Source organism: Brevundimonas sp. (assembly GCF_041648615.1).
Classification (GTDB): domain Bacteria; phylum Pseudomonadota; class Alphaproteobacteria; order Caulobacterales; family Caulobacteraceae; genus Brevundimonas.
The window spans coordinates 167,550-222,013 of sequence record NZ_JBAZOS010000001.1 but is presented as its reverse complement, the minus strand read 5'-3'; the positions used below and the strand labels follow the sequence as shown (position 1 = coordinate 222,013).

At 68.5% G+C, this 54,464-nt stretch carries 57 protein-coding genes and 1 riboswitch (2 of these 58 cut by a window edge); of the genes, 30 read left to right on the top strand and 27 right to left on the bottom strand.

Annotated elements, in window-relative coordinates:
- Positions 1-286, bottom strand: the 5' end (the start) of a protein-coding gene (locus WC555_RS01095; RefSeq protein WP_373250382.1) for a TetR/AcrR family transcriptional regulator. It extends 356 nt beyond the left edge of the window; 286 of the gene's 642 nt are visible here — the first part of the coding sequence; its start codon is at positions 284-286; its stop codon lies off the left edge, out of view.
- A complete protein-coding gene (locus WC555_RS01090; protein WP_373250380.1) occupies positions 283-1,035 on the bottom strand; it encodes a CPBP family intramembrane glutamic endopeptidase in 753 nt (250 codons plus the stop codon). Before WC555_RS01090 ends, WC555_RS01095 begins: the two co-directional genes overlap by 4 nt.
- Positions 1,036-1,275: 240 nt before the next feature.
- On the opposite strand from WC555_RS01090, the gene WC555_RS01085 reads away from it, so the two are divergent.
- Positions 1,276-1,950, top strand: coding sequence for a bifunctional 4-hydroxy-2-oxoglutarate aldolase/2-dehydro-3-deoxy-phosphogluconate aldolase (locus WC555_RS01085; protein ID WP_373250379.1), 675 nt, complete (start codon positions 1,276-1,278; stop codon positions 1,948-1,950).
- Here WC555_RS01085 and WC555_RS01080 read toward each other — a convergent pair.
- The 5 genes from WC555_RS01080 to WC555_RS01060 all read right to left on the bottom strand — a co-directional run bounded on the left by WC555_RS01080 (position 1,947) and on the right by WC555_RS01060 (position 6,341).
- Positions 1,947-2,804 (bottom strand): ribokinase, encoded by an 858-nt coding sequence (locus WC555_RS01080; protein ID WP_373250378.1) that lies wholly within the window; start codon positions 2,802-2,804, stop codon positions 1,947-1,949. The two genes, WC555_RS01085 and WC555_RS01080, sit on opposite strands and share 4 nt — an antisense overlap.
- Entirely contained in the window at positions 2,801-3,730 is a 930-nt protein-coding gene (locus WC555_RS01075) for a nucleoside hydrolase (protein ID WP_373250377.1), read from the bottom strand. Before WC555_RS01075 ends, WC555_RS01080 begins: the two co-directional genes overlap by 4 nt.
- Before the next feature lie 46 nt (positions 3,731-3,776).
- On the bottom strand, positions 3,777-4,439 hold the full coding sequence (locus WC555_RS01070) for an aspartate/glutamate racemase family protein (RefSeq protein ID WP_373250376.1): 663 nt from the start codon (positions 4,437-4,439) through the stop codon (positions 3,777-3,779).
- A gap of 422 nt (positions 4,440-4,861) precedes the next feature.
- Positions 4,862-5,860 (bottom strand): D-cysteine desulfhydrase, encoded by a 999-nt coding sequence (locus WC555_RS01065; RefSeq protein ID WP_373250375.1) that lies wholly within the window; start codon positions 5,858-5,860, stop codon positions 4,862-4,864.
- A 67-nt stretch (positions 5,861-5,927) separates the two neighbouring features.
- On the bottom strand, positions 5,928-6,341 hold the full coding sequence (locus WC555_RS01060; protein WP_373250373.1) for a BLUF domain-containing protein: 414 nt from the start codon (positions 6,339-6,341) through the stop codon (positions 5,928-5,930).
- Positions 6,342-6,671: 330 nt separating this feature from the next.
- Between WC555_RS01060 and WC555_RS01055 the strand changes: the two genes are divergently transcribed.
- From WC555_RS01055 to thiC, 4 genes are all read left to right on the top strand, one after another.
- Positions 6,672-7,283 carry a TetR/AcrR family transcriptional regulator gene (locus tag WC555_RS01055; RefSeq protein WP_373250371.1) on the top strand — a complete coding sequence of 204 codons (612 nt, stop codon included), beginning with the start codon at positions 6,672-6,674 and terminating at the stop codon, positions 7,281-7,283.
- Between the two features lie 37 nt (positions 7,284-7,320).
- Positions 7,321-8,139 (top strand): TIGR02587 family membrane protein, encoded by an 819-nt coding sequence (locus WC555_RS01050; protein WP_373250370.1) that lies wholly within the window; start codon positions 7,321-7,323, stop codon positions 8,137-8,139.
- A 4-nt stretch (positions 8,140-8,143) separates the two neighbouring features.
- Entirely contained in the window at positions 8,144-8,551 is a 408-nt protein-coding gene (locus WC555_RS01045; protein ID WP_373250369.1) for a hypothetical protein, read from the top strand.
- A gap of 41 nt (positions 8,552-8,592) precedes the next feature.
- A riboswitch (TPP riboswitch) is annotated at positions 8,593-8,701 on the top strand.
- A 133-nt stretch (positions 8,702-8,834) separates the two neighbouring features.
- Positions 8,835-10,664: a phosphomethylpyrimidine synthase ThiC gene (gene thiC, locus WC555_RS01040; RefSeq protein WP_373250468.1), complete on the top strand. Its 1,830-nt coding sequence runs from the start codon at positions 8,835-8,837 to the stop codon at positions 10,662-10,664.
- Positions 10,665-10,668: 4 nt separating this feature from the next.
- On the opposite strand, the gene WC555_RS01035 is transcribed toward thiC, so the two are convergent.
- Positions 10,669-11,331, bottom strand: a complete 663-nt coding sequence (locus tag WC555_RS01035) for a DUF6610 family protein (RefSeq protein ID WP_373250368.1) — start codon at positions 11,329-11,331, stop codon at positions 10,669-10,671.
- Positions 11,321-11,932 (bottom strand): hypothetical protein, encoded by a 612-nt coding sequence (locus WC555_RS01030; RefSeq protein ID WP_373250367.1) that lies wholly within the window; start codon positions 11,930-11,932, stop codon positions 11,321-11,323. The genes WC555_RS01035 and WC555_RS01030 overlap by 11 nt, the downstream gene beginning before the upstream one ends.
- A 998-nt stretch (positions 11,933-12,930) precedes the next feature.
- Here WC555_RS01030 and WC555_RS01025 point away from each other — a divergent pair.
- Entirely contained in the window at positions 12,931-13,443 is a 513-nt protein-coding gene (locus tag WC555_RS01025) for a hypothetical protein (RefSeq protein ID WP_373250366.1), read from the top strand.
- An 8-nt stretch (positions 13,444-13,451) separates the two neighbouring features.
- On the opposite strand, the gene WC555_RS01020 is transcribed toward WC555_RS01025, so the two are convergent.
- A complete protein-coding gene (locus WC555_RS01020; RefSeq protein ID WP_373250365.1) occupies positions 13,452-14,114 on the bottom strand; it encodes a DsbA family oxidoreductase in 663 nt (220 codons plus the stop codon).
- Between the two features lie 186 nt (positions 14,115-14,300).
- On the opposite strand from WC555_RS01020, the gene WC555_RS01015 reads away from it, so the two are divergent.
- From WC555_RS01015 to WC555_RS01005, 3 genes are all read left to right on the top strand, one after another.
- Positions 14,301-14,642: a hypothetical protein gene (locus tag WC555_RS01015; RefSeq protein WP_373250364.1), complete on the top strand. Its 342-nt coding sequence runs from the start codon at positions 14,301-14,303 to the stop codon at positions 14,640-14,642.
- 221 nt (positions 14,643-14,863) lie between these two features.
- A complete protein-coding gene (locus WC555_RS01010; RefSeq protein WP_373250363.1) occupies positions 14,864-15,265 on the top strand; it encodes a DUF2141 domain-containing protein in 402 nt (133 codons plus the stop codon).
- A gap of 14 nt (positions 15,266-15,279) precedes the next feature.
- Positions 15,280-16,740: a carotenoid oxygenase family protein gene (locus tag WC555_RS01005; protein ID WP_373250362.1), complete on the top strand. Its 1,461-nt coding sequence runs from the start codon at positions 15,280-15,282 to the stop codon at positions 16,738-16,740.
- 17 nt (positions 16,741-16,757) lie between these two features.
- On the opposite strand, the gene WC555_RS01000 is transcribed toward WC555_RS01005, so the two are convergent.
- Positions 16,758-17,537: a LytTR family DNA-binding domain-containing protein gene (locus WC555_RS01000; RefSeq protein ID WP_373250361.1), complete on the bottom strand. Its 780-nt coding sequence runs from the start codon at positions 17,535-17,537 to the stop codon at positions 16,758-16,760.
- Between the two features lie 64 nt (positions 17,538-17,601).
- Here WC555_RS01000 and WC555_RS00995 point away from each other — a divergent pair, with 64 nt between their 5' ends.
- The gene (locus WC555_RS00995) at positions 17,602-18,018 is read left to right on the top strand and encodes a DUF2141 domain-containing protein (RefSeq protein WP_373250360.1); all 417 of its coding nucleotides are present in this window, start codon (positions 17,602-17,604) and stop codon (positions 18,016-18,018) included.
- On the opposite strand, the gene WC555_RS00990 is transcribed toward WC555_RS00995, so the two are convergent.
- Entirely contained in the window at positions 18,005-18,706 is a 702-nt protein-coding gene (locus WC555_RS00990; protein ID WP_373250359.1) for a TetR/AcrR family transcriptional regulator, read from the bottom strand. The genes WC555_RS00995 and WC555_RS00990 overlap by 14 nt on opposite strands.
- Before the next feature lie 177 nt (positions 18,707-18,883).
- Here WC555_RS00990 and WC555_RS00985 point away from each other — a divergent pair, with 177 nt between their 5' ends.
- The 11 genes from WC555_RS00985 to WC555_RS00935 all read left to right on the top strand — a co-directional run bounded on the left by WC555_RS00985 (position 18,884) and on the right by WC555_RS00935 (position 32,092).
- Positions 18,884-21,100, top strand: coding sequence for a TonB-dependent receptor (locus WC555_RS00985; protein WP_373250358.1), 2,217 nt, complete (start codon positions 18,884-18,886; stop codon positions 21,098-21,100).
- A 138-nt stretch (positions 21,101-21,238) separates the two neighbouring features.
- Positions 21,239-22,750, top strand: coding sequence for a spinster family MFS transporter (locus tag WC555_RS00980; RefSeq protein ID WP_373250357.1), 1,512 nt, complete (start codon positions 21,239-21,241; stop codon positions 22,748-22,750).
- A gap of 478 nt (positions 22,751-23,228) precedes the next feature.
- Complete coding sequence (locus WC555_RS00975; protein WP_373250356.1) at positions 23,229-23,669, top strand: hypothetical protein; 441 nt, start codon at positions 23,229-23,231, stop codon at positions 23,667-23,669.
- 86 nt (positions 23,670-23,755) lie between these two features.
- Entirely contained in the window at positions 23,756-24,946 is a 1,191-nt protein-coding gene (gene sucC / locus WC555_RS00970) for an ADP-forming succinate--CoA ligase subunit beta (protein ID WP_373250355.1), read from the top strand.
- Positions 24,946-25,275 (top strand): hypothetical protein, encoded by a 330-nt coding sequence (locus tag WC555_RS00965; RefSeq protein WP_373250354.1) that lies wholly within the window; start codon positions 24,946-24,948, stop codon positions 25,273-25,275. Before sucC ends, WC555_RS00965 begins: the two co-directional genes overlap by 1 nt.
- An 8-nt stretch (positions 25,276-25,283) precedes the next feature.
- Positions 25,284-26,186, top strand: a complete 903-nt coding sequence (gene sucD, locus WC555_RS00960) for a succinate--CoA ligase subunit alpha (RefSeq protein ID WP_373250353.1) — start codon at positions 25,284-25,286, stop codon at positions 26,184-26,186.
- A gap of 168 nt (positions 26,187-26,354) precedes the next feature.
- On the top strand, positions 26,355-29,366 hold the full coding sequence (locus WC555_RS00955) for a 2-oxoglutarate dehydrogenase E1 component (protein WP_373250352.1): 3,012 nt from the start codon (positions 26,355-26,357) through the stop codon (positions 29,364-29,366).
- Between the two features lie 32 nt (positions 29,367-29,398).
- The gene (odhB, locus tag WC555_RS00950) at positions 29,399-30,970 is read left to right on the top strand and encodes a 2-oxoglutarate dehydrogenase complex dihydrolipoyllysine-residue succinyltransferase (RefSeq protein WP_373250351.1); all 1,572 of its coding nucleotides are present in this window, start codon (positions 29,399-29,401) and stop codon (positions 30,968-30,970) included.
- Between the two features lie 57 nt (positions 30,971-31,027).
- The gene (locus tag WC555_RS00945) at positions 31,028-31,312 is read left to right on the top strand and encodes an antitoxin (protein ID WP_373250350.1); all 285 of its coding nucleotides are present in this window, start codon (positions 31,028-31,030) and stop codon (positions 31,310-31,312) included.
- Positions 31,312-31,767: a PIN domain-containing protein gene (locus WC555_RS00940; protein ID WP_373250349.1), complete on the top strand. Its 456-nt coding sequence runs from the start codon at positions 31,312-31,314 to the stop codon at positions 31,765-31,767. Before WC555_RS00945 ends, WC555_RS00940 begins: the two co-directional genes overlap by 1 nt.
- A gap of 7 nt (positions 31,768-31,774) precedes the next feature.
- On the top strand, positions 31,775-32,092 hold the full coding sequence (locus tag WC555_RS00935) for a hypothetical protein (protein WP_373250348.1): 318 nt from the start codon (positions 31,775-31,777) through the stop codon (positions 32,090-32,092).
- Positions 32,093-32,269: 177 nt separating this feature from the next.
- Here the strand turns inward: WC555_RS00935 and WC555_RS00930 are convergent, their stop codons facing one another.
- Entirely contained in the window at positions 32,270-33,466 is a 1,197-nt protein-coding gene (locus tag WC555_RS00930) for a CaiB/BaiF CoA transferase family protein (protein WP_373250347.1), read from the bottom strand.
- A gap of 133 nt (positions 33,467-33,599) precedes the next feature.
- The gene (locus WC555_RS00925) at positions 33,600-33,866 is read right to left on the bottom strand and encodes a DUF6356 family protein (RefSeq protein WP_373250346.1); all 267 of its coding nucleotides are present in this window, start codon (positions 33,864-33,866) and stop codon (positions 33,600-33,602) included.
- 95 nt (positions 33,867-33,961) lie between these two features.
- Here WC555_RS00925 and WC555_RS00920 point away from each other — a divergent pair, with 95 nt between their 5' ends.
- The 3 genes from WC555_RS00920 to WC555_RS00910 all read left to right on the top strand — a co-directional run bounded on the left by WC555_RS00920 (position 33,962) and on the right by WC555_RS00910 (position 37,206).
- On the top strand, positions 33,962-35,152 hold the full coding sequence (locus tag WC555_RS00920; RefSeq protein WP_373250345.1) for an acyl-CoA dehydrogenase: 1,191 nt from the start codon (positions 33,962-33,964) through the stop codon (positions 35,150-35,152).
- A 62-nt stretch (positions 35,153-35,214) separates the two neighbouring features.
- A complete protein-coding gene (locus tag WC555_RS00915) occupies positions 35,215-36,531 on the top strand; it encodes a trypsin-like peptidase domain-containing protein (RefSeq protein ID WP_373250344.1) in 1,317 nt (438 codons plus the stop codon).
- Positions 36,532-36,867: 336 nt separating this feature from the next.
- Positions 36,868-37,206: a DUF2794 domain-containing protein gene (locus WC555_RS00910; RefSeq protein WP_373250343.1), complete on the top strand. Its 339-nt coding sequence runs from the start codon at positions 36,868-36,870 to the stop codon at positions 37,204-37,206.
- A 111-nt stretch (positions 37,207-37,317) separates the two neighbouring features.
- Here WC555_RS00910 and WC555_RS00905 read toward each other — a convergent pair whose 3' ends face one another.
- The gene (locus tag WC555_RS00905) at positions 37,318-38,076 is read right to left on the bottom strand and encodes a Bax inhibitor-1/YccA family protein (protein WP_373250342.1); all 759 of its coding nucleotides are present in this window, start codon (positions 38,074-38,076) and stop codon (positions 37,318-37,320) included.
- 123 nt (positions 38,077-38,199) lie between these two features.
- On the opposite strand from WC555_RS00905, the gene thpR reads away from it, so the two are divergent.
- From thpR to WC555_RS00885, 4 genes are all read left to right on the top strand, one after another.
- Positions 38,200-38,739: an RNA 2',3'-cyclic phosphodiesterase gene (gene thpR, locus WC555_RS00900; RefSeq protein ID WP_373250341.1), complete on the top strand. Its 540-nt coding sequence runs from the start codon at positions 38,200-38,202 to the stop codon at positions 38,737-38,739.
- Between the two features lie 8 nt (positions 38,740-38,747).
- Positions 38,748-39,275, top strand: a complete 528-nt coding sequence (locus WC555_RS00895; RefSeq protein WP_373250340.1) for a GNAT family N-acetyltransferase — start codon at positions 38,748-38,750, stop codon at positions 39,273-39,275.
- 95 nt (positions 39,276-39,370) lie between these two features.
- Positions 39,371-40,606, top strand: a complete 1,236-nt coding sequence (locus WC555_RS00890) for an NAD-dependent epimerase/dehydratase family protein (RefSeq protein ID WP_373250339.1) — start codon at positions 39,371-39,373, stop codon at positions 40,604-40,606.
- 7 nt (positions 40,607-40,613) lie between these two features.
- Positions 40,614-41,483, top strand: coding sequence for an SDR family NAD(P)-dependent oxidoreductase (locus tag WC555_RS00885; protein WP_373250338.1), 870 nt, complete (start codon positions 40,614-40,616; stop codon positions 41,481-41,483).
- A gap of 19 nt (positions 41,484-41,502) precedes the next feature.
- Here WC555_RS00885 and WC555_RS00880 read toward each other — a convergent pair whose 3' ends face one another.
- Positions 41,503-42,117: a DUF1134 domain-containing protein gene (locus WC555_RS00880; protein ID WP_373250337.1), complete on the bottom strand. Its 615-nt coding sequence runs from the start codon at positions 42,115-42,117 to the stop codon at positions 41,503-41,505.
- 345 nt (positions 42,118-42,462) lie between these two features.
- Here WC555_RS00880 and WC555_RS00875 point away from each other — a divergent pair, with 345 nt between their 5' ends.
- Positions 42,463-43,305 carry a PP2C family serine/threonine-protein phosphatase gene (locus WC555_RS00875; protein WP_373250336.1) on the top strand — a complete coding sequence of 281 codons (843 nt, stop codon included), beginning with the start codon at positions 42,463-42,465 and terminating at the stop codon, positions 43,303-43,305.
- A 130-nt stretch (positions 43,306-43,435) separates the two neighbouring features.
- Here the strand turns inward: WC555_RS00875 and pheT are convergent, their stop codons facing one another.
- From pheT to WC555_RS00820, 11 genes are all read right to left on the bottom strand, one after another.
- Positions 43,436-45,859: a phenylalanine--tRNA ligase subunit beta gene (gene pheT / locus WC555_RS00870; protein ID WP_373250335.1), complete on the bottom strand. Its 2,424-nt coding sequence runs from the start codon at positions 45,857-45,859 to the stop codon at positions 43,436-43,438.
- Positions 45,856-46,287 carry a hypothetical protein gene (locus tag WC555_RS00865; protein WP_373250334.1) on the bottom strand — a complete coding sequence of 144 codons (432 nt, stop codon included), beginning with the start codon at positions 46,285-46,287 and terminating at the stop codon, positions 45,856-45,858. The genes pheT and WC555_RS00865 overlap by 4 nt, the downstream gene beginning before the upstream one ends.
- Before the next feature lie 31 nt (positions 46,288-46,318).
- Positions 46,319-46,714 (bottom strand): hypothetical protein, encoded by a 396-nt coding sequence (locus WC555_RS00860; protein WP_373250333.1) that lies wholly within the window; start codon positions 46,712-46,714, stop codon positions 46,319-46,321.
- Positions 46,714-47,790 (bottom strand): phenylalanine--tRNA ligase subunit alpha, encoded by a 1,077-nt coding sequence (gene pheS, locus WC555_RS00855; RefSeq protein ID WP_373250332.1) that lies wholly within the window; start codon positions 47,788-47,790, stop codon positions 46,714-46,716. The genes WC555_RS00860 and pheS overlap by 1 nt, the downstream gene beginning before the upstream one ends.
- 57 nt (positions 47,791-47,847) lie before the next feature.
- Positions 47,848-48,792, bottom strand: a complete 945-nt coding sequence (locus WC555_RS00850) for a polysaccharide deacetylase family protein (RefSeq protein ID WP_373250331.1) — start codon at positions 48,790-48,792, stop codon at positions 47,848-47,850.
- Positions 48,793-48,855: 63 nt separating this feature from the next.
- The gene (locus WC555_RS00845) at positions 48,856-49,059 is read right to left on the bottom strand and encodes a dodecin family protein (RefSeq protein WP_373250330.1); all 204 of its coding nucleotides are present in this window, start codon (positions 49,057-49,059) and stop codon (positions 48,856-48,858) included.
- 142 nt (positions 49,060-49,201) lie between these two features.
- A complete protein-coding gene (rplT, locus tag WC555_RS00840) occupies positions 49,202-49,561 on the bottom strand; it encodes a 50S ribosomal protein L20 (protein WP_373250329.1) in 360 nt (119 codons plus the stop codon).
- A 54-nt stretch (positions 49,562-49,615) separates the two neighbouring features.
- Positions 49,616-49,813, bottom strand: a complete 198-nt coding sequence (gene rpmI, locus WC555_RS00835; protein WP_003166435.1) for a 50S ribosomal protein L35 — start codon at positions 49,811-49,813, stop codon at positions 49,616-49,618.
- Positions 49,814-49,974: 161 nt separating this feature from the next.
- Positions 49,975-51,864, bottom strand: coding sequence for an alpha/beta hydrolase family protein (locus WC555_RS00830; protein WP_373250328.1), 1,890 nt, complete (start codon positions 51,862-51,864; stop codon positions 49,975-49,977).
- A gap of 190 nt (positions 51,865-52,054) precedes the next feature.
- Complete coding sequence (gene infC / locus WC555_RS00825) at positions 52,055-52,576, bottom strand: translation initiation factor IF-3 (RefSeq protein WP_055827440.1); 522 nt, start codon at positions 52,574-52,576, stop codon at positions 52,055-52,057.
- 123 nt (positions 52,577-52,699) lie between these two features.
- Positions 52,700-53,671 (bottom strand): glycosyltransferase family 9 protein, encoded by a 972-nt coding sequence (locus tag WC555_RS00820; protein WP_373250327.1) that lies wholly within the window; start codon positions 53,669-53,671, stop codon positions 52,700-52,702.
- A 70-nt stretch (positions 53,672-53,741) separates the two neighbouring features.
- On the opposite strand from WC555_RS00820, the gene WC555_RS00815 reads away from it, so the two are divergent.
- On the top strand, positions 53,742-54,464 hold the 5' portion of the coding sequence (locus WC555_RS00815; protein WP_373250326.1) for an alpha/beta fold hydrolase. The gene runs 21 nt beyond the window's last position; 723 of the gene's 744 nt are visible here — the first part of the coding sequence; it begins with the start codon at positions 53,742-53,744; its stop codon lies beyond the right edge, outside the window.

The window sequence follows — 54,464 nt, the reverse complement described above, 5'->3', positions numbered from 1 at the left end:
CCAGGTCGACCCCCGTCCAGCGCTCCGCCGCCAGCACTTCGGCCAGCTGTTGCACCTGCCCTCTCTGGGTCGCATCCAGCAGATGGGTCAGCAACTCGTCCTTGCTCTTGAACCGCGTGTAGAGCGTTCCGACCGAGACTCCGGCTTCTCGCGCGATATCCTCGACTGTGATGTCGTCCAGGTCCCGCGTCGCGAGCAGAGCCCTGGCGGCATCGAGGATGCGCGCCAGCGTGGCCTCGCTTCGCTTCTGGCGCGGGGGCCGCGGTCCTTCCGGCTCGATGGTCAAGAGGCCCCTCCGACAACTCCGGAATAGAAGGCGGTCATACCGACGAAGTCCACCAGTCCGTGCAGAAGGATCGCGGACCAGAGGTTCCGACCGCTCCACAGCCATACCAAGCCTATGACGATTCCCGCCGACCCGGTCAGCAACGCTCCTCCCAGCCCTTGGTAGGCATGACAGGCGCCGAACAGGGCGCCTTGCAGGATCACGGCTGCGAAGACGACCAAACCGTTCGGCGCGGCTCCGCCCAGCAAGGTCGCGATGCGGTCGTTCAGGAAGCCCCGCGCCACCAGTTCCTCGCCGATGGCGGCTGAACCGAGGGCGACCGGCACGGCCCAGAACAAATACTCGGACAAGTCGCCCCTCAGGGCGGCGAAGGCGGACAGGTCGGGCGCGGCCAACCCCAGGGTCGGCAGGATCACCGTCTGCATCGCACCCGCCAGGGCGCCGAGCGCCAGGTAGCCGGCGACCACCGCCAGCGGAATGACCCACCAGCGCCGCGTCGCGCGCAGGCCGACATCCGACCATCGACGGCCGGCGGCGCGCATCATCCAGGCGGCCGCCGCGACCAGCAGCAACATCCGGCCCAGCAGGGCCAGTTTGGGTCCGTATCCCGCCCCGACCACGTCGCTTGGTGAGAAGGGGACGGATACGGCGAAAACAAGAACGGCCATCGCCACGACCTGGAGGGCGGCCAGCCGGCGCCCTCCCGCTTTCGGGGCCGACGCGGCGGATGAGATGGAAACGGGGCTCATGGCGGGCCTCCATAGTTGAATATGAATTCATATTCATATCAGAACCGGCGTTTGTCAACCCGGGTCCGCGCGTTGGGGGAGAGACGCCGCTCCCGGGCTGCCCGAAGGGCGACGACAAAGACTGAAAACCGCGCCGGTTCTCTTGCATCGAAGCCTTGGTGGGATATGCAGGTCGGATCACCGGGCTCGACGGTCACCCCGGCGTCGGCCCGGCGCTCGTCCGGATGAGCGGAGACTGAAATGCGCCACGACCGTCTCGCCGTCCTGACCGCTCTTGAGTCCCAGGGCGTGGCCCCGGTCTTCTATCATCCCGATCCACAGGTCAGCCTGAACGTGATCCGCGCCTGCGCCCGCGGCGGCGCGCCCGTGATCGAGTTCACCAACCGCGGCGACTTCGCCTGCGACCTGTTCGGCGACATCGCCCGCGAACTGCAGCGGACCGATCCGGACATCATCCTCGGCATCGGTTCTGTCGTCGATGCGGGCACGGCCAGCCTCTATCTGAACCGTGGCGCGCGCTTCGTCGTCAGCCCCTGCCTCGTCCCCGAGGTCGCCCGCGTCTGCAACCGGCGCATGACGGCGTATTTCCCGGGCTGCGGCTCGGTCACCGAGATCGGCCAGGCGCACGAACTGGGCTGCGACATCGTCAAACTGTTCCCCGGCGCCAGCGTCGGCGGCCCGGACTTCGTCAAGGCGGTGCTGGGTCCCATGCCCTGGACGAAGATCATGCCGACGGGCGGCGTCGATCCCGACGCGGCCAGCATCGCGAAGTGGTTCGGCGCCGGCATCGTCGCCGCCGGCATGGGCTCCAGACTGGTCACCGACGCGGCGGTCAAGGCCGGCGACTGGGCCGGCATCGAGGCCAATGTCCGCAAGACGGTCGACGCGATCGCCGCCTTCCGCGCCTCGCGCTAGAGGTCGCGCGCCGGACCCAGGATCGCCTCGACCTCGGCCCGCGTCGGCAGCGACGGCTGGGCCCCGGGCCGGGTCGCCGCGATCGCGCCCGCGGCGCAGGCGAAGCGCAGCGCCTCTTCCGCCGGCATGCCTTCCAGCAGGGCCACGCAGATGGCGCCGACGAAGGCGTCGCCCGCCCCCGTCGCGTCCACGGCCGTGACCTTCGGCGGCGTCGCCCGCGCCAGCTCCTGACCGCGCTGGAACATGACCGCGCCCTTCGCCCCCTCGGTCACCACCACCCGCCCGCCGCCGTTGTGCAGCAGGTCGCCGTAGAAGGCGGCCTCCGTTTCATTGACCACCAGCAGGTCGGCGCGCCGCAACAGCTGGTCCGACACCGGCGCGGCCGGAGCCAGGTTGACGCAGACGAACTCGGTCGCCCGCCCCACCGCCGCCTCGACGGTGGCGATCGGCAACTCCAGCTGCACGATCAGCGGACAGTCGATCCGCGCCGGCAGCTGTTCGGGCGTGACCCGATGATTGGCCCCGGCGCAGACCACGATCTGGTTCTCGCCCGTATCGTCGACGGCGATCAGGGCCACGCCGGTCGGCTCGGCGAGGTCGCTCTCGACCTCTGACAGATCGACGCCGTGGGCCATCAGCAGGGCCAGGGCCGCGCCTGACATCTCGTCGTCGCCGACGCGGCCGGTCAGGCCGACATCCGCCCCCAGCCGTCGCGCCGCCAGCGCCTGGTTGGCGCCCTTGCCGCCCGGATGCCGCGCCAGGGTCGCACCCGTCACCGTCTCGCCGGGACGCGGCAGCGACGGGGCGCTGGCCACGAAATCCAGATTGATCGAGCCGACGACGGCGATCCTCACCGCAGCGCCTCCGCGACCAGGGCGAACACCCCGTCGGCGTCGGCGGATACGGCCCAGCGGTGCGGCGCCGTGTCCGGATCGACGCGGAACTCGACCGCCGTATGCCCGCGCGTCAGCTCGCTCTGGGTCTCGACGGCGATCCGGCACGGCCTGAGACCGAACAGATCCGGCCGCGCCAGCCAGGCCACAGGGCACACGTCATGCACCGGCGGCGCGTCGCCGCCGACGATCTCGCGCTCGACCGTCTGCGAGAACCGCATCATCGCCGCGGCCGTTTCGGCCGACGCCGTGCCGAGGGCCGCGATCGTCGCGATCCGGTCTTCGGTCGCCCGCACCTGATGCGTCGCGTCGAGGCCGAACAGCGTCACCGGCAGGCCGCTGCGCAGCACCTCATCGGCCGCTTCCGGATCGGCCCAGACGTTGAACTCGGCCGACGGCGTGATGTTGCCGCCCTCGCCGCGCGCCCCGCCCATGATCGCCACCGGCCCCAGCCGCCGCGCCAGCATCGGCTCCCGGCGCAGCGCCAGGGCCAGATTGGTCATCGGCCCCAGCACCGCCAGCGCCACCGTCCCCGGCTCGCGCGCATTCACCGCATTGAGGATGGCGTCCACGCCATGCCCGTCCGCCACCGTCTTCGCCGGCTCGAACGGCGTCAGGGAGCCCAGCCCCTCGTCGCCATGAAACGCGCCCGCGCCGGCGGGCTTGCGCCGCAACGGCCGCTCGGCGCCGGCGTGCACGGGCACGTCCTCACGCCCGGCGATCTGGCGCAGCATCCGCGCATTGCGCGTCGTCTTGGCCAGCGGCGCATTCCCGCCCACCGTGGTCACGGCCAGCAGATCCAGTTCGCTCGACCCGAAGGCGAGCATCAGCGCCACGGCGTCGTCCACGCCGGGATCGCAATCGATGATGAGGGCTTGCTTGTTCACCGGGAGGCTTTGAAGCGGGTCGCGGGCTTAGGCAACTCCCGGACGGTTATTTGCAGCGCTCGACGCAGACCTGGGCCAGCACCTCGGCGGAATCCACCAGCGGCACGGACACGTCCCCGGCCCCCAGCAGCAGAGGCACCTCGGTGCATCCCGCGATCACCGCCTCGGCCCCGGCCGCGACCAGGGTCGCCGCCAGTCGCCGCATCTCGGCGCGCGGGGCCTCGCCCAGATCGCCGCGTTTCACCGCGTGGACGCAGGACATGAAGGCCTCGCGCGCCGGTCCGGCCAGCCGCACGATCTTGACGCCCTTGCCCTGCAGCGCGCGGGCGTACAGCGCCTCGCCGCCCGGCGTGGCCAGGACGCCGATCTTCTTCGCCCCGCCGGCCGCGGCGACCTCGGTGGTCTCGGCGATCATGTCGATGAAGGGCGGCCCGACCTTGCGGATGCCCGCCGCCTGGGCGTGGGCGGTGTTGCAGGGCATGCACAGAACCTGGGCCCCCGCGTCGCGCAGCCGCATCGCCATCTGCCCCAGCATCGCCTCGGCGGCGTCGGGCTGGCGGTTGCGGTCCGGCACCTGCGGATTGATGTCGGCGATGATGCGGATGTGATCCTGATCGCCCTGCGCCGGCGTCAGCGCCTGCACGCGCGCCAGAAAGGCCACCGTCGCCGCCGGCCCCATGCCGCCCAGAACGCCCAATACCTTGCCCATCGTATCCTTGAACTCCTCGCCGCCGCGCCCGGCGGACGGTCAAACGTCCTTATGCGCGGAAACCGTCATAAAAGGCCATGCCGGGCGGACCGCGGCCGGCCCGGCGACGAGAGAGTCTCCCGGATCAGGTCACGGGCCACGACGGCCCTCGCATGGGACGGCGGAGGCAAGGTCCAAGGCCCGCCAGATTTGGATCGCTCGCTTGTCATCCCGGCCGAAGCGAAGCGGAGAGCCGGGACGAAGCGCTCTGCGGGGTCAGCACTCCCGGAAATCGCAACGTGATGGTCCGGAAGAAAGGTGGCCGCTGCGCCGTGTCCTGGATTGTCTCCCGGATAGCCGCTGACGCAGCTTCCGGGAGGGCGACATTCGCGCCCTCAACCGTCCCGGATCGCCGCTTCGCGGCGTCCGGGACGACAAGCCCCCTACAGCGCCCCCTCGATCTCCCCCTGATAGCCGAACAGCCCCTGCGCCCCGCCGGTGTGCAGGAACACCACCGTCTCGTTCTCGAACCGGCCCGCCTTGGCCAGGGCGATCAGCCCCTTCATCGCCTTGCCCGTATAGACCGGGTCCAGCACGATGGCGTCCGTCCGCGCCGCCAGCTTCAACGCCTCGATCACCGCCGCGTCGACCAGGCCGTAGCCCGCGCCCACATAGTCGCAGTCGGCCACCACCATCGCCGCCGTCACCGCCTCGGGCCGCCCCAGCAGGGCCGCCGTCTCGCGCGCCAGTTTGAGCACATTCTCTTCCTGCTTCGCCTTCGGCGCCCGCACGCCGATGCCCAGCACCGGGATGTCCGCCCCCATCACCGCCAGCCCGGCCACCAAGCCGGCATGGGTTCCGGCGCTGCCCGTGGCGGTGATGATCCGGTCGACCTGCATGTCCAGCTCATCGGCCTGGACCACGATCTCGCGGGCGCAGTCGACATAGCCCAGGGCGCCCACCGGGTTCGAGCCGCCGCCGGGGATGATATAGGGTTTGCCGCCCCGCGCCCGGACCTCGGCCGCCGTCTTTTCCAGCTCGGCCGGCATGTCGCTTCCGCCCGCCACGGTGCGGATGCCCGCGCCGAACAGCCGGTCCATCAGGACGTTGCCGTTGTGCGTATAGTCGATGGCCTTCGAGCCGGTCCGCTCTTCCAGAATGACCTCGCAGGCGAAGCCGTGCGCGGCGGCGGCCGCCGCCGTCTGGCGCACATGGTTGGACTGCACCGCGCCCTGGGTCACCAGGGTGTCGGCCCCCTGCTCCATCGCGTCGCCCAGCAGGAATTCCAGCTTGCGGGTCTTGTTGCCGCCGCCGGCCAGACCCGTGCAGTCGTCGCGCTTGATCCAGATCTCGACCCCCAGCGCCTCGCTCAGCCGCGGCAGGGGCTCGAGCGGCGTGGGCAGATGGGCCAGGCGGACGCGGGGAAAGCGGGCGAGATGCATGGGGCGGCTCCGGTGTGCGGCCCTCTTCTAGACGCCCGCGCCCGGTTTGCCGACCGCCTCGCTGCGCTCAGTTGACGCGAACGACGTCCAGGGCGTCCAGCAGGATGCGGATCACCCGGGCGGGGGTCAGGTCGTCGTGGTCGATCAGGCTGTCCAGGGCGGCCCCGTGCGCCGGCGTGATCCGCGCGCTGGCCATGGTCCAGCGCCCGAACAGGCGCGCGGTGATCGGCTCGCGGCCCATCAGGACGATGTCGCGATGGCGGGGATCGTTTTCCAGCCGGCGCAGCAGGGCGTCGAGGGTCTGGGCCGGGCCCTCGATGACCTGGATATAGCGGTCCCTATGCGCCGCCAGCGCCCCGGTCAGACCATCGCGATCGTTGTTGCGCTGGGACTCGGCCAGGATGACGGCGAGGTTGCCGATCGAAGTGGTCGTACCCGTGGCGGTGCTTTCATACACCAGCCGTTCCAGACGCAAACTCATGGGTTCCTCAACGGTCGTAAACGGTCGCCGACGATTAATGTCGAACCCGCCTTGCGGTTGCGCAATCCCCAAAGATTTGTCTTCAAACGGAAACGTCCGTTTCCCGAGGCCCGCCCCCGAAACGTCGCCCGGAATTTTTCGGAACGCGAGGAACGGTTTTCGCAAACCGCGGTTTATCGATCGGACCTTGCGGCGATGCGCGCTCGACAGAGTCCTCAGCGGCCCGGTCTCCGCCACGCCCCCCGACGCGGACCGGGCCGCTTTCTTCTTCTCCACAGCCTGGGCCGGCGCCGCTTGCCGACTCACGTCGCGCGGCCCGATGCTGCGCGGATGGCCGAATCGCCGATCAGATTGCGCGACCGCAGCGCCACCGAGGCCGCCATCGTGGCGGCGGGCGAGCGCCTCCTGCTGCGCCACGGCTTTCCCGGCCTGAACGTCCAGACCCTGGCCGCCGAGGCCGGCTGCGACCGCAAGCTGGTCTATCGCTATTTCGACGGCGCCGACGGGGTGGTCGACCGCATCGCCGGGCGCGCCCACGCCGCCCTGACCGCCAGCCTCGCCTCCATCCCCCAGGTCGAGACCGCCTCCCTGCGCACCTTCGCCCGCATCAGCCTGCTGACCTGGCTGGCCGCCCTGCGCGCCAGCCCGCTGAGCCTGCGTCTGATGGCCTGGGCCCTGGTCGAGGACTCCGACCTGCTGCGCCGCATCGAGGCCGAGCGCGCCGCCGTGCTGCAGACCTGGATGCGCGAGCGCCGGCCCCGCCTGCGCGTCCCGCCCGAGGGCGACCCGACCGCCCTCAACGCCGTCCTGCTGGCCGCCGTCCAGCAGCTGGCCCTGTCGGCCGAGCGCCGCGGCGCCGTCGCCGGCCTGACCCTCGACGCCGAGGGCTGGCCCCGCGCCGAGGCCGCCCTCGACCGCCTGCTGCTGGCCTTCCCCGACTGACGCGGGAGCCGCCGTCGTCCCGGCGCGTTGGGCGACCATGACCGCGCTTCTCAACCTCGACCCAGCCGCCGAACGCGCCTGGGCCGCCGGCCTCGGCCGGGCCTTCGGCGGGGCGCTGATCTTCACCTTCCCCCTGTTGATGACGATGGAGATGTGGGCGTTCGGCGTCTCCATCCCGCCGGCGCGGCTGATCGCCTTCGTCCTGCTGACCCTGCCGCTGCTCTACGGCCTGTCCGACTACGCCGGCTTCGACGCCCGGCGCGGCTGGCGCAACGACGTGTTCAACACCCTGTCGGCCCTCGCCGTCGGCTTCGTCACCGCCACCGCCTTCCTCGCCCTGTTCGGCCTGCTGGGCCCCGAGGTCAGCGCCGGCGAGGCCCTGGGGCGGATCACCCTGCAGGCCATGCCCGCCGCCTTCGGGGCCACCCTCGCCCGCCGCCAGCTCGGCGCCGGCAAGGGCGCCGAGGACACGGCCCCCTATCACGGCGAGCTGTTCCTGATGGCCGCCGGCGCCCTGGTCCTGGCCTTCAACGTCGCCCCGACGGAGGAGGTCATCCTGATCGGCTACCAGATGGCCGGCTGGCAGATCCTGCTGCTGGCCCTCGTCTCGATCGGCCTGCTGCACCTGCTGGTGTTCACCGTGGGCTTCGCGGGCCAGGAGTCGGCCGGCGACCCCGGCGCGGCCCTGGTCCGCTTCACCCTCGTCGGCTACGCCATCGCCATAGGGGTCAGCCTGCTGGTGCTGTGGGTGTTCGGCCGGCTGGACGGCCAGGCGCCGTCGATGATCGTCTCCACCACCGCGGTGCTCGCCTTCCCCGCCGCTCTCGGGGCCGCCGTCGCGCGGCTGCTGGTCTAGTCCCATGGCCCGAAAACCCGCCCCCGCCCCGAAGTCGCCCGCGTCCAGACCCTGGCTTGAGTGGGTCGTCGCCGGCCTGGGCCTGGCCGTGACCGTCGGGGTCCTGATCGTGCTGGCCGTCTCCGCCCTGACCCCCGCCTCGCCGCCTGTCCTGACGGCCCGCGCCGTGTCGGTGACCCCGGTCGGCGCCGGCTTCCGGGTCGAGGTCGAGGTCCGCAACAGCGGCCGCCAGACCGCCGCCGCCGTCGAGGTCGAGGGCGTCCTGACCCCGCCGGCCGGCGCGCCCGAGACCGCGACCGCGACCCTCGACTACGCCCCCGGCGGCGGCGTCGAGACGCTGAACCTGCTGTTCCGCGAGGACCCGCACCAGGGCCGGCTCGACCTGACCGTGCGCGGCTGGTCCGAGCCCTGAGCCATGGCCGTTGAAGCCCGCGCCGGTCGGGCGTAGGGTCGCCCCGTTCTCCGGGGGGTCGCATCCAAGCGGCTGAGATTGGCGTATTCGCCTGACCCGTCGAACCTGATCCGGGTCATGCCGGCGAAGGGATGGGAAACGCTTCGGTCCACGCTACAGGACCCCCCTGCCGACGCCGGCGGACCTCCAAAGAGAGGCCGCCATGAACATCGCCGTCACCCCGCCCGAACTGCCGCACGAGCCCAACGTCGATCTGTCGCTGAAAGACGCGCGCGAGGAAGTGATGCGCGAGACCGGGACCATCCCGACCGGCGAACGCGCCGGATCGCGCAAGGTCTATGTCGCCGGCCAGCTGTATCCCGACATCCGCGTCCCCTTCCGCGAGGTCGCCGTCCACCCCTCGGCCAATGAGCCGCCGGTGACCATCTACGATTCCTCGGGCCCCTACACCGACCCGACGGTCACCATCGACATCCAGCGCGGCCTGCCGCTGGTGAAGTCCAGCTGGCAGCTCGACCGCGGCGACATCGCCCCCGTCCTCAACCCGCGCGAGGTCAAGCCCGAGGACAACGGCCACGCCAGCGGCAAGACCCTCGCCCCCCGTTTCGACACCTCGCACCACAAGGTCTTCAAGGGCGTCGAGGGCCGCCCGGTCACCCAGTACGAATACGCGAAAGCCGGCATCATCACCCCCGAGATGGAATACGTCGCCATCCGCGAGAACCTGCGCCGCGAACAGTCCGCCCCCTGCATCCGCGACGGCGAGGATTTCGGCGCCAGCATCCCCGACTTCGTCACCCCCGAGTTCGTGCGTCAGGAAATCGCCCGCGGCCGCGCCATCATCCCGCACAACATCAACCACCCGGAAGTGGAGCCGATGATCATCGGCCGGAACTTCCTCGTCAAAATCAATGCGAACATCGGCAACAGCGCGGTGTTGTCCTCCGTCGACGACGAGGTCGACAAGCTGGTCTGGGCCACCCGCTGGGGCGCCGACAACGTCATGGACCTGTCGACCGGCCGCAACATCCACAACATCCGCGACTGGATCATCCGCAACTCCAGCGTCCCCATCGGCACCGTGCCGATCTACCAGGCGCTGGAGAAGGTCAACGGCGTCGCCGAGGACCTGACCTGGGAGGTCTATCGCGACACCCTGATCGAACAGGCCGAACAGGGCGTCGACTATTTCACCATCCACGCCGGCGTCCGCCTGCCCTTCGTGCCGATGACCGCCAGACGCGTCACCGGCATCGTCTCACGCGGCGGCTCCATCATGGCCAAATGGTGCCTGTCGCATCACCGCGAGTCCTTCCTCTACGAGCATTTCGAGGACATCTGCGACATCATGCGGGCCTACGATGTCAGCTTCTCCCTGGGCGACGGCCTGCGCCCCGGCTCCATCGCCGACGCCAATGACGAGGCCCAGTTCGCCGAGCTGCGCACCCTCGGCGAGCTGACCAAAATCGCCTGGGCCAAGGGCTGCCAGGTCATGATCGAGGGCCCCGGCCATGTGCCGATGCACAAGATCAAGGCCAACATGGATGAGCAGCTGAAACACTGCCACGAGGCGCCCTTCTATACGCTCGGGCCCCTGACCACCGACATCGCCCCCGGCTACGACCACATCACCAGCGCCATCGGCGCGGCCATGATCGGCTGGTTCGGCACGGCCATGCTCTGCTACGTCACGCCCAAGGAGCACCTCGGCCTGCCCGACCGTCAGGACGTCAAGGACGGCGTCATCACCTACAAGATCGCCGCCCACGCCGCCGACCTGGCCAAGGGCCACCCGGCCGCCCGCCTGCACGACGACGCCCTCAGCCGCGCCCGGTTCGAGTTCCGCTGGGAAGACCAGTTCAACCTCGGCCTCGACCCCGAAACGGCGCGGAAATACCACGACGCCACCCTGCCGAAAGAGGCCCACAAGACGGCGCACTTCTGCAGCATGTGCGGCCCGAAATTCTGCTCGATGAAGATCAGCCAGGACATCCGCAGGGACGCGGCGGCGCAGAACGACGCGGGCGGTTCGCTGGCGGAAGCGGAGGCCGGGATGGCGGAGATGAGCGCGAAGTTCAGGGCCGGGGGCGGGGTGGTGGAGGTGAAGGTGTGAGGAATTAGGCGGCAGCCTTACGCTCTGCCGCCGCTACCCACGCATCGTTGATCGCAACAACCGATTGCCGAAGGCATTCCCTATAGCCGAGATGGCGAGCAGTAATGAACCGGGTCCCGTCGAATCTATCACCGAACTTCGCGTCGATCGTGAATCGATTGCAGTCGAGCGAATAGACTTGGAGCTTGTCCGCCAAATCCAACTGCCGTGCGGGAGAACCTCCGAGAAGGTGCGTATCGCGGTCGAAAAGCTCTGGCGGGACCTTGGTGCCGCCATATCGGCTAGGCACGCTGTAAGCGAGCATGAACCTAGGCGGAATCAGGTCCGCAAGCCGATGACCATTGAATCGTTCGTCCTTGGGAACGATGGCCACTCTCTCAGAGAACGCAAGAAGAGCATCGGCCTCGTCAAGAATTTCTGACAGGGATTCGAGATTTTCTACATCTCGCGCAATCGTAATGTGGGGGCGCGTTTTCTCAGCCGCGCGAATATGAGATTCAAGATCGTAATTTTTCCACTCGATATCTAGAAATCCGAGCTTTGGGTACGACCTAACGTCCCTCAGATTTGTATATCGTGCGGCAGGAAGCCAGCCATGGGCGGTAGTGATATCCTGGACGAGTTTGCTATGTGCCGCGAACTTCAGCGGAATGGGCTTAGTGTCCATGCCCCACGCCGTAACTCACTCCGGTGGTGTCCACGTTGACGCCGGGCGAGTTGGTGACAAATTCTTCGTAGGCCTTGTCTCGTTTTTCTTGACGAGCCCGCAGGTACATCACGCAGACAAGCGCCACGATATAAGGAAGAATCCGTATCGGATCAAAAACGCTTGCTGGCGAAACAGCGCCCGGCAAGACTTGAACAAAGAGATGGTAGCCAATTATCAATATCCCAAGCCCGTAAGCAAGAAAATCTTGATTCCTAAGGTGTGAGATGGTTTTGTTATCAGGACGATGGCTTCCAAAATAATATTGGATATCCTTCAGGTCCGACACCAAGAGAAATTGCTTCTCAATATTGGCGATTATACATAAATTTCTATTATACCAATACGCACATTCAATGACGTTAAGTCTAAACCACGCAAGCACTAACAGAACCACCGAAACGGCGATATCAATAGGGAGAACGCCCTTCTCTGCCAGAGCAATAGCAGCAAACGACGCAAATACCGTCGCTGCGGACTGCCACACCACCGTATACGCTTGGGCTATGTCCTTGAACATCTGCTCATACATGCGGAGCAGGAAATCCGATCTATCAGCCATGTTCTCAATCCTCGTTGAGCTCGGGTGAAGCGCTCCCCTTCCCGTAGTCTGCCTCAGCCATACGCCAAATTCGGACGTACGCGAGATCAGTCCGAGGAAAAAATGCCTCAAGCGCTTCACGAACACCCGGTCCTCAGCCCCCTCAAGATTGCCCTGGGACAGGCCGCAATTGCCACGCCCAACGGACGGTCTCGGTGACCAGCACAGATGGATGCGGCATAGGTTTAACGCTTCCGGCGATATCTGCCACTGCCTCCATAACCCTGCTCACCGGCAACGAGTTTGAGAGAACATACTCGCCGTCAGGCAGATCGTAGAGCCTCCCATTTAAACCACGAACGGTCCGTTGGGCGCCAGCTTTGCCCATCAACTCATGCAGTTGTTGGTAATCACTGGCGGTGGCCCCGTGCAGGACGATGCGAACTGTGTAGTCGGGCAATGTCTGCCCCCTTCTGCGAAAAAACCGGCGAATCGGACCGGTTGTTCACAGTACGTTCTCCCAACCCGCATTCAACGGACAGCGTTCGACCATCCACAACCTGCGGCGCTCCATCCACCACCAACGGCCGAACTTCATCCAATACCCTGTGACGAGATCCTCGCCCCTTCGATCAGTGAGGACGTAGACGATATTGTTGGGAATCCATCGAGACCAGTCCCACCTCGCGTAGCGATTCGGATTTCCATTCCACGGATAATGGCACCGCTCAGTTGTAGCTAAAACTTCGCGTGGTCTCACACCTAAGCACGGCACGCGCGAGGAACAGTCCGGCCGCTTCCTCCCGCCCCCCGGCTGGAAGGGCCACGTGGTCACCGCCACGGACGACGGCTTGTCGACGCCGAAGCAGGGCGAGGCGGCCTGATCCGTCCCTTCTCCCCTTGCGGGAGAAGGATCAGAGTTCGCTGGCCATCCTCGTCCAGGAAGCAGGGCCGCCCCCCACGTCCAAATCTGACGTACCGCCGTTCTATCCTCCCCCGCGATCACAAGGGAGGACCCCATGCCCGACCGCGCCCACGCCATCCCCGCCCTGACGCCCGCCAACGGCCAGCGCAGCGCGCCCGACGAGGTCTGGGCGCAGGTGCGCGAGGACTATCTGGCCGGGATCTCCGCCCCCGAATGCTGCCGGCGTCACGGGGTCGGGCTGACCGCGCTGCGCAAGCGGGCGGCGAGCGAGGGCTGGCGGCGCGCCGACCAGCCGTGGGCGCCCCCGGTCCGGCTGGACCCGTGGGACGAGGGCGCGCTGCTGGAGGACCGGGTCGCCGGCGACCTCGACAAGGTCGAGCTGCGCCAGCTCGAATTCGTCGCCGACCGGCGGATGATGCGGGCGGTGTTGCGCGGCGACGCCGCCGAGGCCCTGCGCTGGCGCCGGGTGCGCGCCGTCCTCGAGGCCGACGCCCGGGAGATCGACCGGCTGATCGCCGAGGACGAGGCCCTGCAATGGGCCCACGGAGAGGCGCACGATGCGCACGATGTGAACGGTGTGAACGGTGTTTCCGGGACCGGCGCGTGAGGGCCGCCTCAGCCCTCGGCGGCCATCTTCCTGAGGGCCTCCTCGAACACCGCCGCCGGCTGCCCGCCCGAGATCAGCCACTTGCCCTCCACCACCACGGCGGGCACGGCGTTGATCCCGCGCGAGCGCCACAGGTCCTCCGCCGCCCGCACCTCGGCGGCGTAAAGGTCGTCGGCCAGCACCTCGACCGCCTTCGCCCGGTCCAGCCCCGCCGCCGCCGCCGCGTCGGCCAGCACCCCGGCGTCCGTCATCGTCCGGCCCTCGGTGAAATGGGCCGTGAACAGCGCCGCCTTCAGCGCCGCCTGTTCCGCCTCGCCGACCGTCCCCGCCCAGTGGAGCAGCCGGTGGGCGTCGAAGGTGTTCCAGATGCGGCTGTCCGGCCCCATCCGCATGTCGAAGCCCGGCCAGGCTTCGGCGGCCCGCTCGGTGATCATGGCCCGGTTGGCCGCCGACTGTTCGGGGGTCGAGCCGTATTTGCGGCCGATGTGGTCGACGATGGTCTCGCCCTCGGGCGCCATCTGCGGATTCAGCTCGAACGGCTGGAAGCGGATCTCAGCCTCGATCCCCTCGGCCTTCAGCGCCGCCAGCGCCGTCCGCAGCCCGCCCAGGCCGACGACGCACCAGGGGCAGACGATGTCGGAGACGAAGTCGATGGACAGGGTCTTGGGCATGGGGGGGTCTCAGGGGCGAGGGATGAGGGATGAGGGATGAGGGAGTACGAACCCGTGGACTATGGGATGCGAAGGTGGACGCCGTCACCTCCCGTCCTTGCTCCTCATCCCTCATCCCTCATCCCCACGCCTTGCCCGGATACCGGCGATCGCCTAACCATGGAGGACCGTCCCGGGGAGGATCCGATGTTCAAACGCGTTCTGGCTGTCGCAACCCTCGCCCTGGCGCTCGCGGCCTGCGTGCCGTCGGGCGGCCTTCCCGGCGCCGGCTTCCTCGGCAGCTTCGGCCAGCCGACGGGCGAGCACGCCACCCAGGTCGGCGCCGTCATCACCCGGGTCGAGGCCGGCCCCGGCGCGGCCCAGGCGGGCGGCTGCAGCGCCGCTCCGACCGGCGTCTGCGGCGGCTGCACCGCCGTATGCCCCGTCGGACAACCGGCGCGGTGCGCCTCCGGCGTCAATCGCTACGCCGCGCCCGGGTCCGGCGGCGCCTCGACCTGCATCCGCGAGGCCGTCTGCGCCTGCGGCTAGGCCGCCTCGCCCCCGGGACCGCGCGGGTGACTTCAGCCCGCGTGGTGGAGGGGCGGCGCCGGACCCGCCCGTCCGTTCGCGCTTCGTGAACGCACGCCCGCCGCCGTTCGCGAACGCAGGCCGGCGGACCCCGCAATCCCGGTCGCGGCGCCGCCCCGGCCGCCGCAGGGTCGGTCCATCGCAACGGCCCGGTCGTCGGGCCCTGTTGAAGGACCCGCGCCATGATCGCCCTCGCCGCCGCCCTGCTGCTGCTGACCGCCCCCGGCCCCGACGACGCCAGCGTCGTCCTGACCTTCGAGACCGGGGCCCGCACCGGCTCGGTCATGGTCGCCCTGTATGACTCCGAGGCCGACTATGAAGGCGGCGCCGCCGTCGCCCAGGCGATGGTCCCCGCTTCCGGGCCCGTGGTCGCACGGTTCGAGAACCTGCCCGCCGGCGACTATGCGGTGAAGGCCTTCCACGACGTCGACGGCGACGGCCAGATGGACACCAACCCCTTCGGCCTGCCCACCGAGCCCTACGCCTTCTCCAACAACGCCGTCGGCAACATGGGCCCCGCCCGCTGGGACCGCGCCCGCTTCCCCGTCTCGGGCGAGACCGCCCAGACCATCGTCATCCGCTGAGGGGAGAGGGTCCGATGCAAGCCTCCCGCCGCTCCTTCCTCATGGGCGCCGCCGCCCTGTCCGCCGCCGTGGCTGCGCCCGAGACGGTCCGCGCCATGGCCGCGATGCAGGCCTCGGCCGACTGGGCCCTGGCTACCGCCGACCTCGAGGCCGACGTCGCCCCCCGGGCCATGCGCCTCGTCCACGGCCGCGCCCCGGCGGGCCTGACCGGGACCCTGTTCCGCAACGGCCCGGGCAAGTTCCGCCGTCCCGGCGGCAGCGCCACCCACTGGTTCGACGGCGACGGCCTGATGCGGGCCTTCCGGGTCAACGGCGGCCAGGTGACGCTCGACGCCCGCTTCGCCGACACGCCCAAACGCCGCTTCGAGAGCGAGATCGGCGCCGTGGTCACCCCCGGCTTCGGCACCCCCGGCGACGCCCGCGCCCGCATCGGCTCCAACGACGACGCCAGCGCCGCCAACACCGCCGTCATGCTGGCCGGCGACGAGGTCTGGGCCCTGTGGGAGGGCGGCTCGCCCCTGGCCATGGCGGCCTCGGACCTGTCGACGAAGCGGTTCGTCACCCTGCGCGACGACCTCAAGGGCATGCCCTTCCAGGCCCACCCGCGTTACGACCCCGACGGCACGATCTGGAACATCGGCCTGAACGGCGGCCAGGCCGTGGTCTGGCGCCTGAACGCCGACCGCAGCCTGAACGCGGCCCAGGTCATCGACCTGCCCCGCGCCAGCTATATGCACGACTTCACCGCCACGGGCCGCCACCTGATCCTCGTGCTCCAGCCCTGGGTCTTCGACCACCGCGGCATGCCCTACGCCAGCCAGTTCGCCTGGAAGCCCGAGCTGGGCACGCAGATCCTGGTCATCGACAAGGCCGACCTGTCGCGCCGCCGCCTCTTCGACCTGCCGGCCTTCAGCTATTTCCATCTCGGCGACGCCTGGGAGGACGCCTCGGGGACGATCCGCTTCGACGTCGCCGCCGGCAAGGACGTGGCCTTCGCCATCGACGGCGCCCGGGTGCTGGTCGAACAGCGCGGCTCCGTCCCCGGCGAGCACGCGGTGCTGAAACTCGTCACCCTGCACACCGACGGCCGCGCCGAAATGGCCTCCAGCGGCGTCACCGCCGAGTTCCCGAAAAGCGACCCGCGCCGCGCCGGCCTGCCCCGCCGCCTGACCGTCCATGTCGCCGGCGAGCGCCCCGACCGCCCCCTGCCCACCGGCCTCGCGACCTGGGACTGGAACAGCGGCCGTTCCGACTCCTTCAGCTTCGGCGACAGCCAGATCATGGAAGAGGCCGTCATCGTCCCCCGCGGCCCCGACGAGACCGACGCCTGGCTGGTGGCGCCGTCGATCAACCTGCGCGAGGGCGTCACCGAGCTCCACGCCTTCGACGCCGCCCGCGTCTCTGACGGGCCGGTCGCCAGCTGGCGCGCCGACGTCGCCCTGCCCGCCGGCTTCCACGGGATCTGGGCGGGGTAGGCCAGATGGAGACGGGTCTAATACCAGCCGGACTCGCGCAGAGCCTTCGCATAGCGGCGGCTCACCGGCGCCTCCAGCCCGCCCTCCAGCGTCAGGGTGGCCCGGCCGTCGCGCCGGCTCACGCCCCGCACGGCGTCCTTCGCCACCCACCAGCTGCGGTGCGTCTGGGCCCCCTCCAGCCCCTCCAGCTCGGCGAGGGCGTCGGACAGCCGCATCAGGATCAGGTCCGAGCCGCGGTCCGTATGGATGCGCAGATAGTGGTCCTCGGACTGGATGGCCCGGATGACCGCGCCCCTGAGCCTGAACGGCACCCGGTCCAGGAACCGCGCCGGCTGGCCGCCGACTACCGCCGCGTGGGTCTGCACCGGCGTGCGGGCCAGAAAGACGTTCAGGGCGCTCAGCGTCCCGGTCACCACCACCACCGGGCCGATGAAGGCCGGCAGTCGCGCCAGCGTCACCGATCGGTCGTCGTCGAAGAACCAGCCCGTGGCGGCCCAGACCATGACCACCAGCGGCCCGGAGATCACCAGCGTCAGCAACGCCACGGACAGCCACGGCCGCGCGTCGATGTCTACATACCGTTCGACCAGCCGCGAGCACAGGTGGCCCCACAGGGCGCCCATCAGCATCACCGGCAGCCAGTATGTCAGCCGGAAAGCCAGTGACACGTCGTGCATGCCAAACGCCCCGGTCAGGGCCAACAACACCCCGCCGGCCAGGGCGACGGCGATCCCCCGCAACAGTCGCCGGTCGACGGCGATGCGCACGACATCGGCCCGGGTCTCGCTCACGCTCATGCTGGACGGTTCCCTCGGGGCGTGGTCTGTCGATCCGCCCTTGAGACCACGAAACGGACCCGGAATGAAGCGCGCATCTCTGTTCGCCGCCGCCCTGCTGCTGGCCGCCTCGCCCGCCGCTGCGGCCGAGCTGACCCTGGCCCTGTCGACCCGCGCGAGCGGGGGGCGGATCGCCATCGCCGTCTATCGCGACGCCGACTCCCTGCGCCGCGGCGAGGGCGCCGTGCGCACCGCCCTGGTCCCCCGCACCGGCCGGATCACCACCACGACGCTCGACGGCCTGCCCCCCGGCCGCTACGCCGTCGCTGTCTTCCATGACACCGACGGGAACGGCCGCCTCAGCACCTGGCCGATCGGCCTGCCGAAGGAGGCCTACGGCTTCTCCCGCGACGCCCGGGGCCGCTTCGGCCCGCCGCCGTTTGACGCCGCCGCCTTCGATCTTCCGGCCGCCGGCGCCCGTCTGGAGATCAGTCTGCGCTAGGCAGGCACACCGCCCGGAACCCCGCCGCCGCGAACCGCACCATATAGTCGCAGGCGCTCTCCAGATCCCCCGACCGGCACAGCCCGCCCGACAGCCGGTCCAGCCGCCCGGTCTCGCCCAGGGTCAGGGTCAGGGCCCCCGACAGGTTGTGATAGGCCCAGTACAGATCGACCTCCCGCGCCTCGGGCATGATCTGTTTGATCAGCTCGATCAGCCGCCGGATCGCCGGGTCGAAATAGCGGGCCATGGTCTCGCCGCCGAAGGTGGGATTGGCGTTGGTCTGGGCCACCAGGGCGGAATAGTGCTTCCACCCCGGCCCGCCCTTCAGCGACCACTGGAACGGCGGCCTCAGGAAAGCCTCCAGCAGACCCTCCAGCGTCATCCCCCCCTCGCCGGCCTCGCGGGCGTAGCGATTGATCGCATCGACCCGCTCGTTGTTCCAGACCTCGGCCCGCCTGAGGAACACGGCGTCGAACAGCCCTCGCTTGGCCCCGAAATAATAGTGCACCAGCGCCGTATCGACCCCCGCCTCGCGCGCGACTTCACGGATCGTCACGCCATAGAAGCCATGTTTGGAGAACAGGTCCTCGGACGCGTCGAGGATCAGGTCGCGGGTGTCGGCGGAACCGGCCGCCTTGGCTTTCGGGGGGCGTCCGCGTCTGGCGGCCGGCGCAACAGGCTTGGTCATGGCGGTGAAGCTAGGCCCCATTCGCCCGCCTGTGCAACGGCGCCACAGGTGAGGAACGGCTGACGCCGGAGAAGCTGCGCCGTTTGACAGGCGGCTGAAAACGACTACGTTCCGGGAAAATCATTGAACGCTGAATAAAAGCGTCTTGGGCTGGAAATCACAGGATTGGGGCTACTCATGAATCGCTACGTTAAGACTGCCTTGCTTGCGGGGGCCGCCTGGAGCGCGCTCTCCACCTTCGCCATGGCGCAGGACGCCGCTCCCCAGGAAGGCGCGTCCTCCCTGGACGACGTCGTCGTCACCGCCCGCCGCCGTGAGGAATCGCTGCAGGACGTGCCGGTCGCCGTCACCGCCGTCAGCGCCGAGACGCTGGCGAACCGCGGCTCCGCCGACATCACTGAACTGGCGCGTTCGACGCCCAGCCTGACGCTGAACTCCGCGCGCGGTTCGAACTCGACCCTGATCTCCTTCATCCGCGGCGTCGGCCAGCAGGATCCGCTCTGGGGCTTCGACCCGGGCGTGGGCCTGTACATCGACGACGTCTATGTCGCCCGGCCCCAGGCCGCCGTTCTGGACATCTTCGACGTCGAACGCATTGAAGTGCTGCGCGGCCCGCAGGGCACGCTGTACGGCCGCAACACCATCGGCGGCGCCATCAAATATGTGACGCGCCGGATCGGCGACGAACCGTTGATCTCGATGCGCGGCTCCTATGGCAGCTACGACCAGTTCGACGCCGTCGCCAGCATCGCCGGCCCCGTCACCGAGAATTTCGGCGTCTCCGCCTCGGTCGCGCGCTATCTGCGTGACGGCTTCGGCACGAACCGCAACACCGGAACGGAACACTACAACAAGGATGTCACCGCGGCCCGCATCAGTGCGGAATGGACCCCGACCGACAGCCTGTTCTTCCGCCTGGCCGCCGACTATGTGAAGGATGGCTCCAACGCCCGGCACGGTCACCGCGAGTTCACCCCGATCCCGGCCAATGAATACGACACCTTCGCCGGCGCCGGCGACAAGAACGAGGTCGAAACCCGCGGCATCTCGCTGACCGGCGAGTGGGAAGCCAATGACTGGCTGACGCTCAAGTCGATCACCGCCTATCGTGACGGCACGACGCGCGGCAACATCGACTTCGACAACCAGGCCGCGCCGATCCTGGACATCCCGGCTGAATACGACGACGACCAGTTCAGCCAGGAATTCCAGGCGCTGATGGAAGGCGATCGCTGGTCCGGCGTGGCCGGCGTCTTCTTCCTGGACGCCACCGCATCCGGCGCCTTCGACACCGTCGTGGGCCTCGCCAACCTGACCACCCTGACCTCGGGCAGCGTCGACACCAAGAGCTGGTCGGCCTTCGGCGACTTCTCCTATGATCTCACCGAACAGCTGTCGGTCTCGGTCGGCGGGCGCTTCACCCATGACGAGAAGACGGGCACCGTCTTCCGTCAGCAGTACCTCGGCATCCGCAGCCCCCACTTCGGCAACGCGGCCGCCGTCCCGCTCGGCGTTCCGCGCACCAACTACACGGACACCAAGGAGTTCGAGGAGTTCACCCCCCGGGTCAGCGTCTCCTACGAGATGACGCAGGATCTGACCGCCTACGCCTCCTGGGGCCGCGGCTTCAAGTCGGGCGGCTTCGACATGCGCGGCGACGCCGTGCTCTATCCGAACACGGTCAACGGCTATGAGCCGGAAACGGTCGAGACCATCGAACTGGGTCTGAAGGGCCGCCTGTTCGACAACTTCACCTTCGCCACCGCCGTGTTCGACTCTTCCTATGAGGACCAGCAGATCACGACCCAGTATCCGGCGGGCGCCACCGTGGCCTCGGTGGTCGACAACGTCGGTTCGTCCTCGATCCGCGGCTGGGAGTTCGAAGGCCAGTTCCGCGTCACGGACAACCTCGTCCTCCACGGCATGCTGAGCTACATCGACGCCGAGTTCGACGAGTTCCTGGCCTACATTCCGACCGGCCCGCTGAACACGACCTGCCCGACCCTGGTGGGCTGCTTCGTCGACGTGTCGGCCCAGCGCGACTTCCAGAACACGCCCGAATGGACGGGTTCGATCAGCGGCACCTACACGCATAACTTCTCGGACGGTTCGCACCTGAACTTCACGCCGTCGGCGGCCTATCGCGGCGCCTATCAGCAGTTCGAGACCGCCGCACCGCTGCTGGACCAGGAATCCTACTGGATGTACGACGCCAGCGCGGTCTGGACCTCGGCCAGCGACCGCTGGACGGTGGCCCTGAACGGCAAAAACCTGAGCGACGAGCGTTACAAGACCGGGGGCTACAACTTCCCGGGCGCCATCACCGGCAACTCGATCATCGCCTTCTACGGCGCGCCGCGGACCTACACCTTCACCGTGGGCGTGAAGTTCTGATCCGCGCAGAATCCTGAAGCCTGATCGCATGTGATCACGGGCGGCGGTTCTCCTGAGCCGCCGCCCTTTTTCTTTGGCGTCGCCCCAAAGCGCCGCTACCGTTCCGCCCAACAACAAGACCAAGTCGAGGGAAACGCCATGACCGCCACGGACGCACCCGCGCCGGCCGCCCGGCCCGGATATCGCTTCTATGTGCTGGCGGTCCTGATCCTGGTCTACATGCTGAACTTCCTGGATCGCCAGATCATCGGCATCCTGGCCGCGCCGCTGAAGGCGGAGTTCGGCATGTCCGACAGCCAGTTCGGCCTGCTGGGCGGCATCGCCTTCGCCTCGGTCTATTCAACCCTCGCCATTCCCCTGGCCTGGCTGGCCGACCGCTACAGCCGGGTCTGGATCATGACCGGCGCCCTGGCGGTGTGGAGCGGATTCACCGCCCTGTGCGGCGTGGCCGGATCCTTCACCCAGCTGTTCCTGTTCCGCATGGGCGTCGGGGTCGGCGAGGCGGGCGGGGTGGCGCCGGCCTATTCCCTCGTCGCCGACTATTTCCCGCCGCACCAGCGGGCCCGGGCGCTGGCCGCCTTCGCCTTCGGCATTCCGCTGGGCACGGCGGCGGGCACCCTGGTCGGCGGCCTGCTGGCCGCGACCTATGGCTGGCGCACGGCCTTCGTCGCCGTCGGCCTGCTCGGCGTGGTGCTGGCGCCGGTCCTTCTGTTCACGGTCCGCAATCCCACGCGGGGCGGGACCGATACGGCCAGGACCGAGGCGGAGCTGGCGGTCATCGCCGCGGCGCCGGTGGTCGGATCGGGCAAGGCGGGCGCGATCGCGGCCCTGATCATGCTGGGACTCGGCGCGGGCGCCCTGACCCTCGCGGCCCTGATCCATTTCGCCGGCCTGGCGCTGGGCAATCCGCTGGTGTTCGCCTTCGGCGGGCTGCTGGCCATGGTCATCGGCGTCTCCCTGACGATCGCGCGCCGCACCGCCTCGGCGGTCATTCCCAAGCCCAGCTTCTGGCTGCTGGCCCTGGGCGCGGCCTCGTCGTCGGTGTGCGGCTACGGCGTCGCCGGCTGGCTGCCGCTGTTCTTCATGCGCAGCTTCGGCCTGACCCTGTCGCAGACCAGCTGGTACTACGCCGGCATCGCCCTGATCGGCGGGGTGCTGGGCATCTGGGCCGGCGGGGCCATCGCCGACAAGCTGTCGAAGCGCGGCAAGGGGGCCTATCCCCTGACGCCGGCCATCGCCTTCCTGATCTCGGCGCCGATGTTCATCCTGGCCATGAACTCGCCGTGGCTGATCGGCCTGGTCATCCCCGGCGGCGGCAGCAACGCCCAGCAGCTGATCCTGGCGTTCCTGATCTTCATCATTCCGACGGGCCTGAACCTGGCCTGGCTGGGGCCGATCACCGCCTCGATCCAGCACCTCGTGCCGGCGCCGATGCGATCGACCGCCTCGGCCCTGTTCCTGCTGATCAACAACCTGCTCGGCATCGCCGTCGGCTTCTATTATTTCGGCTGGATGAGCGACCTGCTGGCGCCCCGCTTCGGCGAGGAAAGCCTGCGCTGGGCCATCTACACCGGCATGGGCTTCTACCTGCTGGCGGCGGTCCTGCTGATCGGCGCGTCGCGGACGCTGAAGAAGGACTGGGTGGACTAGGGTCGAGCGACGACGCTTGTCATCCCGGCCGAAGCGAAGCGGAGAGCCGGGACGGTGTGCGTCCCATGTGCGGGGCTCCCGGAAATCGCGGAGCGATTGTCCGGGAGACAGGCGGGGGATGCGCTTGTCGCCGCCTGTCCCCCGGCTCGCTGCTGACGCAGCGTCCGGGAGGGTGAAGTTCGTGTCTCAATCGTCCCGGATCGTCGCTTCGCGCCGTCCGGGATGACAAGGACCGCGTCGTCCGGACCCGTGGAATTCCACTATTCCAGTGCGCCGGCTTTCGGGGATTTCGACTATTCGGGCCGCGACATGCTCGATAATCGCCCGCGATATCCGCGACATTTCACCGGGACATCCGCGACAAGCGGGCGCGACATCCGCGACAGGGCGGACGACACCCGGGACATCCGCGACATTCGCCGGGCGCCGCGAAAGGCCTGCGACCGATTCTGACGCAGGCGTGGGTCATGCTCGGGGCATGGAACACCACGCGCTGCGCAAATATCGCGGTCCGGACGTCTGGGCCCGGGTCAAACAGGCCTATCTGGCGGGCGAACCGGCTCCGTCGGTGGCCCGACGCTTCGATGTCGGTCTGGACAATCTGCGAAGGCGCGCCAGCGCCGAGGGCTGGACCCGCCGCGATGCGGCCACGGGCCGACCGGCTCCGGTCCCCGTCCCCGTCCCCGCGAGCGGCGCGCCAGAATGGCCCTCCGCGTCCGCGGCGGCGGCGGAACCGGATATGCCGGAATATCCGGTGACGACGCAGGAGGCGGTGAAGCGGGCGGCGGAGCGGGCGGCCTGGCTGGTCGCCGAGGGCCGGGGAGCCGAGGCGATGGTGCTGATTCGCGCGGCCGAGGCCCTCTCGAACCTGGCCGCCGTCCGCGACCTCGACCGGGGACGGAAATCCTGCGCTCCCTGAACCAAAGACCGACCACGGTTGCGCCTGCGAAGGCGCAGCCCCTATAAGCGCCGCAACTCTTCCCCAGCGTTGTGGCGGCTCCTCCCATGAACATTCACGAATACCAGGCCAAGCAGGTCCTGAAGGGCTTTGGCGCACCCGTCGCCGACGGCGTCGCGATCACCAGCGCGGATCAGGCCGAGGCGGCCGCCCGCCAGCTGCCGGGCCCGCTGTATGTCGTGAAGTCGCAAATCCACGCCGGCGGCCGCGGCAAGGGCAAGTTCAAGGAACTGGGCCCCGACGCCAAGGGCGGCGTCCGCCTGGCCCGCTCGATCGAAGAGGTCGTGGCCAATGCGAAGGAGATGCTGGGCAACACCCTGGTGACCGCCCAGACCGGCGACGCCGGCAAACAGGTCAACCGCCTGTACATCGAGGACGGCGCCGACATCGACCGCGAGCTGTACTGCTCGCTGCTGGTCGATCGCGCGCACGGCCGCATCGCCTTCGTCGTCTCGACCGAGGGCGGCATGGACATCGAGGCCGTGGCCCATGACACGCCCGAGAAGATCCAGACCATCGTCATCGACCCGGCCACGGGCGTCACCGCCGACGACGTGGCGAAGATCAACGCCGCCTTCAAGCTGGACGGCGCGGCGGCCGAGGACGGCAAGACCCTCTTCCCCATCCTGTACAAGGCCTTCGTCGAGACCGACATGGCCATGCTGGAGGTCAATCCGCTGATCGTCATGACCGACGGCCATCTGCGGGTGCTGGACGCCAAGGTCAGCTTCGACGGCAACGCCCTGTTCCGCCACGAGGACATCAAGGCGCTGCGCGACGAGACCGAGGAAGACGCCAAGGAGATCGAGGCCTCCAAATGGGACCTCGCCTATATCTCGCTGGACGGCAACATCGGCTGCATGGTCAACGGCGCAGGCCTGGCCATGGCGACGATGGACATCATCAAGCTGTACGGGGCCGAGCCCGCCAACTTCTGCGACGTCGGCGGCGGGGCCGGCAAGGAGAAGGTCGCGGCGGCCTTCAAGATCATCACCGCCGACCCGGCCGTGAAGGGCATCCTGGTCAACATCTTCGGCGGCATCATGAAATGCGACGTCATCGCCGAGGGCGTGGTCGCGGCGGTGAAGGAAGTGGGCCTGAAGGTGCCGCTGGTCGTCCGCCTCGAAGGCACCAACGCCGAGCTGGGCAAGAAAATCCTCAAGGAGTCGGGCCTCGACATCACGCCGGCCGACGACCTCGACGACGCCGCCCAGAAGATCGTCGCGGCGGTCGGCTGATGCTCGTCGCAGTCGCCATGTCGTTGGCGCTGGCCGGCGGTGTGCAATCTGCTTCGGCTTCCCCCGAAGCGCAGGTTGCCCCGCTGACCTGCGTCTCGACTGCGCGTCGGCTTCTCGAAACCAATCCCGCGTGGAAGGATATCGGGCCTGTTCCGCCTGGCGGAGCCGCCCGCATCTCCTTCGACACGACCCTCACGCTCAAGTTCGAAGACGAGAGCGAAGCTCGCTTACCCCGTCGCCTCAGCTGCATCGCAGATGTCACGGCGCGCCGCATCGTCTCTGCAAAGATTGATGGCGTCGAATACCTGACGACGCCCCTCAGCTTCTAGGAAAATCCATGTCCATCCTCGTCGACCGCAACACCCGGATCATCGTCCAGGGCCTGACCGGCAAGACCGGCGGCTTCCATACGGAACAGGCGCTGGCCTATCACGGCACCAAGATGGTCGGCGGCGTGCACCCGACCAAGGGCGGCCAGACCTGGACCGGCTCGCACGGCGAGACCCTGCCGATCTACGCCTCGGTCGCGGAAGCGCGCGACGCGACCGGCGCCGACGCCTCGGTCATCTATGTGCCGCCCGCGGGCGCGGCCGACGCCATCATCGAGGCCATCGAGGCCGAGATCCCCTTCATCACCTGCATCACCGAGGGCATCCCGGTGCTGGACATGGTGCGGGTCAAGCGCCGCCTCGAGGAGTCGAAATCGCGCCTGCTGGGCCCCAACTGCCCCGGCATCCTGACCCCGGACGAATGCAAGATCGGCATCATGCCGGGCTCCATCTTCAAGAAGGGCAATGTCGGCATCGTCTCGCGCTCGGGCACCCTGACCTATGAGGCGGTGTTCCAGACCACCAACGAGGGCCTGGGCCAGACCACGGCCGTCGGCATCGGCGGCGACCCGGTCAAGGGCACGGAATTCATCGACGTGCTGGAGCTGTTCCTGGCCGACCCCGAGACCCAGTCGATCGTGATGATCGGCGAGATCGGCGGCGGCGCCGAGGAAGACGCGGCCCAGTTCCTGATCGACGAGGCCAGGAAGGGCCGCAAGAAGCCGATGGTCGGCTTCATCGCCGGCCGCACCGCCCCCAAGGGCCGCACCATGGGCCACGCCGGGGCCGTGGTCTCGGGCGGCAAGGGCGACGCCGAATCGAAGATCGCGGCCATGGAGGCGGCGGGCATCCGCGTCTCGCCCTCGCCCGCGCGCCTCGGAACGACCCTTGTGGAAGTGCTGAAGGGCTGAATTCGTGTCCCGGTGGCGGGACACGGGACGTACGAATTTCACCCGAATTGCGCGAATTTCGACCCTTTCGCCCCCATTCGGTCATGACCGGTAAGGAAACAGCGCCTATATCAGCGGCGCCGGTTCGCGCAGGCGCGCGCGCACCGATCCAAGGGACGTGACGATACCATGGCGGACGATGCCGGTCGGCTGAACCAGGTCTTTGCCGAGACCAGCTTCCTGTATGGCTCGAACGCCTCGTTCATCGAGGACCTGCACGGCAAATGGGCCGCCGATCCGGCGTCCGTTTCAGCCGAGTGGCGCGCCTTCTTCGACCAGCTGCGGGACAACGCCGACACCGTGCGGGCCTCCGGCGCCGCCGGGTCGTGGGGCCGTTCGGTCGCCGAGGAGCCGACCGAGGCGACCGGCGTCTTCGACGGCCGCTGGCCCGCCCCGAAGCCGGACCCGAAAAAGCCCGCGACCGCCCCGGCCGCCGCTCCGGCTGCAGCCCCCGCGCCGGCCATTTCCGCCGAGGCCGTCCGCGCCGCCGCCCATGATTCGATCCGCGCCCTGATGCTGATCCGCAGCTATCGCGTGCGCGGCCACCTGCAGGCGACGCTCGACCCGCTGGGCATCGAGCAGGCGACCCACAATCCCGAGCTGACGCCCGAGTTCTACGGCTTCAGCGAGGCCGACCTGGACCGCCCAATCTATCTGGACGGCGTGCTGGGCCTTCAGACGGGCAGCATCCGCGAGGTGCTGGCCATCCTGCGCCGCACCTACTGCGGCAATATCGGCATCCAGTTCATGCACATCGCCGAGCCGGAGGAGAAGTCCTGGCTGCAGGCGCGCTTCGAGGGCCCGGACAAGTTCGAGCAGAACGCCTTCACGAAGGAAGGCAAGCTGGCCATCCTCAACAAGCTGATCGAGGCCGAGGGCTTCGAGCGCTTCCTGCACAAACGCTTCCCCGGCACCAAGCGGTTCGGGCTGGACGGCGGCGAGGCCATGGTCCCGGCGCTGGAGCAGATCATCAAGCGCGGCGGCGCCCTCGGCGTCGACGAGGTGGTCTTCGGCATGGCCCACCGCGGGCGGCTGAACACCCTGGCCGCCGTCATGGGCAAGCCCTATCGCGCCATCTTCCACGAATTCCAGGGCGGCTCGACCGTGCCCTCGGACATCGAGGGATCGGGCGACGTCAAATACCACATGGGCGCCAGCTCGGACCGCGCGTTCGACGGCAACACCGTCCACCTGTCGTTGACCGCCAACCCGTCGCACCTCGAGATCGTCAATCCGGTGGTGCTGGGCAAGGCGCGGGCGAAACAGGCCTTCGACATCCGCGAGGCCAATGCGGCCGGCGCCGGCGACCCCGGCGCGCAGACCGCCCTGGACCGCGCCAAGGTCATGCCGCTGCTGATCCACGGCGACGCCGCCTTCGCCGGCCAGGGCGTGGTGGCCGAATGCTTCGCCCTGATGGGGCTGAAGGGCTACCGCACCGGCGGGACGATGCATTTCGTCGTCAACAACCAGATCGGCTTCACGACGAGCCCGCGCAACAGCCGGTCCAGCCCCTATCCGTCGGACGTGGCCCTGATGGTCCAGGCGCCGATCTTCCACGTCAACGGCGACGATCCGGAGGCCGTGGTCTTCGCCGCCAAGGTGGCGACCGAGTTCCGGCAGAAATTCCACAAGGACGTGGTGGTGGACATGTTCTGCTACCGCCGCTTCGGCCACAACGAGGGCGACGATCCGACCTTCACCCAGCCGCTGATGTATTCGAAGATCCGCGCCCTGCCGTCGACGCGCGAGATCTACGCCGAGCGGCTGATCAAGGAAGGCGTCATAACCCAGGCCGAGGTCGATGCGGAGGTGACCCGGTTCGAGGCCTTCCTCGACGCCGAGTTCGACGCCGGCAAGGCGTTCGAGGCCAAAAAGGCCGACTGGATGGACGGCCAGTGGCAGGGCATCGGCCTGCCCGAGGGCGACGAGCGTCGCGGCGAGACCTCGGTCCCGGCGGCGAAGCTGACCGACCTCGGCCATCGGCTGACGACCATCCCCAACGACGTCGACATGCACAAGACGTTGAAGCGCGTCATGGACGGCCGGCGCGAGATGATCACCTCGGGCCAGAACATCGACTGGGCCACGGCCGAAAGCCTGGCCTTCGGCTCGCTGCTGGACGAGGGCTTCCCGGTCCGGCTGTCGGGTCAGGACTCGGTGCGCGGCACCTTCTCCCAGCGCCACTCGGGCATCGTCGACCAGACCACCGAGGCCCGCTACGTCCCGCTCAACAATCTGCGCGAGGGCCAGGCCGAGTTCGAGGTCATCGACTCCGCCCTGTCGGAGGAAGCCGTCCTCGGCTTCGAATACGGCTACGCCCTGACCGATCCCAACACCCTGGTCATGTGGGAAGCCCAGTTCGGCGACTTCGTGAACGGGGCCCAGGTGGTGATCGACCAGTTCATCACCTCGGGCGAGCGCAAATGGCTGCGCATGTGCGGCCTGACCATGCTGCTGCCGCACGGCTACGAGGGGCAGGGGCCGGAGCACTCCTCGGCCCGCCTCGAACGCTTCCTGCAGCAGTGCGCCGAGGACAATATCCAGGTCGCCAACTGCTCGACCCCGGCCAACTATTTCCACATCCTGCGTCGCCAGATGCACCGGCCGTTCCGCAAGCCGCTGATCATCATGACGCCCAAGAGCCTGCTGCGGCACAAGAAGGCGGTCTCGACGATCGCCGACATGGCCGAGGGCAGCTCCTTCCACCGCATCCTGCACGACGACGCCCAGACCCGGCCGGACGTGGCGGGCGTCAAGATCAAGGCGGACAAGGACATCCGCCGCGTCGTCCTGTGCTCGGGCAAGGTCTATTACGACCTGCTGGAGCGCCGCGAGCGCGACCAGATCGACGACGTCTATCTGATGCGGATGGAGCAGTTCTACCCGTGGCCGATGAAGTCGCTGATGACCGAACTGGCCCGCTTCCCGAACGCCGAACTGGTCTGGTGCCAGGAAGAGCCCAAGAACATGGGCGGCTGGACCTTCGTCGACCCGTGGATCGAACTGACGCTGGAGAAGCTTTCGGTGAAGTCGAAGCGGGCCCGCTACGTCGGGCGTCCGGCCTCGGCCTCGACCGCCGCGGGCCTGATGAGCCGGCACCTGAAAGAACTCGACGCCTTCCTGACCGACGCCTTCGCCTGACCCTCTGACCTGAACGAGACCTGGACCCGACCATGGCCGACATCCTGACCCCCGCCCTCGGCGAATCCGTCACCGAAGCCACCATCGGCAAGTGGACGAAGAAGGCCGGCGACGCCGTGAAGAAGGACGAGGTCCTGGTCGAGCTGGAAACCGACAAGGTGTCGCTGGAAGTCGTGTCGCCCGCCGACGGCGTCCTGTCCGAGATCAAGACCCCCGACGGCGAGACCGTGACCCCCGGCGCCGTGCTGGGCGTGGTCACCGAAGGCGCCGCCGCCGCCCCGTCCGCCGAGGCTCCCAGGGCCGAGGCCAAGGCCGCCCCCGCGCCGAAGGCGGAAGCCGCTCCGGTCCCGGCGGCCGCGCCCGCCCCCGCACCGGCTCCCGCGGCCGCCTCGGGCGGCTCCGTCGCCATCATGACCCCGACCATGGGCGAGAGCGTCGCCGAAGGCACGATGGGGACCTGGCTGAAGAAGGCCGGCGACACGGTCGCCAAGGATGAAATGCTGGTCGAGATCGAGACCGACAAGGTCGCGGTCGAGGTGTCGGCCCCCGCCGCCGGCGTCCTGACCATCGACGCCGAAGCCGGTTCGACCGTCACGCCCGGTCAACAGATCGGCAGCATCGCCGCCTCGGGCGAGGGCGCCGCCGCCCCGGCCCCGACCGCCGCCCCCGCTTCGGCCAACGCCGGTTCGGCGCAGGTGAAATCCGACGACGCCCCGCACCTGTCCCCCGCCGTGCAGCGCGTGGTGACCGAGAACAACCTCGACCCGAAGGCGCTGGCCGCCACCGGGCCCAAGGGCAACATCACCAAGGCGGACGCCGTCGCCGCCATCGGCGCGACCGCCCCCGCGCCGGCCGCCGCTCCCGCAGCGGCCCCGGCGCCTGCCGCCGCGCCGCGCGCCGATCAGCCGCGCGAGGAGCGGGTCAAGATGACCCGCCTGCGCCAGACCATCGCCCGCCGCCTCAAGGAATCGCAAAACACCGCCGCCCAGCTGACCACCTTCAACGAGGTGGACATGACCAACGTCATGGCCCTGCGGACCCAGTACAAGGACGCCTTCGAGAAGCGCCACGGCGTCAAGCTGGGCTTCATGAGCTTCTTCACCAAGGCCATCGTCGCGGCCCTGAAGGAGATCCCGGCCGTCAACGCCGAGATCGACGGCACGGACATCATCTACAAGAACCACTATGACATCGGCGTCGCCGTCGGCACCGAGAAGGGGCTGGTCGTGCCGGTGCTGCGCGACGCAGACGCCCTGTCGCTGGCGGGCATCGAGAAGGGCATCGCGGCCCTCGGCAAGGCCGCCCGCGACGGCGACCTGACCCTGGATCAGCTGCAGGGCGGCACCTTCACCATCACCAACGGCGGCACCTATGGCTCGCTGATGTCGACGCCGATCCTGAACGCGCCGCAGTCCGGCATCCTGGGCATGCACAACATCGTCCAGCGCCCCATGGCGGTGGACGGCCAGGTGGTGATCCGGCCGATGATGTACCTCGCCCTCAGCTACGATCACCGCATCGTCGACGGCAAGGAGGCGGTGACCTTCCTCGTGCGGGTCAAGGACCTGCTGGAAGACCCGGCGCGGGCGCTGCTGGACCTGTGATCGTTGAGCGCATGGCGATTTCGCAGTATCTACAATTTGTAGCTACGGAGACCGCGCATGAGCGCGAAACGCAAAGTCCCGGGTGTCGCTGACACCGCCCGCCTGTTCACTCACGGCGGTAGTCAGGCCGTGCGCCTGCCCAAGGCTTACAGGTTCGAAGGCAAGGAAGTCGTCATTCGCCGTGAAGGCGACAGCGTAATCCTCGAGCCGGTGGACGACGCTCCGCTCACCCAGGCCGATCTCGACGCATTCTGGGCGCGAATCGACAAGCTTGCAGATCCGGATGAGGAATTTCCGAGCCGGCCATCCCAGGATGAAGCTGGCCCGCCGCGGAAGTGGTGATGCTTGCGCTCGACACCGACACCGTCATCAACCTTCTGCGCCGTCGGAGAGGCGACTTCCGCCGATGCCTGGATCAGGCCCGGCTCAAGCAGATACCGTTGGCTGTGTCATCGGTGGTCGTTCACGAACTGGCGACGGGAGGGATCTCTAGCGAACGCCCGGAACACCACCTCGAAGCCATGGCGGAGTTTCTCGAACCCCTCGAAATCCTGGAACTGTCCGGGGCGGATGCGATCGCAGCCGCAGAAATTCGTGCTCAGCTCGCGCGCCTCGGAACCCCGATCGGAGCTCTTGATACGCTCATCGCCGGGCAGGCCCTTGCGAGGGACCACACATTGGTGACGAGCAATGTGCGGCACTTCGGGCGGGTAGAGGGCCTGCGCCTGATCGACTGGGGCATCGGACCGGGACGCCTCACCGTCGATCAAGTCGCCATCCGTGTGGCGGCAGGCTGAGGTCTGAGTGATCGAGATCGCCCGTTTCGCCGACGTCTATGAGGCCGAGATCGCGGCGTCGCGCCTGCGCGCCGACGGCTATGACGCCGTGCTGGGCGGGGCCGAGCATGTGAAGGTCAATCCGCTGGTTCTGCAGGCCCTCGGCGGCGTGAACATGTCCGTGCCGAACGATCAGGCGGTCGCCGCGCGTACGTTGCTGGAACGCCTGCGCGGCGGCGCCGAACGGATCGAGGACGCCGACCCGGTCAGCCCGAACCCCGTTCGCAAGGCGGGTCCGTTCGCGCTCCTCGCGGCCATCGGCCTGGGATTTCTCGTTGGGCCATAGGGCCTGCGTCCAGATTTGACGTAGCCGCATGGTTTGATGGCGGCACCTTTTCGGGTCGGTCTTTGACAATCGAATCTGGACGCTGCGCTCAACCGCCGCCTTCGGACGAAGCGCACTATGCGCACGGTGTTTTTCGATCGACCCCGCCCCTCCGCCGAAGGGTGAAGGCGGGATGGATTATCGAACCGGTCCCGGGCGGCCGAGCTCGCTCAACACGTCCTCGGTATCCTGCCCCAGCGCCGGCGGCGCGCGGTCATAGGCCACCGGCGTCACCGACATCCGGATCGGCGAGGCCACCGTCCGCACCGGACCGGCCAGATCGGCCCGTGTCTGGGTCACCTCCAGCCCGCGATGCTTCGCCTGGGGCTCGTCGAACACCTGGTCGACCGTGTTGACCGGCCCGCACGGCACCCCGGCCGCCTCCAGCCTGGCCATCAGCCCATGCATGCTCAGGCCCGCCGTCAGGGCCGACAGCTCGGCCGTCATGGCGGCCCGGTGCTCGATCCGCAGGGCGTTGGTCAGGAAGCGGGGGTCCGCCCCCATGCCGCCCGCGCCCAGGGCGCCGCACAGGGCCCGGAACTGGCCGTCATTGCCCACGGCGATCACCACCATTCCGTCCGTGCACGGAAAGGGCTGGTACGGGGCGAGGTTGGGGTGGGCGTTGCCCATCCGCGTCGGCGCCTTGCCCGAGACGAAGAAATTGGTCGCCTGATTGGCGAGCATGGCGGCCTGGACGTCAAACAGGGCGATGTCGATATGCTGCCCCTGCCCCGTCGCCCGCGCGTGCATCAGGGCCGCCAGAATGGCGTTGGAGGCGTACAGGCCGGTAAACAGGTCGACGACCGCGACCCCCACCTTCATCGGCTCGGCCCCCGGCGCGCCGTCGGGCTGGCCGGTGATCGACATCAGCCCGCCCATGGCCTGGATCATATAGTCGTAGCCGGCCCGGTGCGCGTCGGGCCCGTCCTGGCCGAAGCCGGTGATCGAGCAATAGACCAGCTTCGGATTGACCGCCGCCAGGGCGGCGTGGTCGAGGCCGTACTTCTTCAACCCGCCGGTCTTGAAGTTCTCGACCACGACATCGCAGGTCTTGCTCAGCTCACGGACGATCTCGGCGCCTTCCGGCGTGGCGAGGTCGAGCTCGACCGACTTTTTCCCCCGGTTGGCGCACAGGAAATAGGCGGCGTCGCCCTTCGACCCGTCGGCCCGGGTGGTGAAGGGCGGGCCCCAGTGGCGGGTGTCGTCGCCGACGCCGGGGCGCTCGATCTTGATCACCTCGGCCCCGAGATCGGCCAGCATCTGCGTCGCCCACGGCCCGGCGAGCACGCGGGACAGGTCGAGGACGCGAACGCCGGAGAGAGGGCCTTGGGTCATGGGAATCTCATACCTCTCCCTCCCCTTCATGGGGAGGGTGGTCGCGCAGCGACCGGGTGGGGAATTTCAGGCGTACCCCACCCTGTCGTCGCTTCGCGCCGACATCCCTCCCCATGAAGGGGAGGGAGAAGCATCACAGCCCCGGATCCCACACGCCCGCGTCCCGCATCCGGCAATCCCGCGCCTCCCGGGCCCGACCGTCCATCTCCTCGGCCATGCAGCAGACGGCCCTGGACACCGTGGCCTTGTGCACACCGGGGACCAGGGCGTGCAGGAAGGCGCAGCTCGCCAGTTTCAGCAGGCGGAAGCCGAACCGCGACGAGGCGGCCAGATGCTCGAAATAGCTTTCTTCAACCTGACGGGGGTGTTCGACGAACAGGCGATGGAAGGTGCGGCTCATGAGTACAGTCTAGCCTGCGTCGGGCCGTCCCTCTACCCGACGGGCGCATTTTGGCCTAAACCGCGCGCCTTCGCCACGCTCACGAAAGACGACCCATGGCCGACGGCGCCTCCGCTTCGCACAAGACCTTCCGCTGGGACGACCCCCTGGACCTGTCGGGCCGGCTGACGGACGACGAGCGGATGATCCAGGACGCGGCGCGCTCCTATGCCCGCGAGAAGCTTCTGCCCCGCGTGGTCGAGGCCTTCCGCGACGAGACCTTCGACCGCGCCATCATGACCGAACTGGGCGAGATGGGCTTTCTGGGCGCCATGCTGCCGGAGCAGTACGGCGGCTCTTCAGTCAGCCATGTCGCCTATGGCCTGATCGCGCGCGAGATCGAGGCGGTCGACAGCGGCTACCGCTCGGCCATGAGCGTGCAGTCCTCGCTGGCCATGTACCCCATCCATGCCTTCGGCTCGGAAGAGCAGAAGATGCGCTTCCTGCCCCGCATGGCGGCCGGCGAACTGGTCGGCTGTTTCGGCCTGACCGAGGCCGACGGCGGCTCCGACCCGGCCTCGATGAAGACCAGGGCCGTGGCCGTGGACGGCGGCTACAGGCTCAACGGGGCCAAATACTGGATCACCAACAGCCCCATCTCGGACCTGGCCATCGTCTGGGCCAAGCTGGATGACGTGATCCGCGGCTTCATCGTCGAACGCGGCATGGACGGCTTCACCACCGACAAGATCGGCGACAAGCTGAGCCTGCGCGCCTCCATCACCGGCGACATCGGCCTGAACGATGTCTTCGTACCGGAAGAGAACCTGCTGCCGGGCGTGAAGGGCCTGCGCGGGCCCTTCTCCTGCCTGAACAAGGCGCGCTACGGCATCGCCTGGGGGGCCATGGGCGCGGCCGAGGCCTGTTTCCACTTGACCCGCGACTATGTCGGCGAGCGCATGCTGTTCGGCCGCCCGCTGTCGTCGCGCCAGCTGGTCCAGAAGAAGCTGGCCGACATGCAGACCGAGATTTTCCTCGGCTTCGAGGGGGCGCTGGCGCTGGGCCGGCTGCTGGACCAGGGGGCCTGGGTCCCCGAGGCCATCTCGATGATGAAGCGCAACAACTGCGGCAAGGCCCTGGCCATCGCCCGCGAGTCCCGCGACATGCACGGCGGCGCCGGCATCACCGGCGAGATGCACGTCATGCGCCACGCCATGAACCTCGAGACCGTCAACACCTATGAGGGCGCGCATGACGTCCACGCCCTGATCCTGGGCCGGGCGATCACGGGCGAGAGCGCTTTCTAAAGGCCTGTCGTCATCGCCGCATTCCCGCGCTAGGGTTCAGGGTAATGACGGGGAACACAGCGATGCGGCGTTTCAACCTTCGGGCCGGCGGCCTGTCCCTGCTGGCGCTCGTCGTCGCGGTTCCCCTGCTGACGGCAGCGCCCGCCGCGGCCCAGCAATCGCCCGTGCCCTTCGACGCCGCGCGCGGGGTCTTCACCTTCGCCAATGGCCTCGAGCGCGCCCTGCCGGCGGTGGTGCAGGTGACGACCCTGGGCCAGTCCGAGGGCCCCAGTTCGGGCGACAACGAACCCAGGCCGGTCTCCAGCGGCTCGGGGGCGATCATCGACGCGCGCGAAGGCATCGTCGTCACCAACAACCACGTGGTCGAGGGCGGGCGGAAATTCACCGTCGACATGACCGACGGCCGCATCTTCGACGCCGTCCTGATCGGCACCGACAAGGCCACCGATCTGGCCGTGCTGAAGATCGAGGCGGCCGGGCTGTCGCAGGTCGAGGTGGCCAATTCCGATTCCCTGCGCACCGGCGATCTGGCCTTCGCCGTCGGCTATCCGCTGGGTCTGGACCAGACCCTGACCATGGGCGTGATCTCGGGTCTCGGCCGTTCGGGCATGGGCGACCGGATCGAGGACTATATCCAGACCGACGCGGCCGTGAACTCCGGCAACTCGGGCGGGCCGCTGCTGGACAGCCGGGGCCGGCTGATCGGCATCAACACCTCGATCCTGTCGGGCGGCGGCGGCGGCAACGACGGCATCGCCTTCGCCGTGCCCAGCCGCATCCTGATGTATGTCGTGGCCCAGCTGCGCGAGACCGGCGAAGTCAAACGGGGAACCACCGGCGTCATCCTCGGCTCGCTGAACGCCGAACGATCCCGGGACTTCGGCCTGGGCATCGTGCGCGGGGCGGTGGTCGAGGACGTGGCGCCGGGCTCTTCGGCCGAGGCCGGCGGCCTGCTTCGCGGCGACGTGATCACCCGCATCCAGAACCGGCCGGTGTCGAACGCCGGCACGGTGGCCGCAACCGTCGGCATCGCCGCCCCGGGGACCCAGGTCGCTGTCGTCTATCTGCGCGACGGCCGCGAGGGCCGGACCACCATGACGGTGGAAGCGCCGACCGACCGCCCGGTCATCGTGGGCGCCGATGCGGTGATCGCGCGCGGCGCGGCGGTGCGTCTGGCGAGCGACGGCCTGCAGGTCTTTTCCGTTGAAGGCGGATCTTCCGCCGCCGCCGCCGGCCTGCAGGCCGGCGACATGATCCGCTCGGTCGACGGTCAGGCGACCTCTGACCTCGCCGCCCTGGCGCAAGCGATGGACGGGACGGGCGAACGGGCGCTGTCGATCGCGCGCGGCGAGGAAACGGTCGAGATTCCCCTGCCCTGATCCCCGGCCGCCTGATCCCTGGGCCGACGCCGGACAGCAAAACGCCCGCTCTGCCGGAGGGGGGGAGGGTGGCGGAGCGGGCGTCTCGCTTTGGAGGAAGCACCGGCCCGCCGGAGCCCTTGGTGGAGAAATCCAGGAGGGCTGGGGGGGCTGTTCAGGATCCGGAACTGCTCCGGGCTCCAGCGAGCCGATGTCCAAGCCTTCACTCCGCAAGGCGGCGGGCGATGGGCCGAAGCGAGGCGATTTCATGTTCGGCGCGATTTCCGCCGGGCCTGCCCTTCCCGACACAGCGTTCGGGCGGCGAAGCTGGCGTTTCGCGAATGTCGGCGTAACCTGATGCTGATGAGCGACGCCGCCGATCTGCAGTCACAGCCCGGTCCGGTCTTCTTCGACCGCAAGGAGCTGGACCTGATTCTCAGGGTCTATGGCCGGATGGTCGCCGCGGCCGAGTGGCGGGACTACGCCATGGCCGGACATCGCGACGTGGCCGAGTTCGCCGTCTTCCGCCGCTCGGGCGACGCGCCCCTGTACCGGATCGAGAAGCGCCCCGCCCTGCGGCTGAAACAGGGGCAGTGGGCGGTCATCGGCGAGGGCGGCCATGTGCTGCGCCGGGGCCGCGACCTGGCCCAGGTGCTGCGTGTCTTCGACAGCCGGAAATTCACGATCGTGGATTGAAAAAGGCCCCGGCGTCTCCGCCGGGGCCTCACTCTTTTGCCTGTCGCGCTGAGCGCTACTTGAGGCTGCGCTCAAGCAGGTCGGGACCGCATCCCGACCGATAGCGCCCCATCAACGACGGCCGCCGAACAGCATCAGCAGGAATTGGAACATGTTGATGAAGTTGATGTACAGGCTCAGCGCGCCGTAGCTGGTGGCCACGCCCATGGCGTTCTGGTTCCCGCCCAGGGCGTAGTAGGTCATCTTCAGGCGCTGGGTGTCGTAGGCGGTCAGGCCCGCGAAGATCAGCACGCCCAGAACGCTGATGATCAGCTGCATCATCGAGTTCTGAAGGAAGATGTTCACCACCGAGGCGATGATCAGGCCGATCACGCCCATGATCAGGAAGCTGCCGAAACCGGTCAGGTCCTTCTTGGTCGTATAGCCGAACAGGCTCAGCGCGCCGAAGGCGGCGGCCGTGATCAGGAAGGTCTGAACCACCGAAGCGCCGGTATAGACCAGCACAACCGTGCCCATCGAGGCGCCGATCAGGGCCACGATCAGCCAGTACAGCATGCCGGCGCTGCGCGACGTCGGGTTCTTCATCACGAAGTTGGAGCCGAGCAGGATCACCAGCGGCGAGAAGGCCACGATCATGCCCAGGACGGTCATGCCCGTCAGGCGGGTCACGCCGTCGGGGAACACAGCCGTCGTGTAGAGCAGGTTCCGCACGGGCTCGTAAGAACCGGTGATGTAAGCCAGCACGGCCGAAAGCAGCAGGCCGAGGGCCACCTTGTTGTAGACGCCCAGCATGAAGCTGCGCAGGCCGGCGTCGACCGACATATCGGCCTGTGCCGGCGCCGTAGTGTAGCCGTTTCTGAAATCGCTCATGGCGAGATCGGTCCTCCATTTGACCGGGCTTTCCCGGCTTTGCACAAATATCGGGCCGCATGGCCCCTTCCGCAAGGAAAACCGGACTTGGGCGCGGCGATCCCAGCCGCTACCAAAGGCCGCATGATCCGGTTGTTCACCGCCCTGTCCATTCCCGACGACGTGGCCGGGACGCTGGCGCGCCGCCAGACCGGCCTGCCCGGCGCCCGATGGCGCACCGCGGATCAGCTGCACATCACCCTGACCTTCTACGGCGAGGTCGACGGGCGCCGCGCGGATGAGCTGGCCGTGGAACTGGAGCGGGCGGCGGGGGGCGGGCCTTTCGAGATCGCCCTGGCCGGCGTCGGCTCGTTCGGCGACGGCCATCGCACCCGGACCCTGTGGGCCGGCATCGAGCCGAACGAGAGGCTGTCAATCCTGGCCGGGCGCACCCGCAGCGCAGCCGAGCGCGCCGGAATCGCGGTGGAGCGCCGCGACTATCGCCCGCACCTGACGCTGGCCTATCTCAAGCCACACGCCAATCCGGACCGGATCGGAGCCTGGATCGCCGGACACAATCTGCTGCATTCGCCGCCCATCCGCGTGGACCGGTTCGGCCTGTATTCCAGCGTCCTGACGCATGACGGCAGCCACTACGAACTCGAGAGGGAGTATCTGCTTTGACCGGACCGGTGCTTGAAACCGAACGCCTGACCCTGCGGCCCATCGCTCTCGAGGACTTCCCGCGCTGGGCGGAGATGATGGGCGACCCCGAGGCGGCGAGATTCCTCGGCGGCGCCCAGCCCGCGGCGGTCGCCTGGCGCGGCTTCATGACCATGGCCGGGGCCTGGAGCCTGACCGGCGTCTCGATGTTCTCGCTGATCGAGCGCGAAACCGGTCTGTGGCTGGGCCGGATCGGGCCGTGGACCCCGCATGACTGGCCGGGGACGGAGGTCGGCTGGGGCCTGCATCCCGACGCCCAGGGCAAGGGTTATGGCGTCGAGGCGGCCACGGCGACGATCGACTATGCCTTTGACGTCCTGGGCTGGACCGAGGTGATCCACTGCATCGATCCGGACAATACGCCGTCGCAGCGGCTCGCCGAACGGATCGGCTCCCGCAACCTCGGTCCGACCCGGCTTCCGCCCCCCTTCCACGAACTGCTGATCGACCGCTGGGGCCAAAGTCGCGAGGACTGGCGAGCCCGCGCCCGCGCCTGAACCCGGCGAGCCCGTTCGCGCGTTACAAGGTCAAGCTTTGACCCCGCGTCGCCATCCGGTACGCAAGGTCGGCGCAAATCACGAAGGATGGTCGAATGCGGGTTCTTGTTCTGGGCGGCGACGGTTTCTGCGGCTGGCCCACGGCCTTGCACCTTTCCGCGCGCGGCTGGGACGTGTGCGTCGTCGACAACCTGAGCCGGCGCAATATCGACAATGAGCTGGAGGTCCAGTCCCTGACCCCCATCCGGACCATGGGCGAGCGCATCTCGGCGTGGAAGGAGGTCAGCGGCCAGAGCATCGACTTCGTCAACATGACCGTCGGCAAGGAGTTCGACCGGCTGGTCGCCCTGATCCGCGAGTGGAAGCCCGACAGCGTCGCCCATTTCGCCGAACAGCGCGCCGCGCCCTATTCGATGAAGTCGGCGCGGCATAAATTGTACACCGTCGACAACAATCTGAACGCCACCAACCATCTGCTGGCGGCCATCGTCGAGAGCGGGCTGGACGTGCACCTCGCCCACCTGGGCACCATGGGCGTCTACGGTTACACCACCGCAGGCCTGCGCATCCCCGAGGGGTATCTGAAGGTCACGGTCGACACCGATTTCGGCCCGGCCGAGCAGGAGATCCTGTTCCCGCCGAACCCCGGCTCAATCTACCACATGACCAAGACCCAGGACGCCCTGCTGTTCCAGTTCTACGCCAGGAACGACGGGCTGCGGATCACCGACCTGCACCAGGGCATCGTCTGGGGCACCCAGACCGAAGAAACGCGCCGGGACGAGCGGCTGATCAACCGTTTCGACTATGACGGCGACTACGGCACGGTCCTGAACCGGTTCCTGATGCAGTCGGCGGTCGGCTATCCCCTGACGGTTCACGGCACGGGCGGACAGACGAGGGCCTTCATCCACCTGCAGGATACGGTGCGCTGCGTCGAGCTGGCCCTGGCTAACCCGCCCAGGGTCGGCGACCGGGTCAAGATCCTCAACCAGATGACCGAGAGCCGCCGGGTCCGCGACCTGGCCGCGATGATCGCCGACATGACAGGCGCCGAGGTGCACAATGTGCCGAACCCGCGTCAGGAGGCCGACGAGAACGAACTGGTCGTCGCCAACGACCAGTTCCGCGACCTCGGCCTGAAGCCCATCACCCTGGCCCAGGGCCTGCTGGACGAGGTCACCGACATCGCCCGCCGCTACGCCGACCGCGCGGACCTGTCGAAGGTGCCTTGCGTTTCAGCCTGGAACAGCAAGCGCGCCCGGGCGGTGCAGACCGAACCCACCCTGACCGTGCCGCCCAAGGCCCCGGTTCACGCCCGGACGGCCTGAGCCCTCCATGCCGGGCGCCCGCGCATCCCTGTTGGTCTTCGGCGGCGGCTGGCTGGGCCAGGCGGCGGGCCGCGAGGCGCTCCGGCGCGGCGGCCGCGCCATCGTGACCAGCCGTGACGCCGATCGACGCGCGGCCCTGACCGCGGACGGGTTCGTCGCCGTCGATCCAGCCGACGGGCCGGCGCTGGCCGCCGCGGTCGCCGGCGCCTCGGCCATCCTCGTCACCGCTCCTCCGGAAGCGTCGGGCTGTCCGGGGGTCAAGGCCTTGCTGCCCGCGATCACGGCGTCGGCCTCCTGGCCCGACTGGATCGGCTATGTCTCCTCCACCGCCGTCTATGGCGACCGCGCCGGCGGCTGGGCGCTCGAGGACAGCGAACTGAACGCCGCCAGCCTGGAGGGCGCGCGCCGGGTCCGGGCCGAACGCGACTGGCTGGACGCCGGTCAGGGCATGGGACTGACGGTGCAGATTTTCCGGATGCCCGCGCTCTACGGGCCCGGCCGTTCGCCGCTGGACCGGCTGCGGGACGGGACGGCGCGTCTGGTCAGAAAGCCGGGCCAGGTGTTCAACCGCGTCCATGTCGACGACGCCGTATCGGGCCTGTTCGCCTCCATGGCGCGGCCGCGTCCCGGCGCGGCCTACATCCTGTGCGACGATGAACCCGCGCCCGCCGACGTGGTCATCGAGGGCGCGGCGCGGCGGCTGGGCCTGCCCCTGCCGCCCGAGGTGGACTGGAACGACCCCTCGGTCAGCGAGGCGATGCGGCGCTTCTATCTGGACTCGAAGCGGCTTTCGAACGCCCGGGCCAAGGCCGAGCTCGGCTGGCGACCGCGCTATCCGACGTGGCGCGAGGGGCTTGAGGCGCTGGTGAGTGGCTAGTGGCCAGTCACTCACGTCCTCAGAACGGCAGCAGGTTCCGCTGGCGGCTGTAGGCCATGGTGCCGATGTTGGCGCCCAGGCGCAGGCCGACGCCGGTGCGGATCGGGGCCAGAACGATGCCGTCGGCGCGCTGGTAGTTCACGCCCAGACCGCCGACCAGATAAGCCGAGCCCTCCACGCCGGGATAGCGGCGGTAGATCATGTCCGGGTGGAACAGGCCGTAGACGAGGGTGAAGACCCGGCTGGCGTTGCCGCCGACGTCCCAGCCGATGGAAATGCCCTGCCAGAACACCTCCTGCGAGGCCGACAGGTCCTTCATGTGCAGGGCGCCCCGGCCGTAGCGCAGGCCGACGCCGGCCGCGCCCGAACCTTCCTCGCCGGCGATATAGGCGGTCGGGCGGTCGCCCTGTTCGGCGAAAATACGTTCGATGGCCCCGCCGAGAGCCTCGGCGGCGATGCCGAGTTCGCGCGAACCGGCGGCGATCAGCTCGTCGGCCGTATAGGCCTGGGCCTGCTGGTCCGAGGCGATCGGATAGTTGGGATCACCGCCCTGGCCGCTGGTGGCGCAGGCGGACAGGCCGGCGACGCCGGCGGTGGCGGCGAGACCGGACAGGATCAGTTGGCGGCGGTGCATGGGCTGGCTCCGGTGGGACAGGCGCGACGGTCCGCCCGACTCACGTGGGCGCTTGAAGCACCGTCGCCGCTCTTTGAGTCAGCCTTGCGGCGGCGAGGTTAACGGGAGGTTGCCATCCGGGAGCCCGACCGCTCGCGTCTGTCGGCGTGGTGTTCTTCCTGGCCATCCTGTCCCACCCCGATCCGCGCCGGTGCGGGCGCATGGCTTGTGACGACGGCCTGACGTCCGCCTTCCCGAAGGGGACTGCCGGCTCTCGACCCGGGGCGGTCAGGGCGGCGACGGCCGGACGCATAGCCTGCAACAATCGGCTGGCCATGCGCGGCTATCTCTGATTGGCATCTATCCATGATCTCGATGTCGATGGACTCCGCCGTCCGTGGGACCAGCCTGACGGCATTGTTTTCAAACGCTCCGAACGAAGGCGGTTTCCCGGCAGGGCGCGCCGCTTCGCTGATATCGCTCATCGGGAGACGCGCCGACAATCAGGATCGCGCGTGTGTCGCGCTCATGTCGCCGCGACCGGGCCAGGCCAGGTTCGTGGCCGCCGTATTCGACGGGATCGGCGGCATGGAAGCCGGCGCCGGGGCCGCGAGCCTTGCCGCGAGTACGTTCATTCAATCGCTCGCGACCTCGTTCAGCGTCGATCTCGACGTAGCCCTCGCCATGGCCATCTCAGAGGCCAACGCGGCCGTCTGGGCGACACTTCGGGGGCGTGGCGGGACCACCTTGACCGCTATTGCGATGTCCGGCTCAGGCCGATGCCTCGCTGTCCACGTCGGCGACAGCCGCCTCTACGTCGGCTTCCCCCTCCGCCAGATCACCACCGACGATTCTCCGCGCGGCCTGTTTGGATATGATCTGGATTTCGCGCCGGGCGGCATCTTTCAGTTCGTCGGCATTGGCGATCGATTGCGCTTTCAGAGTTTTGACCTGTCGAAGGACGAGTTCGACAGCCTGCTGCTCACGACAGACGGCTTTCACAGCGCCGAAGGCGCCGACCTGTCGACCCTCCTGCACAGGCCGGGCGACACGACCGGCGCGGCTCTGGAACGCTTCGGAAAAAGGCTGCTGCCAAATGACAACGCGACAGCGGTATTGATCAGCCGGCGCCGGGCAATGGCCGAACTCGGTCGCCTGGCCGAAGGCGCTCTGCTGGTGGCCTCCACCACCGAATTGCGGGATCGGTGATCCCGAGTCTTGCAGCGACCTTCCGGATTTCCGGGGGCCGTCAGAAAGCCTGGCCGGTCGATCCACACGTTACGGACCTGGATCCGGCCCGAAAACGGGGCGGCGAGCAAACGCGGCCGCGTCGCCGCGGTCACCCTCGAAGCGTCGCCCCGGCCTTCATCCCCGCCGCCACGACCTTCGCAGACAACGCCTCGATCTCCGCCTCGGTCAGGGTGGCTTCGGCCGGCTGGATCACGACCTCCAGCGCCACCGACTTCATGCCCTCGGGAACGCCGGCGCCGCGATAGACGTCGAACACCCGGACGTCGGCGATCAGCGCCTTGTCGGCCCCGGCCACCGCGCGCGTCAGCTCGCCCGCCGCCTTGTCGTCCTCGACCACGAAGGCGAAGTCGCGGGTCAGGGGCATCAGATTGGCGAGGTTGGCGGCGCCCCGCGCCTTGGACTTCGCGCCCCGCGGCTCGGGCACCGCATCCAGTACGATCTCGAACGCCAGCATCGGCGGGTCGGCGTCCAGCGCCTTGAGCACGCGCGGATGCAGGGCGCCGAACTCGACGATGACGGTCTTCGGCCCCAGTTGCAGGCGGGCCGAGCGGCCGGGATGCCACCAGTCGCGGTTCTGGCCCTGGACCAGTTGCAGGGAGCCGACCGGCGCGCCCAGCTCTTCCAGCAGCGCCATCAGATCGCCCTTGAGGCCGAACAGGGCGTCCTCGGCCCCGCCGCCCCAGTGACGGGCCGAACGCGGCGCGATCAGACCACTGATGACGGTGCGCTGGCCGGTCGGACTGTCGTCCAGATAGATGGGGCCGATCTCGAACAGGGCGGCGTCGGCATGGCCGCGCGCGGCGTTGCGGGCGGCGGCCTGGATCAGGTTGGGCAACGCCGACGGCCGCATGCAGTCGAGGTCGGCCGCGATGGGGTTCTCGACCAGCAACCGTTCATCGCCGCCGCCGAACAGGGCCGCGGTCGACTGTTTGGTGAAGGACCAGGTGACGGCCTCGGAATACCCCATGGCGGCAAGGGCCCGCCGGGCGCGGCGGACGCGGGCCTGACGCGGGTTCAGCACGCCGCGCGACGGGGCGCCCTGGTCGGGCAGCGGGGTCGACGGCAGGGCGTCATAGCCCTCGATGCGGGCGACCTCCTCGACCAGATCGGCCGGGGCCTCGACATCGCGGCGCCAGGACGGCGGCGTGACGGTCCAGAGGTCCCCGCGGGCGACCTCGAAGCCGAGCCGGGTCAGGATTTCGGCGATCCTGTCGTCGTCGAGCGACAGGCCGGTCAGCTGGCCCACCCGGGCCGGATCGAAGGCGAAGGACGCGGGATTGGCCGGCGCCTGCCCCGCCACCACGACCTCGGACGGCTCGCCGCCGCACAGGTCGAGGATCAGCCGGGTGGCCAGCTCGAGGCCCGGAACCACGAAGGCGGGGTCGACGCCGCGTGCGAACCGGTATTGGGCGTCAGAGCTGATCGTCAGCGTCCGCCCGGTCTGGGCCGTGACGATGGGATCGAACCAGGCGCTCTCGACGAAGACGTCGACGGTGTCGTCCGAACAGCCGGTCGACTCGCCGCCCATGACGCCGCCCAGTCCGATAGGCCGTTCGCCGGCGGCGTCGGCGATGACGCACATCGAGGGATCGAGGGTGTAGGTCTTGCCGTCCAGGGCGATCAGATGTTCGTGCTCGCCCCCCTCGTGGTTCGGCGTCCCGCTCGCGACCTGCCCGCCGCGCACGACAAGCTCTTCGCCCACCAGTTTGGCGGCGTCATAGACATGCAGGGGCCGGCAGCGGTCGTAGGCGATCAGATTGGTGACATCGACCAGCCGGTTGATCGAGCGCAGGCCGATGGCCGTCAGACGGCGCTGCAGCCACTCCGGCGACGGGCCGTTCTTCACGCCGCGGATCAGACGGCCGGCGAACACCGGGCACATCTCCGGCGCCTCGATGCGCACCCTGATCGGCGACGGATAGCGTCCCGCCACGGCCACGACCGACGGCGTTTTCAGCTGACCCAGGCTGGCCGCGGCCAGATCGCGCGCGATGCCCGTCACGCCCAGCCAGTCGGGCCGGTTCGGGGTCACCTCGAAATCGATCACAGGCTCGGCGCCGAACACGCCGGCCGCCGGCTCGCCGACCTTCAGGTCGTCCGCCAACTCGAGAATGCCGTCGCTCTCATCCGCCAGTTCCAGCTCGGAGGCCGAGCACAGCATGCCGTGCGAGACCACGCCGCGCACCGGCTTCTCGACCAGGGTCACGCCCAGGCCGGGCACGAAGGCGCCGATCGGGGCATAGATGGTGGTCAGGCCCGCGCGCGCATTGGGCGCCCCGCAGACGATCTCCTTGATCCCGTCGACCGTGTCGACCTGACAGACCTGCAGACGGTCGGCGTTGGGATGGCGTTCGGCCGAGACGATCCGGGCGACCGTGAACGGCGCGAGCGCCGCGATCGGATCGTGGACCGCCTCGACCTCCAGCCCGGCCATGGTCATGGCTTCGGCCACGGCCGCCGCGTCGGCGTCCGTATCGAGGTGTTCCTTCAGCCAGGAGAGGGTGAATTTCACGCGAGGGTTCCGGAGGGTTTCGGGACGTCGGACATGGTCTTGATCCCGCCCTGCAGCTCTTCCAGCAAGGCGTCGGATCCGGTGAAGCCGACCTGGACGAAACGGCAGCGGACAAAGCGGCAGTCCGACATGCCGATCACGCCGGCCAGCTTGGTGGTGCTCAGGGGGCGGTACAGAAGATTGCGGACATCCGTCGTCGTGCCCATGGCGCAGTTGTCGAACGTCGTCCCGTTCATGACGGCCATCACCGCCGGTCCCTCGATCACGCAGTCGGTGAAGGTCTTGCCGTCGATCGCCATCTGGCCGGCGTTCCAGTGCTGGACGGCCAGCGACGGGAGCCAGACGGCCTCTTTCTCGAAGCTGGTGCGCGCCACCATGGCGCGACCGGCGACTTCTTCGGGGGACATGGTCGGGGTCGGGTCGGTCATGCTTGCAGTCTCTCGATTTCAGTTCTGGCCATTAGCCGACGGGGACCTGTTCGATCAGCATCTTGAGCAGGGTTTCGTTGCCGGTGATCCCGAGCGTCTGGAACTGGCACCGCGTGAAGGTGCAGTTGCGCACCGGAATGGCTCCGATCCCCACATTGCCCAACGGCTGGAACAGCATGTTGCGCATGTCGCCGCCGGTCGGGCCGAAATTGGTGCTCTCGAAATGGACGCCTTCCAGGACCAGCATCAGCGCCGGCCCCTCGATGACGCAATCCGTGAAGGCTCGGCCCTCGATCATCACCCCGCCGCCGGCCTGGATGCTGGCGCGGTAGAGATCGAACAGGCTGAAAGTGGCGCCGGTGAACGCCTTGGCGAGCGGGTCCAGCGTGCGTGACGTCGCCGTGGGGGAGAAGGGCTGGTCGGTCATCAGGACAGTCCGCTTGCGGTGTTGGGGGCGGCGAAGGCCGAGAAACCGTAGTGGGCCAGCCACCGGGTGTCGGCGTCGAACATGGGGCGCAGGTCGGGGATGCCGTATTTGAGCATGGCGAGGCGGTCCACGCCCATGCCGAAGGCGAAGCCCTGGTATTCGTCCGGGTCGATGCCGCAGTTGCGCAGCACATTGGGGTGCACCATCCCGCAGCCGAGGATCTCCATCCAGCTGTCGCCGGTGTTCAGCTTCAGCTCGCCGCCCGAGCGGTCGCAGCGAATGTCCATTTCGGCGGACGGCTCGGTGAAGGGGAAATGGTGCGGGCGGAAGCGCGCATCGACGCCGTCCACCTCGAAGAAGCGGGCGACGAAGGTCTCCAGCGTCCACTTCAGGTGGCCCATGTGGATGTCGCGATCGATGACCAGCCCCTCGACCTGATGGAACATCGGCGTGTGGGTGGCGTCGGAATCCTTACGGAAGGTCCGGCCCGGGGCGATGATCCGGATCGGCGGCTTCTGCGTCATCATGGTGCGCACCTGCACCGGGCTGGTGTGGGTGCGCAGCACCTTGCGCTCCCCGGTCTCCGGGTCGGGCCTGAGGAAGAAGGTGTCGTGCATCTCCCGCGCCGGGTGTTTGGGCGGGAAGTTGAGGGCGGTGAAATTGTGGAAATCGTCCTCGATGTCCGGGCCTTCGGCGACGGCGAAGCCCATGTCGGCGAACAGGGCGATCATCTCGTCCATCACCTGCATGGTCGGGTGCACCGACCCCTTGCGGCGCGGTCGGGCCGGCAGGGTCAGGTCGATGCGCTCGGCGTTGAGGCGGATATCGAGTTCGGCGGCTTCCAGCTCGGCCTTGCGGGCGGCGAGCGCCGCGGACACGCGATCACGAAGGCCGTTGATCATCGGCCCCTGCTCGCGTCGTTCGTCGGGGCTCAGCGCCCCCATGCCCTTGAGCAGGCCGGAGATGGAGCCGGACTTGCCGAGGGCCGCGACGCGCAGTTCCTCGACCGCCGCGGCGGTCTCCGCGCCGCCGATGGCGTTGATCAGGTCGAGTTCGAGTTGGGCGAGATCGGTCATGGTGGCAGTCGTCTAGCGGGCCGGAGCGGTTTCGTCACCCGGTCCGGCGTCGCTTGATCAGTTCCGCGCCTCATAGGCCTCGACGATCCACGGCGGCGGGTCGGGCTCCCAGCGGATCGGCCTGCCCTCGGTGAAGGTCCAGCGATGCAGCCAGGACACGCCATTGGCCCGCACATAGTCGTCGGCGTGGCTGTAGACCGGATCGGTCAGCGCCTCCTCCAGCGTCACGAACCGATAGCCCCGCGCCTGATAGAGGGCGTGGATGCGCGGATACCAGTCGCGGTTCAGCGTATGGGCATGCAACAGCAGCACCTGCGCCGGCTCGCGACCGCCGGTCAGTTCGGCGCTGTAGGGCTCCCAGTGATCCAGCACGGCGGCCATATGGGCCACATAGGACTCGCCGATCCGGGTCTGCAGCGCCTCGTCGCCGGCGGCTTCGGCGTCGCGGTACAGGGCGGCGAACATCCAGTCGTTGTTGTCGATCGTCACCGGCGCGACCGTATAGCCCCGCTCCGCCAGACCGGTGGCGATGGCGGCCTTCTTCCCGGCCGTCTCGCCGGTGAACAGATAGGGATGGCGATAGAAGACCAGCGACCGGCCCCGCGCCTCGAGCGCGGCGCGGGTCGCCGGCGCGCCCTGGTCGACGTCGGCCAGATACGCCTCGACCGTGTTCCGGTGAATGTTGATGTGGCTGAAGGTGTGGTTGCCCATGTCCAGCCCGGCGTCGAGCCAGACGTTCAGCAGGGCGGGCAGCAGGTCGGCGCGGCGCGCCTCGCACACCTTGCCCTCATTGACGAAGACGGCCGCCCGCGTGTCCAGCGGCCTCAGCATGGCGACGAAATCCTCCGTCAGGGCCATGGCCTGGGCCGGATCGCACAGCACCGCGTCGGCGGCCTGATAGGGCAGGTCGTCGAAGGTCACCGCGACGGCGCGCCGCTGCGCGGCGGCGGGCCCGGCGAGGCAGACCAGAACGGCGGCGACAAGGAGCGGGCGCGGGGTCATGGCCCGACCCTAGCCACCCGCCCCCTGTTACGGCAACGCCTGCCCGATCCGGGCAGCCGGCGCTCAGTCGTTGAGGACGAAGGTCACCTTCATATTGACCCGGTATTCGACGATCTCGCCGCCCTTGACGATGACCTTCTGCTCCTGGACCCAGGCGCCCTCGACATTCTTCAGCGTCTTGTCAGCGCGGGCGATGCCCTTCTTCAGCGCGTCTTCGAAACTGATGGACGAGGAAGAGCTGATCTCGGTGACCTTGGCGACAGACATGGGCGACTCCTGGGTGCGGGGGACGCCGGATCACGGCGACGCTTCCTGAACGGGCCGGCCCGCCGCCGGTTGCGCGACGCAAACGAAAACGCCCGCCCCGGAGACCGGAGCGGGCGTTTCGAAGCTGTAGGTCAGACCGCGATCAGGCGGTCTTCAGGGCGTCCCGGACCTTGTCGGCCACGGCCTTGAAGGCGGCTTCGTCAGCGGCCATCGCGGACAGGACCTTGCGGTCCAGCTCGATGCCGGCCTCGCCGAGGCCGTGCATGAACTGCGAATAGGTGAAGCCTTCCAGACGCGCGGCGGCGTTGATGCGCTGGATCCACAGGGCGCGGAACGAGCGCTTCTTGTTGCGGCGGTCGCGGTAGGCGTATTGGCCGGCGCGATCAACCGCGGCCTTGGCGGTGCGGATGGTGTTCTTGCGGCGGCCGTAGAAACCCTTGGCCTGCTTGAGAACCTTCTTGTGTCTGGCGTGTGAAACTACGCCCCGTTTGACGCGAGCCATGTCGCTATCCTTTCAAATTCAGTGTGGAGATCAGGTCGATATGCTGCGCGCCGATCAGGCGTACGGCATGTAGGACTTGATCTTCTTGGCGTCGGCGTCGGCCATGACCGAGGTGCCGCGGTTCTGGCGGATGTATTTGCTGTTGTGGCTGATCAAGCGGTGCCGCTTGCCTGCCACGCCGGCCTTGACCTTGCCAGTCGCCGTGAATTTGAAGCGCTTCTTGGCGCCAGACTTTGTCTTCAGTTTGGGCATTTTCACTCTCTTTTTGAGTGGGTTGCCGTTTCGTCAGGCCTTGCGAGCCGTCGGATTGGAAACCCTGATGAGAACCGCCCAGGCATGCCTTTTAGCCCGGCGGTTCGGTACGCGAAGGCGCGGCTTCTAGGCCAGACAGCGGACAAACGCAAGGCGCACGGTCATCGTGGCGGATTATGCTGCTCAAGGAAGCGGACGGTTTCAGCCAGCATCCAGCGGCGCGTGGCGGCGCGGGACAGCCAGTGATCCTCGCTGGGCAATTCGACCAGTTCGTAGGGCTTGCCCGCACGGCGCAGGGCCTCGGCGAAAAGGCGGCTTTGCTCAAAGGGCACCACCGTATCGTCGCGACCGTGCAACATCATGATCGGCGCATCGGCCCGGGCCGCCTGGGCCGCCGGCGACGTCTGGTCAAGATCGCGGTCGCCCAACCGGTCGGCTCCCATGAACCGGTTCCAGTAGCGCACCACCGGCGAGTCGCGCCGCCCGCCCTGCTCGGCCGCCCACTGCACCATGCGTCGCAAATCCGAAACGCCGGCGACGGCGACGGCGCAACGATAGACGCCGGGATCGAGCGTCGGTCCGGCCATCGCCGAATAGCCGCCGTAGCTGGCCCCGACGATGCAGACCCGGGCGGGATCGATGATCCCTTCCGAGGCCAGCCAGCGCACGCCGTCCGACAGGTCGGTCTGCATCTTGCGGCCCCACTCGCCATAGCCCGCTTCCAGATGGGCCGTGCCCAAGCCGTCCGAACCGCGGAAATTGGGCTGCAGCACCGCATAGCCGCGCGACGCCATGGCCTGCGCCCACCAGTCGAACCCCATATAGTCCCGGGACGCCGGTCCACCGTGCGGGAACACGATCAGCGGCAGTCCCTTCGGGTCAGTCACGCCGGGCGGCAGGGTCAGGTAGCCGGGAATGCGCATGCCGTCGGCGGCCGAATAGCTGATCGACCGCACCTCCCCCACGCGGGAGCCGGTGATGTCGGGGTAGGCCTCGCCGGCGATCTCCGCCGTCCGGCGGTCCAGGTCCACCAGTTGATAGGTGCCGGCGTCGCCCGCCCCCTGGGTGAAGACGACGATCTGGCGCATGTCGTCGGACCACGATCTCAGGCTCAGCTGTTTGCCGCGAAACGCGGCCTGCACCGACCGCCATGCGCGTTCCGCCTGGGGATCAAGGAACTGCCAGGTCAGCGCGTCGTCGTCGCCCACCGTCTGCGCGCCGATCAGCAGTTTGGTCCGGGGATGATGGATGAGGCTGGTGGGCCGGCCTTCGAACGGCAGGTCCGAAACGGCTCCGGTGGCGAGATCCACGGCGTAGAAGCCTTGCTCGCGTCCATCGATCCGTCCGTTCAGGACGACACTGCCGGTGGTCTGACCGAAGCCGGCCAGTTCGGGGGTGTCGATCTTCGCGTCTGTACGCCACATCGTGCGCCAGAAGCCGGAACGCCAGGCCTGGAGCTCCCAGGTATCGCCGTCATAGAGGACGCGCGCCACCGGCTGACCATCGACGTCCAGCAGGGACGGAGGGCCCTTCCGGTCGGGATCGACGTGTTCCTCGCCGACGCCCGTTGAAAGGTTGATGTTGAAAAGGCCCGCCCCCTCCCGGCCCTGGCCGACGACGATCAGCGAGGGTTCGCCATCGATGGTGCGCACCATCGGCGAACCGAACACCTTGGCGAAGACGCCGGGCGTATGGTTGAGGGCCAGCGACACCCGCCGCGTGGGAATCTCGTAGATGGACGCATCGGCCAGCTCGGATCGCCTCAGGCCAATGGAGGCCCCGACCTGGGTGGCGGTGCTGTAGATATAGACGTGGTCCTCGCCGACCCACCCGATATCCCTCACCTTGACCGGCCCGGCGCGCACGCCGCCGATCAGGCTCATGTCGCTCAGGTCGTTGATGACCAGGGCGCGCTCCTCACCGACGACGGTGATGTAGGCCAGGCGGTCGCCGCTGGGCGAGACCTCGACCAGCTCATGCGCGGGCAGGGCCCCGTAGGCCTCCAGCGGCGCGACGTCCTGGGCCTGGATCGCCCCGGCTGACAGAATCATGCCCGCCGCGGCCAGCGCAGACACTGTGTGTCGAATAGTCATCGTGCGGCCCCCGCCCCTGTACTCGCATACATAGAAGCGGAGATGACGGGGCTGCAAGCGCAACCCTGTCCCGACCTTGAGGCGGACAAGCGAAAACGCCCCGGCCGTTTCCGGTCGGGGCGTTCGGAGGTCTGAAAATCGCCGCGGCCTATTTCGGCGCGAGGATCATGATCATCTGGCGGCCTTCCATACGCGGCGCGTACTCGACCTTGGCGATCTCGTCGAAATCGGCCTGCACCTTGTTCAACAGCTTCATGCCCAGTTCCGGGTGAGCCATTTCACGGCCGCGGAAGCGCAGCGTCACCTTGACCTTGTCGCCCTCGTCGAAGAAGCGGTGCATGGCCTTGGCCTTCACCTCATAGTCGTGGACGTCGATGTTCGGGCGGAGCTTGATCTCTTTCAGCTCGACGACCTTCTGACGCTTGCGCGCCTCGGCCTTCTTCTTCTGCTCCTGGAAGCGGAATTTGCCGTAGTCGAGGATCTTGCAGACCGGCGGCTCTGACGTCGAGACGATCTGAACCAGGTCCATGCCGGCCTCTTCGGCGGCTTCCAGCGCGGCGGACGTCGGCATGACGCCCTGCTTTTCGCCGTTCTGATCAATCAGCAGAACGCGCGGCGCGCGGATATCCTGGTTCATGGGGGGCCCGTCCTTGACGGGCGGCTGGTTCATCGGACGGCGAATGAGCGTCGGTTCCTTGCGTGGGAAAAAAGTAGCGTTCTGACAGGTCGGAGCGCGCGACATCCCGCCGCGCTCCCCTCCAGCGGCTCTATATGACCGCGAACGCCCGTCTCTTCAAGGTTCGGCGGGGCCGTCCGGTCCGATGAAGGTCGCATGAAGCTCAATCACGGCGTCGAAGACACGCCGGGTGGTCAGCGCCTCGATCGGCGCGAACTCGCCCCGGGTCTCGTTGGAGGCCGCGGTGCGGGTCTTCGGCCCCCACGGCCCGTACAGCCACCACTCGGTCGGGCCGAACAGGCCCAGGGTCGGCCGGCCCGCCGCCGCCGCCACATGCATGAGGCCGGAATCGTTGCCGACGAACAGGGCGGCGCGGTCGATCGCGGCCGCGGACGCCAGGATGTCGCCCCTGCCGACGAAGTCGATGCCGCGCTCGCCCGCCGCCGCCAGGGCGGGGGCCGCGGGCGGATGATCGCCGGGGCCGCCCACCAGCATGAAGCGCCAGCCGTCGAACCGGGCGTCGGCCTTCATCATCTCGACCAGCGCCCCCCAGCGGTCGGCGGGCCAGCTCTTGCCCGGCTGGTGCGCGATCGGCGCCAGGGCGATGATGGGTCCGGGCGCTGTCGCCAGCTGGGGGTCGATCACGGCGGCCGCCTCGGCCCGGGCCCGGTCATCGAGGAAGATTTCGGGGGCCAGCGGGGCTGTCGCGCCCATCAGGCGAGAGACCATCTCGACCTTGCGCACACCGGTCTCCCACGAGCGATTGTAGACCACCCGCCGCCTGGCCGGGATCAGATAGCTGAGGGCCGAGCCGCGGATGTCGATGACGAGGTCCCAGCGCGTTCCGACCGTCTGCTTCCACAGATCGAGCCAGTGACCGGCGAACTTCTTCTTGTCGAGGATGACGACCCGCTCGACGCCCGGAGCCGCCCGGAACAGCGGGGCGGGCGGTCGCCCGCTGGCGACCGTGATCCGGGCTCCGGGCAGCTGCCTGCCAATCTCGCGGATCACGCCCGAGGAGATGACGCAGTCGCCGATGCGGTTGGAGGTCACGAACAGGACCCTGGGGGCGGTCTTCGGATCGGGCACGCGCTTTGGCCTTCGCTTCATCAGGTCGCGTTCGCTATCAGTCTGCGACGATTTTCGCGAGAGGCGGACCATGACAGACGGCATCCAGCGGCTGCAGCGGCCCGACGGCGAGACCCTCGCCTTCCGGCAGGTCGGGGGAGAAGGCCCCACCGTCGTCTGGATCGGCGGCTTCCGTTCCGACATGGAGGGAACCAAGGCCCTGGCGCTGGATGCGGCGGCGCGCGAGGCCGGCTGGAGCTACGTGCGCTACGATCATTTCGCCCACGGACAATCGACCGGCGACTGGCGCCGCGCCACCATCGGCCGCTGGCGCGAGGACGCGATCGCCCTGATCGACAGCCTGGAGGGGCCGGTCATTCCGGTCGGCTCGTCGATGGGCGGCTGGATCGCCCTGCTGCTGGCGCTGGCGCGGCCTGACCGGATCGCGGGGCTGATATTGGTCAATCCCGCCCATGACTTCACGGAACAGCTGATGTGGCCTGGCCTGGCGGATCATGAGCGGCAGGCCATCCTGCGCGACGGAGAAGTCGCGATCGTCGAGGACGGCCTGGGCGAATATGTGCTGACCCTCGCGATGTTCGAGGAAGCGCGCGACTGGCTGTTGCTGGACGCCGCCATCCCGATCGCAGCGCCGGTGCACATTCTCCAGGGCCGGGCGGACGCGGTCGTGCCCTGGCGACACGCCGCCGCCCTGATCGAACGGCTGACCGGTGGCGATGTCCATCTGGACCTGATCGAGGGCGGCGACCACCGGCTGTCGAGCCCCACGGACCTGGCGCGGCTGACGGAAGCG

Excerpts from the sequence above, each read along its gene's own strand:
- WC555_RS01090 (WP_373250380.1), bottom strand. The coding sequence starts at position 1,035 with ATGAGCCCCGTTTCCATCTCATCCGCCGCGTCGGCCCCGAAAGCGGGA.
- WC555_RS01085 (WP_373250379.1), top strand. The coding sequence starts at position 1,276 with ATGCGCCACGACCGTCTCGCCGTCCTGACCGCTCTTGAGTCCCAGGGC.
- WC555_RS01070 (WP_373250376.1), bottom strand. The coding sequence starts at position 4,439 with ATGGGCAAGGTATTGGGCGTTCTGGGCGGCATGGGGCCGGCGGCGACG.
- WC555_RS01065 (WP_373250375.1), bottom strand. The coding sequence starts at position 5,860 with ATGCATCTCGCCCGCTTTCCCCGCGTCCGCCTGGCCCATCTGCCCACG.
- WC555_RS01060 (WP_373250373.1), bottom strand. The coding sequence starts at position 6,341 with ATGAGTTTGCGTCTGGAACGGCTGGTGTATGAAAGCACCGCCACGGGT.
- WC555_RS01055 (WP_373250371.1), top strand. The coding sequence starts at position 6,672 with ATGGCCGAATCGCCGATCAGATTGCGCGACCGCAGCGCCACCGAGGCC.
- WC555_RS01050 (WP_373250370.1), top strand. The coding sequence starts at position 7,321 with ATGACCGCGCTTCTCAACCTCGACCCAGCCGCCGAACGCGCCTGGGCC.
- WC555_RS01045 (WP_373250369.1), top strand. The coding sequence starts at position 8,144 with ATGGCCCGAAAACCCGCCCCCGCCCCGAAGTCGCCCGCGTCCAGACCC.
- thiC (WP_373250468.1), top strand. The coding sequence starts at position 8,835 with ATGCGCGAGACCGGGACCATCCCGACCGGCGAACGCGCCGGATCGCGC.
- WC555_RS01035 (WP_373250368.1), bottom strand. The coding sequence starts at position 11,331 with ATGGACACTAAGCCCATTCCGCTGAAGTTCGCGGCACATAGCAAACTC.
- WC555_RS01030 (WP_373250367.1), bottom strand. The coding sequence starts at position 11,932 with ATGGCTGATAGATCGGATTTCCTGCTCCGCATGTATGAGCAGATGTTC.
- WC555_RS01025 (WP_373250366.1), top strand. The coding sequence starts at position 12,931 with ATGCCCGACCGCGCCCACGCCATCCCCGCCCTGACGCCCGCCAACGGC.
- WC555_RS01020 (WP_373250365.1), bottom strand. The coding sequence starts at position 14,114 with ATGCCCAAGACCCTGTCCATCGACTTCGTCTCCGACATCGTCTGCCCC.
- WC555_RS01015 (WP_373250364.1), top strand. The coding sequence starts at position 14,301 with ATGTTCAAACGCGTTCTGGCTGTCGCAACCCTCGCCCTGGCGCTCGCG.
- WC555_RS01010 (WP_373250363.1), top strand. The coding sequence starts at position 14,864 with ATGATCGCCCTCGCCGCCGCCCTGCTGCTGCTGACCGCCCCCGGCCCC.
- WC555_RS01005 (WP_373250362.1), top strand. The coding sequence starts at position 15,280 with ATGCAAGCCTCCCGCCGCTCCTTCCTCATGGGCGCCGCCGCCCTGTCC.
- WC555_RS01000 (WP_373250361.1), bottom strand. The coding sequence starts at position 17,537 with ATGAGCGTGAGCGAGACCCGGGCCGATGTCGTGCGCATCGCCGTCGAC.
- WC555_RS00995 (WP_373250360.1), top strand. The coding sequence starts at position 17,602 with ATGAAGCGCGCATCTCTGTTCGCCGCCGCCCTGCTGCTGGCCGCCTCG.
- WC555_RS00990 (WP_373250359.1), bottom strand. The coding sequence starts at position 18,706 with ATGACCAAGCCTGTTGCGCCGGCCGCCAGACGCGGACGCCCCCCGAAA.
- WC555_RS00985 (WP_373250358.1), top strand. The coding sequence starts at position 18,884 with ATGAATCGCTACGTTAAGACTGCCTTGCTTGCGGGGGCCGCCTGGAGC.
- WC555_RS00980 (WP_373250357.1), top strand. The coding sequence starts at position 21,239 with ATGACCGCCACGGACGCACCCGCGCCGGCCGCCCGGCCCGGATATCGC.
- WC555_RS00975 (WP_373250356.1), top strand. The coding sequence starts at position 23,229 with ATGGAACACCACGCGCTGCGCAAATATCGCGGTCCGGACGTCTGGGCC.
- sucC (WP_373250355.1), top strand. The coding sequence starts at position 23,756 with ATGAACATTCACGAATACCAGGCCAAGCAGGTCCTGAAGGGCTTTGGC.
- WC555_RS00965 (WP_373250354.1), top strand. The coding sequence starts at position 24,946 with ATGCTCGTCGCAGTCGCCATGTCGTTGGCGCTGGCCGGCGGTGTGCAA.
- sucD (WP_373250353.1), top strand. The coding sequence starts at position 25,284 with ATGTCCATCCTCGTCGACCGCAACACCCGGATCATCGTCCAGGGCCTG.
- WC555_RS00955 (WP_373250352.1), top strand. The coding sequence starts at position 26,355 with ATGGCGGACGATGCCGGTCGGCTGAACCAGGTCTTTGCCGAGACCAGC.
- odhB (WP_373250351.1), top strand. The coding sequence starts at position 29,399 with ATGGCCGACATCCTGACCCCCGCCCTCGGCGAATCCGTCACCGAAGCC.
- WC555_RS00945 (WP_373250350.1), top strand. The coding sequence starts at position 31,028 with ATGAGCGCGAAACGCAAAGTCCCGGGTGTCGCTGACACCGCCCGCCTG.
- WC555_RS00940 (WP_373250349.1), top strand. The coding sequence starts at position 31,312 with ATGCTTGCGCTCGACACCGACACCGTCATCAACCTTCTGCGCCGTCGG.
- WC555_RS00930 (WP_373250347.1), bottom strand. The coding sequence starts at position 33,466 with ATGACCCAAGGCCCTCTCTCCGGCGTTCGCGTCCTCGACCTGTCCCGC.
- WC555_RS00925 (WP_373250346.1), bottom strand. The coding sequence starts at position 33,866 with ATGAGCCGCACCTTCCATCGCCTGTTCGTCGAACACCCCCGTCAGGTT.
- WC555_RS00920 (WP_373250345.1), top strand. The coding sequence starts at position 33,962 with ATGGCCGACGGCGCCTCCGCTTCGCACAAGACCTTCCGCTGGGACGAC.
- WC555_RS00915 (WP_373250344.1), top strand. The coding sequence starts at position 35,215 with ATGCGGCGTTTCAACCTTCGGGCCGGCGGCCTGTCCCTGCTGGCGCTC.
- WC555_RS00910 (WP_373250343.1), top strand. The coding sequence starts at position 36,868 with ATGCTGATGAGCGACGCCGCCGATCTGCAGTCACAGCCCGGTCCGGTC.
- WC555_RS00905 (WP_373250342.1), bottom strand. The coding sequence starts at position 38,076 with ATGAGCGATTTCAGAAACGGCTACACTACGGCGCCGGCACAGGCCGAT.
- thpR (WP_373250341.1), top strand. The coding sequence starts at position 38,200 with ATGATCCGGTTGTTCACCGCCCTGTCCATTCCCGACGACGTGGCCGGG.
- WC555_RS00890 (WP_373250339.1), top strand. The coding sequence starts at position 39,371 with ATGCGGGTTCTTGTTCTGGGCGGCGACGGTTTCTGCGGCTGGCCCACG.
- WC555_RS00885 (WP_373250338.1), top strand. The coding sequence starts at position 40,614 with ATGCCGGGCGCCCGCGCATCCCTGTTGGTCTTCGGCGGCGGCTGGCTG.
- WC555_RS00880 (WP_373250337.1), bottom strand. The coding sequence starts at position 42,117 with ATGCACCGCCGCCAACTGATCCTGTCCGGTCTCGCCGCCACCGCCGGC.
- WC555_RS00875 (WP_373250336.1), top strand. The coding sequence starts at position 42,463 with ATGATCTCGATGTCGATGGACTCCGCCGTCCGTGGGACCAGCCTGACG.
- WC555_RS00865 (WP_373250334.1), bottom strand. The coding sequence starts at position 46,287 with ATGACCGACCCGACCCCGACCATGTCCCCCGAAGAAGTCGCCGGTCGC.
- WC555_RS00860 (WP_373250333.1), bottom strand. The coding sequence starts at position 46,714 with ATGACCGACCAGCCCTTCTCCCCCACGGCGACGTCACGCACGCTGGAC.
- pheS (WP_373250332.1), bottom strand. The coding sequence starts at position 47,790 with ATGACCGATCTCGCCCAACTCGAACTCGACCTGATCAACGCCATCGGC.
- WC555_RS00850 (WP_373250331.1), bottom strand. The coding sequence starts at position 48,792 with ATGACCCCGCGCCCGCTCCTTGTCGCCGCCGTTCTGGTCTGCCTCGCC.
- WC555_RS00845 (WP_373250330.1), bottom strand. The coding sequence starts at position 49,059 with ATGTCTGTCGCCAAGGTCACCGAGATCAGCTCTTCCTCGTCCATCAGT.
- rplT (WP_373250329.1), bottom strand. The coding sequence starts at position 49,561 with ATGGCTCGCGTCAAACGGGGCGTAGTTTCACACGCCAGACACAAGAAG.
- rpmI (WP_003166435.1), bottom strand. The coding sequence starts at position 49,813 with ATGCCCAAACTGAAGACAAAGTCTGGCGCCAAGAAGCGCTTCAAATTC.
- WC555_RS00830 (WP_373250328.1), bottom strand. The coding sequence starts at position 51,864 with ATGATTCTGTCAGCCGGGGCGATCCAGGCCCAGGACGTCGCGCCGCTG.
- infC (WP_055827440.1), bottom strand. The coding sequence starts at position 52,576 with ATGAACCAGCCGCCCGTCAAGGACGGGCCCCCCATGAACCAGGATATC.